Source organism: Klebsiella sp. V115_8, assembly GCF_029967715.1.
In the GTDB taxonomy this organism is placed as follows: domain Bacteria; phylum Pseudomonadota; class Gammaproteobacteria; order Enterobacterales; family Enterobacteriaceae; genus Klebsiella; species Klebsiella quasipneumoniae.
The window spans coordinates 1-57,671 of the sequence record NZ_JASCAR010000041.1 but is presented as its reverse complement, the minus strand read 5'-3'; the positions used below and the strand labels follow the sequence as shown (position 1 = coordinate 57,671).

45 protein-coding genes and 1 riboswitch (1 of these 46 running past the window's edge) are annotated in these 57,671 nt (G+C 60.8%); of the genes, 20 read left to right on the top strand and 25 right to left on the bottom strand.

The features are described 5' to 3' along the window. The 3 genes in view from QLG03_RS18935 to QLG03_RS18925 are tightly spaced (at most 47 nt apart) and all read left to right on the top strand, a layout consistent with a single transcriptional unit that may run on beyond the window. Window positions 1-1,293: the 3' portion of a sensor histidine kinase gene (locus QLG03_RS18935; protein ID WP_004189065.1), read on the top strand. It extends 396 nt beyond the left edge of the window; 1,293 of the gene's 1,689 nt are visible here — the last part of the coding sequence; its start codon lies off the left edge, out of view; it ends in the stop codon at window positions 1,291-1,293. Further along, window positions 1,287-2,006 carry a two-component system response regulator BtsR gene (gene btsR, locus QLG03_RS18930; RefSeq protein ID WP_023290421.1) on the top strand — a complete coding sequence of 240 codons (720 nt, stop codon included), beginning with the start codon at window positions 1,287-1,289 and terminating at the stop codon, window positions 2,004-2,006. The genes QLG03_RS18935 and btsR overlap by 7 nt, the downstream gene beginning before the upstream one ends. Before the next feature lie 47 nt (window positions 2,007-2,053). Continuing rightward, window positions 2,054-2,524 (top strand): DUF1456 family protein, encoded by a 471-nt coding sequence (locus QLG03_RS18925; RefSeq protein ID WP_023290420.1) that lies wholly within the window; start codon window positions 2,054-2,056, stop codon window positions 2,522-2,524. 110 nt (window positions 2,525-2,634) lie between these two features. Here the strand turns inward: QLG03_RS18925 and metG are convergent, their stop codons facing one another. Further along, on the bottom strand, window positions 2,635-4,668 hold the full coding sequence (gene metG, locus QLG03_RS18920; protein WP_032429194.1) for a methionine--tRNA ligase: 2,034 nt from the start codon (window positions 4,666-4,668) through the stop codon (window positions 2,635-2,637). A 153-nt stretch (window positions 4,669-4,821) separates the two neighbouring features. On the opposite strand from metG, the gene apbC reads away from it, so the two are divergent. Continuing rightward, complete coding sequence (gene apbC / locus QLG03_RS18915; protein WP_117136920.1) at window positions 4,822-5,931, top strand: iron-sulfur cluster carrier protein ApbC; 1,110 nt, start codon at window positions 4,822-4,824, stop codon at window positions 5,929-5,931. Here the strand turns inward: apbC and QLG03_RS18910 are convergent. Beyond that, the gene (locus tag QLG03_RS18910; RefSeq protein WP_072420671.1) at window positions 5,928-6,389 is read right to left on the bottom strand and encodes a GNAT family N-acetyltransferase; all 462 of its coding nucleotides are present in this window, start codon (window positions 6,387-6,389) and stop codon (window positions 5,928-5,930) included. The two genes, apbC and QLG03_RS18910, sit on opposite strands and share 4 nt — an antisense overlap. Next, entirely contained in the window at window positions 6,364-6,681 is a 318-nt protein-coding gene (locus QLG03_RS18905) for an RcnB family protein (RefSeq protein WP_004201590.1), read from the bottom strand. Before QLG03_RS18905 ends, QLG03_RS18910 begins: the two co-directional genes overlap by 26 nt. A 183-nt stretch (window positions 6,682-6,864) precedes the next feature. On the opposite strand from QLG03_RS18905, the gene QLG03_RS18900 reads away from it, so the two are divergent. Continuing rightward, window positions 6,865-7,764 carry a LysR family transcriptional regulator gene (locus QLG03_RS18900; RefSeq protein WP_032453496.1) on the top strand — a complete coding sequence of 300 codons (900 nt, stop codon included), beginning with the start codon at window positions 6,865-6,867 and terminating at the stop codon, window positions 7,762-7,764. Here the strand turns inward: QLG03_RS18900 and QLG03_RS18895 are convergent. Then, window positions 7,754-9,097: an NCS2 family permease gene (locus tag QLG03_RS18895; protein ID WP_023290415.1), complete on the bottom strand. Its 1,344-nt coding sequence runs from the start codon at window positions 9,095-9,097 to the stop codon at window positions 7,754-7,756. The two genes, QLG03_RS18900 and QLG03_RS18895, sit on opposite strands and share 11 nt — an antisense overlap. Before the next feature lie 2 nt (window positions 9,098-9,099). After that, on the bottom strand, window positions 9,100-10,911 hold the full coding sequence (locus QLG03_RS18890) for an adenine deaminase C-terminal domain-containing protein (protein ID WP_101862026.1): 1,812 nt from the start codon (window positions 10,909-10,911) through the stop codon (window positions 9,100-9,102). Between the two features lie 120 nt (window positions 10,912-11,031). Here QLG03_RS18890 and QLG03_RS18885 point away from each other — a divergent pair, with 120 nt between their 5' ends. Next, complete coding sequence (locus QLG03_RS18885; RefSeq protein ID WP_255989079.1) at window positions 11,032-11,946, top strand: LysR family transcriptional regulator; 915 nt, start codon at window positions 11,032-11,034, stop codon at window positions 11,944-11,946. Here QLG03_RS18885 and QLG03_RS18880 read toward each other — a convergent pair. Both QLG03_RS18880 and QLG03_RS18875 read right to left on the bottom strand, forming a co-directional pair. After that, complete coding sequence (locus QLG03_RS18880) at window positions 11,943-12,365, bottom strand: universal stress protein (RefSeq protein ID WP_255989080.1); 423 nt, start codon at window positions 12,363-12,365, stop codon at window positions 11,943-11,945. The genes QLG03_RS18885 and QLG03_RS18880 overlap by 4 nt on opposite strands. 140 nt (window positions 12,366-12,505) lie before the next feature. After that, window positions 12,506-14,482 (bottom strand): alkyl sulfatase dimerization domain-containing protein, encoded by a 1,977-nt coding sequence (locus QLG03_RS18875; protein WP_023290411.1) that lies wholly within the window; start codon window positions 14,480-14,482, stop codon window positions 12,506-12,508. A gap of 201 nt (window positions 14,483-14,683) precedes the next feature. Here QLG03_RS18875 and QLG03_RS18870 point away from each other — a divergent pair, with 201 nt between their 5' ends. After that, window positions 14,684-15,319: a helix-turn-helix domain-containing protein gene (locus QLG03_RS18870; RefSeq protein WP_087827396.1), complete on the top strand. Its 636-nt coding sequence runs from the start codon at window positions 14,684-14,686 to the stop codon at window positions 15,317-15,319. A gap of 65 nt (window positions 15,320-15,384) precedes the next feature. On the opposite strand, the gene QLG03_RS18865 is transcribed toward QLG03_RS18870, so the two are convergent. Continuing rightward, a complete protein-coding gene (locus QLG03_RS18865; protein ID WP_023290409.1) occupies window positions 15,385-17,361 on the bottom strand; it encodes an alkyl sulfatase dimerization domain-containing protein in 1,977 nt (658 codons plus the stop codon). A gap of 239 nt (window positions 17,362-17,600) precedes the next feature. After that, window positions 17,601-17,698, top strand: a riboswitch (TPP riboswitch). Window positions 17,699-17,732: 34 nt separating this feature from the next. Here QLG03_RS18865 and thiM point away from each other — a divergent pair. The 3 genes from thiM (at window position 17,733) to fbaB (ending at window position 20,503) form a co-directional block, all read left to right on the top strand. Then, on the top strand, window positions 17,733-18,506 hold the full coding sequence (gene thiM / locus QLG03_RS18860) for a hydroxyethylthiazole kinase (RefSeq protein WP_023290408.1): 774 nt from the start codon (window positions 17,733-17,735) through the stop codon (window positions 18,504-18,506). Then, on the top strand, window positions 18,503-19,303 hold the full coding sequence (gene thiD, locus QLG03_RS18855) for a bifunctional hydroxymethylpyrimidine kinase/phosphomethylpyrimidine kinase (RefSeq protein WP_009307429.1): 801 nt from the start codon (window positions 18,503-18,505) through the stop codon (window positions 19,301-19,303). The genes thiM and thiD overlap by 4 nt, the downstream gene beginning before the upstream one ends. Before the next feature lie 147 nt (window positions 19,304-19,450). Further along, complete coding sequence (gene fbaB / locus QLG03_RS18850) at window positions 19,451-20,503, top strand: class I fructose-bisphosphate aldolase (RefSeq protein ID WP_004201578.1); 1,053 nt, start codon at window positions 19,451-19,453, stop codon at window positions 20,501-20,503. A gap of 60 nt (window positions 20,504-20,563) precedes the next feature. Here the strand turns inward: fbaB and QLG03_RS18845 are convergent, their stop codons facing one another. The 3 genes from QLG03_RS18845 to QLG03_RS18835 form a co-directional block, all read right to left on the bottom strand. After that, window positions 20,564-21,847 (bottom strand): RbtT/DalT/CsbX family MFS transporter, encoded by a 1,284-nt coding sequence (locus tag QLG03_RS18845; RefSeq protein ID WP_032453488.1) that lies wholly within the window; start codon window positions 21,845-21,847, stop codon window positions 20,564-20,566. A gap of 81 nt (window positions 21,848-21,928) precedes the next feature. Continuing rightward, complete coding sequence (locus tag QLG03_RS18840) at window positions 21,929-23,536, bottom strand: FGGY-family carbohydrate kinase (protein ID WP_255989082.1); 1,608 nt, start codon at window positions 23,534-23,536, stop codon at window positions 21,929-21,931. 27 nt (window positions 23,537-23,563) lie between these two features. Continuing rightward, window positions 23,564-24,313 carry an SDR family oxidoreductase gene (locus QLG03_RS18835; protein WP_004180592.1) on the bottom strand — a complete coding sequence of 250 codons (750 nt, stop codon included), beginning with the start codon at window positions 24,311-24,313 and terminating at the stop codon, window positions 23,564-23,566. Between the two features lie 255 nt (window positions 24,314-24,568). On the opposite strand from QLG03_RS18835, the gene QLG03_RS18830 reads away from it, so the two are divergent. Continuing rightward, the gene (locus tag QLG03_RS18830) at window positions 24,569-25,570 is read left to right on the top strand and encodes a LacI family DNA-binding transcriptional regulator (protein WP_255989085.1); all 1,002 of its coding nucleotides are present in this window, start codon (window positions 24,569-24,571) and stop codon (window positions 25,568-25,570) included. A gap of 21 nt (window positions 25,571-25,591) precedes the next feature. Here the strand turns inward: QLG03_RS18830 and QLG03_RS18825 are convergent, their stop codons facing one another. After that, entirely contained in the window at window positions 25,592-26,533 is a 942-nt protein-coding gene (locus QLG03_RS18825) for a sugar-binding domain-containing protein (RefSeq protein WP_255989087.1), read from the bottom strand. Between the two features lie 206 nt (window positions 26,534-26,739). On the opposite strand from QLG03_RS18825, the gene dalD reads away from it, so the two are divergent. From dalD to QLG03_RS18805, 4 genes are all read left to right on the top strand, one after another. Beyond that, window positions 26,740-28,107 (top strand): D-arabinitol 4-dehydrogenase, encoded by a 1,368-nt coding sequence (gene dalD, locus QLG03_RS18820; protein WP_231791767.1) that lies wholly within the window; start codon window positions 26,740-26,742, stop codon window positions 28,105-28,107. 9 nt (window positions 28,108-28,116) lie between these two features. After that, on the top strand, window positions 28,117-29,580 hold the full coding sequence (gene xylB / locus QLG03_RS18815; RefSeq protein WP_101866621.1) for a xylulokinase: 1,464 nt from the start codon (window positions 28,117-28,119) through the stop codon (window positions 29,578-29,580). A 69-nt stretch (window positions 29,581-29,649) separates the two neighbouring features. Beyond that, complete coding sequence (dalT, locus tag QLG03_RS18810) at window positions 29,650-30,927, top strand: D-arabinitol transporter (RefSeq protein ID WP_255989091.1); 1,278 nt, start codon at window positions 29,650-29,652, stop codon at window positions 30,925-30,927. 48 nt (window positions 30,928-30,975) lie between these two features. Beyond that, entirely contained in the window at window positions 30,976-31,638 is a 663-nt protein-coding gene (locus QLG03_RS18805; protein WP_255989194.1) for an HAD-IA family hydrolase, read from the top strand. A gap of 292 nt (window positions 31,639-31,930) precedes the next feature. Here QLG03_RS18805 and yegS read toward each other — a convergent pair whose 3' ends face one another. The 8 genes from yegS to QLG03_RS18765 all read right to left on the bottom strand — a co-directional run bounded on the left by yegS (window position 31,931) and on the right by QLG03_RS18765 (window position 45,819). Next, complete coding sequence (gene yegS / locus QLG03_RS18800; protein WP_023290399.1) at window positions 31,931-32,827, bottom strand: lipid kinase YegS; 897 nt, start codon at window positions 32,825-32,827, stop codon at window positions 31,931-31,933. A 242-nt stretch (window positions 32,828-33,069) separates the two neighbouring features. Continuing rightward, window positions 33,070-34,431, bottom strand: coding sequence for a tRNA 5-hydroxyuridine modification protein YegQ (gene yegQ / locus QLG03_RS18795; protein WP_004201559.1), 1,362 nt, complete (start codon window positions 34,429-34,431; stop codon window positions 33,070-33,072). Window positions 34,432-34,751: 320 nt separating this feature from the next. Further along, window positions 34,752-35,474: a two-component system response regulator BaeR gene (gene baeR / locus QLG03_RS18790; RefSeq protein ID WP_023290397.1), complete on the bottom strand. Its 723-nt coding sequence runs from the start codon at window positions 35,472-35,474 to the stop codon at window positions 34,752-34,754. Continuing rightward, a complete protein-coding gene (gene baeS, locus QLG03_RS18785) occupies window positions 35,471-36,967 on the bottom strand; it encodes a two-component system sensor histidine kinase BaeS (RefSeq protein WP_017899359.1) in 1,497 nt (498 codons plus the stop codon). The genes baeR and baeS overlap by 4 nt, the downstream gene beginning before the upstream one ends. Beyond that, window positions 36,964-38,379 carry an MFS transporter gene (locus tag QLG03_RS18780; RefSeq protein WP_255989094.1) on the bottom strand — a complete coding sequence of 472 codons (1,416 nt, stop codon included), beginning with the start codon at window positions 38,377-38,379 and terminating at the stop codon, window positions 36,964-36,966. Before QLG03_RS18780 ends, baeS begins: the two co-directional genes overlap by 4 nt. Before the next feature lies 1 nt (window position 38,380). Further along, a complete protein-coding gene (mdtC, locus tag QLG03_RS18775) occupies window positions 38,381-41,458 on the bottom strand; it encodes a multidrug efflux RND transporter permease subunit MdtC (RefSeq protein ID WP_194859705.1) in 3,078 nt (1,025 codons plus the stop codon). Next, the gene (locus QLG03_RS18770) at window positions 41,459-44,581 is read right to left on the bottom strand and encodes an MdtB/MuxB family multidrug efflux RND transporter permease subunit (protein WP_255989097.1); all 3,123 of its coding nucleotides are present in this window, start codon (window positions 44,579-44,581) and stop codon (window positions 41,459-41,461) included. Then, window positions 44,581-45,819: an MdtA/MuxA family multidrug efflux RND transporter periplasmic adaptor subunit gene (locus QLG03_RS18765; protein ID WP_023290392.1), complete on the bottom strand. Its 1,239-nt coding sequence runs from the start codon at window positions 45,817-45,819 to the stop codon at window positions 44,581-44,583. Before QLG03_RS18765 ends, QLG03_RS18770 begins: the two co-directional genes overlap by 1 nt. A 300-nt stretch (window positions 45,820-46,119) precedes the next feature. Here QLG03_RS18765 and QLG03_RS18760 point away from each other — a divergent pair, with 300 nt between their 5' ends. Beyond that, a complete protein-coding gene (locus QLG03_RS18760; RefSeq protein ID WP_032453470.1) occupies window positions 46,120-47,394 on the top strand; it encodes a dicarboxylate/amino acid:cation symporter in 1,275 nt (424 codons plus the stop codon). A 274-nt stretch (window positions 47,395-47,668) separates the two neighbouring features. Here the strand turns inward: QLG03_RS18760 and QLG03_RS18755 are convergent, their stop codons facing one another. From QLG03_RS18755 to yegD, 5 genes are all read right to left on the bottom strand, one after another. Then, window positions 47,669-48,280, bottom strand: coding sequence for a transcriptional regulator (locus QLG03_RS18755; RefSeq protein ID WP_023290390.1), 612 nt, complete (start codon window positions 48,278-48,280; stop codon window positions 47,669-47,671). 116 nt (window positions 48,281-48,396) lie between these two features. Next, window positions 48,397-48,537 carry a small membrane protein gene (locus QLG03_RS18750; RefSeq protein ID WP_032453469.1) on the bottom strand — a complete coding sequence of 47 codons (141 nt, stop codon included), beginning with the start codon at window positions 48,535-48,537 and terminating at the stop codon, window positions 48,397-48,399. 237 nt (window positions 48,538-48,774) lie between these two features. Then, window positions 48,775-49,479: a response regulator transcription factor gene (locus QLG03_RS18745; RefSeq protein WP_255989101.1), complete on the bottom strand. Its 705-nt coding sequence runs from the start codon at window positions 49,477-49,479 to the stop codon at window positions 48,775-48,777. Between the two features lie 14 nt (window positions 49,480-49,493). Next, window positions 49,494-51,350: a sensor histidine kinase gene (locus QLG03_RS18740; RefSeq protein WP_255989196.1), complete on the bottom strand. Its 1,857-nt coding sequence runs from the start codon at window positions 51,348-51,350 to the stop codon at window positions 49,494-49,496. 289 nt (window positions 51,351-51,639) lie between these two features. Then, window positions 51,640-52,992 carry a molecular chaperone gene (gene yegD, locus QLG03_RS18735; RefSeq protein ID WP_255989104.1) on the bottom strand — a complete coding sequence of 451 codons (1,353 nt, stop codon included), beginning with the start codon at window positions 52,990-52,992 and terminating at the stop codon, window positions 51,640-51,642. Between the two features lie 137 nt (window positions 52,993-53,129). Here yegD and alkA point away from each other — a divergent pair, with 137 nt between their 5' ends. From alkA to asmA, 4 genes are all read left to right on the top strand, one after another. Beyond that, complete coding sequence (alkA, locus tag QLG03_RS18730) at window positions 53,130-53,978, top strand: DNA-3-methyladenine glycosylase 2 (RefSeq protein ID WP_072420686.1); 849 nt, start codon at window positions 53,130-53,132, stop codon at window positions 53,976-53,978. Window positions 53,979-54,092: 114 nt separating this feature from the next. Further along, complete coding sequence (udk, locus tag QLG03_RS18725) at window positions 54,093-54,734, top strand: uridine kinase (RefSeq protein ID WP_002912442.1); 642 nt, start codon at window positions 54,093-54,095, stop codon at window positions 54,732-54,734. 90 nt (window positions 54,735-54,824) lie between these two features. Beyond that, on the top strand, window positions 54,825-55,406 hold the full coding sequence (gene dcd / locus QLG03_RS18720; RefSeq protein WP_004151145.1) for a dCTP deaminase: 582 nt from the start codon (window positions 54,825-54,827) through the stop codon (window positions 55,404-55,406). A 30-nt stretch (window positions 55,407-55,436) separates the two neighbouring features. Next, window positions 55,437-57,284 carry an outer membrane assembly protein AsmA gene (asmA, locus tag QLG03_RS18715; RefSeq protein ID WP_255989108.1) on the top strand — a complete coding sequence of 616 codons (1,848 nt, stop codon included), beginning with the start codon at window positions 55,437-55,439 and terminating at the stop codon, window positions 57,282-57,284. Window positions 57,285-57,671 lie beyond the last annotated feature (387 nt).

Genomic DNA, 57,671 nt, shown 5'->3' with positions numbered 1-57,671 from the left:
CGGCCGGACAAAGTCTTTAGCCCGCTGACCGCCGGGGCGATCACCTTCGTGGCCGAGCTGGTGCAGATGATGATTATTCTGCTGATCGCCCGCCCGTTCCAGGACGCCCTGCATCTGGTGCAGAGCATTGCCGCGCCGATGATGGTGACCAATACCGTCGGCGCGGCGCTGTTTATGCGCATTCTGCTGGACAAGCGGGCGATGTTCGAGAAGTACACCTCCGCCTTTTCCGCCACGGCGCTGAAGGTGGCGGCGTCCACCGAGGGGATCCTGCGTCAGGGGTTCAACGAAGAGAACAGCATGAAGGTGGCCCAGGTGCTTATCCAGGAGCTGGATATCGGCGCGGTGGCGATCACCGACCGCGACAAGCTGCTGGCGTTTACCGGCATCGGCGACGACCATCACCTGCCGGGCAAACCTATCTCCTCCTCGTATACGCAACGGGCGATTGAGACCGGGGAGGTGGTGTATGCCGACGGCAACGAGGTGCCCTACCGCTGCTCGATTCATCCGCACTGTAAGCTGGGGTCGACGCTGGTGATCCCCTTGCGCGGCGAGAACCAGCGGGTGATCGGCACCATCAAACTGTATGAGGCGAAAAACCGCCTGTTCAGTTCGATCAACCGCACCCTGGGGGAGGGGATTGCCCAGCTGCTGTCGGCGCAGATCCTCGCCGGGCAGTACGAGCGGCAGAAGGCGCTGCTGACGCAATCCGAAATCAAGCTTCTGCATGCCCAGGTCAACCCGCACTTCCTGTTTAACGCGCTTAACACCCTGAAGGCGGTGATCCGTCGCGACAGCGAGCAGGCCGGCCAGCTGGTGCAGTATCTGTCGACCTTCTTTCGCAAGAACCTGAAGCGGCCGACAGAAATCGTCACCCTCGCCGATGAGATCGAGCATGTTAATGCCTACCTGCAGATTGAGAAGGCCCGCTTTCAGGCTAACCTGCAGATCCAGATGGCGGTGCCGGAAGGGCTGGCGCATCACCAGCTGCCGGCCTTTACCCTGCAGCCGATCGTGGAGAACGCCATTAAGCATGGCACATCGCAACATCTTGGCGTCGGCGAAATTACCATTCGCGCCAGCCAGGACGATCGCTGGCTGCAGCTGGATATCGAAGATAACGCCGGGCTGTACCGGGCCAACCCTCAGGCCAGCGGGCTGGGGATGAATCTGGTGGACAGGCGGCTTCGGGCGCGTTTTGGCGCCGACTGCGGCATCAGCGTCACCTGCGAACCGGAGCGCTTTACCCGTGTCACCCTACGTTTGCCCCTGGAGGAGAATGCATGCTGAGAGTATTGATCGTCGATGATGAGCCGCTGGCGCGGGAAAACCTGCGTATTTTGCTGGAGACTCAGCGCGATATCGAGATCGTCGGCGAATGCGGCAACGCGGTGGAGGCGATTGGCGCGGTCCATAAGCTGCGTCCCGACGTGTTGTTTCTCGACATCCAGATGCCGCGCATCAGCGGCCTGGAGATGGTCGGGATGCTCGACCCGGAGCACCGCCCCTATATCGTGTTTCTCACCGCCTTTGATGAATACGCGGTGAAAGCCTTTGAGGAGCACGCCTTTGACTATCTGCTCAAGCCGATTGAAGCTGCCCGGCTGGAGAAAACCCTCGCCCGCCTGCGCCAGGAGCGTAATCTTCAGGATGTGTCGCTGCTGGATGACGCCCGGCAGACGCTGAAATACATACCCTGTACCGGCCACAGCCGTATCTGGCTGCTGCAGATGGAGGATGTGGCCTTTGTCAGCAGCCGGATGAGCGGGATCTACGTGACCGACCGCGAGGGCAAGGAGGGGTTTACCGAGCTGACCCTGCGCACCCTTGAGAGCCGCACGCCGCTGCTGCGCTGTCATCGCCAGTATCTGGTGAATATGGCGCACCTGAAGGAGATTCGCCTGGAGGAGAATGGTCAGGCGGAGCTGCTGATGCGCGCCGGGCAAACGGTGCCGGTGAGCCGGCGCTATTTAAAAAGCCTGAAAGAGGCGATTGGCCTGTAAAGCTGCTACACTGCGCCCCATTGCATCATCGACAGTAAAAGGCACTCATGCTCAGTAATGATATTCTTCGTAGCCTGCGCTACACCCTGAAAGTCAATAATAACGATATGGTGCGCATTCTTGCGCTATCCGATATGGAATCCACCTCCGCCAGCTTTGACACCTGGACGACGAAAGAGGATGAAGAGGGCTTTGTCCGCTGCCCGGACATTATCCTGTCGGGTTTCCTCAACGGCCTTATCTATGACAAGCGCGGTAAAGACGATTCGGCGCCGGAGCTGGCGCTGGAGCGCCGGGTGAATAACAATACGGTGCTGAAAAAGCTGCGGATCGCCTTCTCGCTGAAAACGGATGATATTGTGGCGATCATGAGCGAGCAGAAATACCGCGTCTCGGTGCCGGAAGTGACCGCCATGATGCGGTCGCCTGACCACAAAAACTACCGCGAGTGCGGCGACCAGTTTCTGCGCAATTTCCTGCGCGGCCTGACCCAGCGGGTGCATAACCCGAAGGCGTGATGGTTAGCCGGGGGGCGGCTTCGCCTTACCCGGCCTACAAAACCCGTCGGCCCGTGCAAGGGTAGCGCCGCCGGGCAAAAAAAAGCCGGAGATATTCTCCGGCTTTTTTATTATTTCACCTGCTGACCCGGCTTCGCGCCGTCGTCAGGGCTTAACAGGAAGATATCCTTCCCGCCAGGGCCGGCGGCCATCACCATCCCTTCCGAGATGCCGAAGCGCATTTTGCGCGGCGCCAGGTTGGCGACCATCACCGTCAGGCGGCCAATCAGCGGCTGCGGATCCGGATAAGCGGAGCGGATGCCGGAGAAGACGTTACGCTTCTCGCCGCCAAGATCCAGCGTCAGGCGCAGCAGCTTGTCGGAGCCCTCGACAAATTCCGCGTTTTCAATCAGCGCCACGCGCAGGTCGACTTTGGCGAAATCGTCAAAGGTGATGGTTTCCTGAATCGGATCGTCCGCCAGCGGGCCGCTGACCGGCGCCGCGGTGGCTTTCACCTCTTCTTTAGAGGCTTCCACCAGGGCTTCCACCTGCTTCATCTCGATGCGGTTGTACAGCGCCTTAAACGGATTGACCTTATGCGCCAGCAGCGGCTGCTGGATGGCGTCCCAGCTCAGCTCGCTGTTGAGGAACGCTTCCGCGCGCGCGGCCAGCTGCGGCAGGACCGGCTTCAGCCAGGTCATCAGCACGCGGAACATATTCAGGCCCATGGTGCAGATGGCCTGCAGGTCGGCGTCGCGGCCTTCCTGTTTCGCCACCACCCACGGCGCCTGCTCATCGACATAGCGGTTGGCCACGTCGGCGAGGGCCATGATTTCGCGGATGGCCTTACCGAACTCGCGGCTGTCCCACGCTTCGCCGATGCTTTCCGCCGCGTCGGTGAAGGTTTTGTACAGCGCCGGGTCGGCCAGCTCAGCGGCCAGCACGCCGTCAAAACGCTTGCTGATAAAGCCGGCGTTGCGGGAGGCGAGGTTAACCACCTTGTTGACGATGTCGGCGTTAACGCGCTGGATAAAGTCTTCCAGGTTGAGGTCGATATCATCGATGCGCGAAGAGAGCTTGGCGGTGTAGTAGTAGCGCAGGCTGTCGGCATCAAAGTGCTTCAGCCAGGTGCTGGCCTTAATGAAGGTGCCGCGCGACTTAGACATCTTCGCGCCGTTGACCGTCACGTAGCCATGCACGAACAGGTTGGTCGGTTTACGGAACTGGCTGCCTTCCAGCATCGCCGGCCAGAACAGGCTGTGGAAGTAGACGATGTCCTTGCCGATAAAGTGATACAGCTCGGCCGTGGAGTCTTTCTTCCAGTATTCGTCGAAGCTGGTGGTGTCGCCGCGCTTGTCGCACAGGTTCTTGAAAGAGCCCATGTAGCCGATCGGCGCGTCCAGCCAGACGTAGAAATATTTGCCCGGCGCGTTCGGAATTTCGAAGCCGAAGTACGGCGCATCGCGGGAGATGTCCCACTGCTGCAGGCCGGATTCGAACCACTCCTGCATTTTGTTCGCCACCTGCTCCTGCAGCGCGCCGCTGCGGGTCCACGCCTGCAGCATTTCGCTGAACGACGGCAGGTCGAAGAAGAAGTGTTCGGAGTCACGCATCACCGGCGTGGCGCCGGAGACCACCGATTTCGGGTCGATCAGTTCGGTGGGGCTGTAGGTCGCGCCGCACACTTCGCAGTTATCGCCGTACTGGTCCGGAGATTTACACTTCGGACAGGTGCCTTTCACAAAACGGTCCGGCAGGAACATGCCTTTTTCCGGATCGTAGAGCTGAGAGATGGTGCGGTTTTTGATAAAACCGTTCTCTTTCAGACGGGTGTAGATAAGCTCCGACAGCTCGCGGTTCTCGTCGCTGTGCGTCGAGTGATAGTTATCGTAGCTGATGTCGAAGCCGGCAAAATCGGTCTGATGCTCCTGACTCATCTCGCCAATCATCTGCTCCGGGGTGATACCGAGCTGTTGCGCCTTGAGCATGATCGGCGTGCCGTGGGCGTCGTCGGCGCAGATGAAGTTGACCTCGTGGCCGCGCATTCGCTGGTAACGGACCCAGACATCAGCCTGGATGTGCTCCAGCATGTGGCCGAGGTGGATGGAGCCGTTGGCGTACGGCAGGGCGCACGTTACCAGAATTTTCTTCGCGACTTGAGTCATAGTGAGCATTACATCTTCTGTTGTAAAAAGGGCTTCCGATATTACCAAAAGGGCTGTGGGTGCGCCATAAATGGCTGCCCATATATGGATAATCCTTTCCTGTGATAAACTCTGTGATTACTGAAAGCATCTCAAAACAACAAAGGAGTCGGGATGAATTCGCAATCCCAGGCCAAATCCCCCGAGCGCCTCCGCGCGATGGTCGCCGGGACGCTGGCCAATTTCCAGCACCCAACCCTGAAGCATAATCTCACCACCCTCAAGGCGCTGCACCATGTCGCCTGGCTGGACGATACCGTTCATATCGAGCTACAAATGCCGTTCGTCTGGAGCAGCGCCTTCGAAGCGCTCAAAGAGCAGTGCAGCGCTGAGCTGTTGCGCATCACTGGCGCGAAGGCCATCGACTGGAAGCTGACCCACTGCATCGCGACCCTCAAGCGCGTGAAAAACCAGCCCGGCATCAACGGCGTGAAGAACATTATCGCCATCAGCTCCGGGAAAGGCGGCGTCGGTAAATCCTCCACGGCGGTAAACCTGGCGCTGGCGCTCGCCGCGGAAGGGGCGAAGGTGGGCATTTTGGATGCCGATATCTACGGCCCGTCGATTCCGACCATGCTTGGCGCGGAAGACAGCCGCCCGACCTCGCCGGACGGTACCCATATGGCGCCGATCATGAAGTTCGGTCTGGCCACCAACTCCATCGGCTACCTGGTGACCGACGACAACGCCATGGTGTGGCGCGGGCCGATGGCCAGCAAGGCGCTGATGCAGATGCTGCAGGAGACCCTGTGGCCGGATCTCGACTACCTGGTGCTGGATATGCCGCCGGGCACTGGCGACATCCAGCTGACGCTGGCGCAGAACATTCCGGTCACCGGCGCGGTGGTAGTCACCACGCCGCAGGATATCGCGCTGATCGACGCCAAAAAAGGCATCGTGATGTTCGAAAAAGTGGAAGTGCCAGTGCTGGGGATCGTGGAAAACATGAGCATGCATATCTGCAGCAACTGCGGGCACCATGAGCCGATCTTCGGCACCGGCGGCGCGCAAAAACTGGCCGAGAAATACCATACCCAGCTGCTGGGCCAGCTGCCGCTGCATATTACGCTGCGGGAAGATCTCGATAACGGCACGCCGACGGTGGTGGCACGTCCGGAAAGCGAATTTACCGACATCTACCGCCAGCTGGCGGGTCGGGTGGCGGCCCAGATGTACTGGCAGGGAGAAGTGATCCCGGGTGAGATTGCCTTCCGCGCCGTTTAAGGCCGCGGCGAGCGCATCAGCCAGTATCCGCCCTCGGGCGAGGCGCCCTGTGCTTCGATGGTCCAGCCGTGACGCTGGTAGAAGCGCAGGGCGTTTTTATTTTCCATCAGGCACTTCAGCGTCCCGCTGGCGGTAAAGGTCTGTTCGACCTGCGCCAGCAGCGCGCTGCCGATATGTTTGCCCTGCCAGTCCGGGTCGACGAACAGATGGTGAAGAAAGTTATCGGCGGTCCATACGGCGGCAAAGCCCACCGGCAGGCCGTCGTATTCCGCGACCCATAGCTGTTCATCCGCGGTGGCGGCATCGAAATCTTCCAGCCGCCACGTCGTGGAGGGAAGCCAGGTCCACGACATACTGCGCGCCCGCAGAAAGAGCTGGCGCAGCGCCGGAGAGTCCGCTGGTTCGCCGGGGCGGATGCGGAGTTTGAGCGGATCAGCGATGATAGAAGATCTCGCCATCGTACACCTTGAGGATTTTGCCTTCGGTGTCGGTGATCAGCACGTAGTTACCGCCCATATAGGTCCAGTGGCTGCCGGCGTCCGGCGCGGGCAGATTACGCTGCTGCCACCCTTTGATGTTGTATTCGGGGGTGAGGTACATCGCCGGAACGGTGTCGCCAATGTGAAACTGGGTGAAGTCGGCGGTGAACTCTTTCAGCGCATACTGATCGATCCCCGCGGCAGAAGCCGTCCAGCTGGCGCCGGCGGTGGCAAGGAGTACGCCCAGAAGCATCATTTTTGTTTTACGCATAGTTTCCTCAATATTACCTGGACTCAAAATAGCAGCCTCGTATCATTCCTGATGCGTTGCTGAAATGGCAAGCACTGGATTTTTAAAAAGTGTAAGCAAAACACGGCGCAAGTCCTGCGCCGCTTGCGTTGCAGCGACGGTGATGCCTATTTTGGGAGCAATCTGAAGCAGGGGAGAATCGGCATGTTCAGGCTGGAAGATCTGACCTTATTTGTCCGCGCCGCGGCACTGGGCAGTTTTAGCGACGCCGCGCGCGAGGCGGGGCAGCAACCGGCGCAGGTGAGCGCGGCGATTAAGCGTCTGGAGACAATCCTCAATATTCGCCTGTTCGCCCGCTCGACCCGCAGCCTGCGCCTGACGCCGGAGGGGGAGACCTGGCTGCCGTATGCCACCCAGATGCTTGATACCCTCGAGGCCGGCCTGCAGAAGATCCAGACCCCGGACGATGAAATTCGCGGCATGCTGCAGATCGCCGTGCCGTCGGATCTCGGGCGTAACCTGCTCCTGACCCTGTTCCGCGACTTTCGGCAACGCCACCCGGCGCTGCGCCTGCGGCTGCTCTTTTCCGACCAGCTGACCGACGTGTTTAAAGATCCGGTGGACGTCGCGTTTCGCTATGGCAATAACGATGACGCCTCGTTTATTTCGCTGCCGGTGGCGCCGGAAAATCGTCGGGTGCTGGTGGCCTCTCCTGAGTGGATCGCCCGCCACGGCGAGCCGCAGACCCTTGAGGAGCTCGGCCAGCACAATGCGTTGATCTATATATTGCGCGGCCGCCCGTTCGACCGCTGGTCGCTGAGCCTCGACGGCGAAGTCCTGCAGCAGAAGGTCTCCGGCACGGTGATGAGCGACGACGCGGAGGTGATCCGCCGGCTGGCGGTGGCCGGGGAGGGCATTGCCTATAAATCGATGCTCGACGTCAGCGACGATCTGCGGGCGGGCCGCCTGCGGCGCCTGCTGCCGCGTTACCAGGGGGATGTGGTGCCGTTGAACCTGATTTGTCCGCACCGCAAACAGCTCTCTGCCGCGGTGCGTTTGTTATATGAAGAGGTGAAATCACATTGTGAAGGGCTTAATGTCTAACTAAGGTCGCGAAGTAGTAGACCAGCGGGACGGCCAGCACCCACAGGCCAATCGGGATTTCCCGCCACTTGCCGGCGATGGCCTTGATCACAATGTAAAACAGCAGCCCGCCGGCGATGCCGGTGCCGAAGCTGTTGGCGATGAGGGTGATCATCACCATCATCAGCACCGGCAGGCCGTCGGTGAAGTTGCCGAGATCCACTTTGCGCAGGCCGCTGAACATGTTCAGGCCGATCAGGATCAGCGCCGGGGCGGTGGCCTCCTTCGGGATCATCAGCGCCACCGGCGTGAACAGTAGCATCAGCAGGAACATCACCGCCGCCGACAGCGCGGTGAGGCCGGTTTTGCCGCCGGCTTCCGCCGCCGCCGAGGACTCAATCAGCGCCGTTGCCGCCGGAATACCTACCCACGGGCCGAGCGCCGCGGCAATCGAATCGACCATAAACGGGCGATTAATCTGCGGCATGTTGCCTTCTTCATCCAGCAGACCCGCCTCGCCGCCCACCGCCAGCGTCGTCCCCATGGTGGAGAAAAACTCAGAAGCGAAAAAGACGAACAGGAACGGCAGGAAGGCGATATTTAACGCCCCCAGCAGGTCAACCTCTCCCAGCACCGGGGCCAGCGAGTGGGGGACATCGATAAAATGCGTCGGCAGTTTCGTGACGCCGAACGGGATCCCCACCAGGGTAGCGCACAGAATGGCCCACAAAATGGCGCCCGGCACCTTACGCGCCTGCAGGGCTATCGCCAGGAACAGGCCGCACAGCGCCACCAGCGCGCCGGGGGCGAGGAAGTCGCCGAGCATCAGGGCGTTGGTTTTGGCATTGGCGAGCACCAGCCCGGCGTTGCGAAAGCCGAGGACGGCGACGAACAGGCCGATGGAGGCCGTCAGCCCCAGCTTGATCGACTGCGGCACCGAGCGGGTGACCACTTCACGCAGGCCAAAGCGGGTCAGCAGGAAGAAGAGAACCCCCGACCAGCAGGCGATCCCGAGGCCCGTCTGCCAGCCAATCCCCTCGCTACCGGCCAGCGTGACCCCCACCAGCACTGAGCCGCCAATGCCCGGGCCGACGATAAACGGCAGGTTGGCGTAAAACGCCATCAGCAGCGAGCCGACGACGAAGACCAGAATGGTGCCGGTGGTGGCGGCGCCTTTGTCCATTCCGCCTATCGCCAGCAGTCCCGGGATGACCACCAGTAAATAGGCGGCGGCGAGAAAACCGGTGATCCCGGCCAGGCATTCGCTGCGCAGCGTGCCGCCGCGCGAGCGCAGCGCAAAGCGGCGCTCCAGCCAGTTATCGCGGGCGGAAGAGTGAAGTGTGTTATCGGCCATGCTCAGGCTCCCTGAGGATTATTGTTGTGAGGCGTTGGCGCCGGGGTTTCCCGGCAGGCTATCAACGGGTCGACTATCTGGCGGCTGCCGCCGTCGGTCAGACCCAAATCGGTTAAATGCGGCCCGGCGTTACAGGCAAGACAGGTGCCTTCAATGGCCTTAAAGACCCGGTACGGCGGCTCCCAGTCGGCGATTTTGCTGCTCAGATCGCGCAGCTCGCGGAACTGACGCGCCAGCTCTGCCGCCGGGAGATCCGACAGCATGCCGGCAATCGGCATCGCCACATGGGCGAGGATCTCGCCCCGTTGCGCCAGCGCCATCCCGCCGCCGGAGGCGATAAGCTGGTTGGCCGCCTGCGCCATATCCTCAGCATTGCGCCCGAGCACCACCAGATTGTGTGAATCGTGGGAATAGCTGGTGGCGATGGCGCCGCGCAGCTCGCCCCAGCCTTCAAGCAGGGCGATTTGCGGCGTCGCCTGATGGCGGCCGTGGCGGTGCTTGACCCAGATCAGGCTGAAGCCGGCGGGCAGCTGGACCTGGCCGTCGCGGATCTGCACTTCGACCTCACCCCACTGGGTGAAGCGCGCGCCGCGGATATGGCGCAGGCGGGCAACGCCGTGGCGAATGCCCTTGATGCGCAGGATAAAGTCATCGGCGGCGAGGGGGGCTATCTGCAAGGTATCGCGCGGCGGCGTCACGCCCGGCGCGGGGGCGATCGGCTTCAGCAGGCGGCCGGCATGGGCCAGCCGTTCCCCACCAACGTAGACTTCGCGGGCCGCCAGTTTCTCCAGGGAATCAAACACCACCAGGTCGGCGCGTCGCCCGGCGGCAATCAGCCCGAGATCGTGGCGCTGCAGGCGAATAGCAGCGTTGAGGGTGGCGAAACGCAGCGCATCGACCGCCGGTAATCCATGCTCGATCAGCAGGTTGAGCAGGGCGATGATCCCGCCTTTCTCCAGCAGCATATCCGGCGGCACGTCGTCGGTGCAGACGGTGATCTGCGAAGAGAGGTGCGGCAGCGTTTTCAACGCCGCCACGATATCCGGCAGCAGGTAGGGGTGCGAGCCGCGGATCTCGATCGTCAGCCCGGCGCGCAGTTTTTCCAGCGCGTCGTCCGCCGAGGTCAGTTCATGATCGGAGGTGACGCCGGCGGCGAGGTAGGCCTGCAGGTCGGCGCCGCTCAGCCCGCGGGCGTGGCCTTCAATCAGTTTTCCGCTGTTGAGACCGGCCTGGACAATCTCCTGCATCCGCTCGCTGCCGTGCAGCACGCCGTGCATATCCATCACTTCCGCCACGCCGCGCACTTCCGGCCAGCCGAGCATGGTCTCCATTTCCGCGCCGGCGAAATCGGCGCCGGACATTTCGAGTCCGGGGGTGGAGGGCACGCTCGACGGCGCGGCGACCATCACCTGCAGCGGCAGGTGGCGGCTGGCGTCTACCGCGTAACGCACGCCCTCGACGCCGAGCACGTTGGCCAGCTCATGCGGATCCCAGAACACCGCGGTGGTGCCCTGGGTGAGGACGATTTCGGCGTAGCGCTCGGGCGGCAGGTGGGAGCTTTCGAGGTGCACGTGGGTGTCCATCAGGCCGGGCGACAGGTAGCCGCCGGACAGGGAACGCACTTCATGGGCGTCGACGCGGCTGCCGCGCGGGTGGACGCTGGCGATCATCTCGCCGACGATACCGACGTCAGCCGGGCGGATTTCGCCCGTGGCCATATCGACGATCTGCGCATCGACCAACAGCAGATCAAACGGGGATTCGCCGCGCGCGGCCTGCACGGCGCGACGGCGGACTTGAGCATTGCTGGACATAACCACTCCGGCACAAGGATAATGCGGATACTCTAGGGGCACAGCAAACGTTTGCCCAGATGAATAAATTTATCACCCGATAAGCTCGGGTTATTGTGCAGGACCACCGTAGCGAACCCGATGATGAACGAACCCTGGCAGCGGCTGCCCGCGCTCTCTCTTAAACAGCTTCAGTATTTCGTCACCCTGGCCCAGCTGCGCCATTTTACCGATACCGCCAGTCGTCTGGCGATTAGCCAGCCGGCGCTGAGCAGCGCTCTGCGGCAGATTGAAACGGTGCTCGGCGGCAAGCTGGTCAACCGCACCGCTTCGGCGGTCACCCTGACTGAACTGGGGGCGGCGATTTTACCCCACGCCCAGCGGATCCTCTGCGTGGCGCAGGCGGCCTTTTTCGATATGCAGCAGATCGTCGAGGCGGGCGGCGACGGGACGGTGCGCATCGGCCTGGTGCCGTCGGTCAGTTCGCTGCTGTTTCCGCTGCTGCCGCAGACCCTGGCCCAGGCCTTTCCCCGCCTGCGTATTGAATTTCACGATCAGACTAACGATGCGCTCATCCAGGCGCTGTTGCGCGGCGAGATTGATTTCGGCATCGGGGCGATCGACAGCTCACTGCCCGCAGAACTGCTGGTCTATCCGCTGCGCGACGATCCCTTCGTGGCGGTGCTGCACCGCGACGATCCGCTGGCCGCGCAGGCGCATCTGCCGTGGAAACAGCTGGTGGGGCGGGACATTGCCGTCTTCTCGAAGGGCAATATTCAGCGGCTGGTGGCGGCATTAGTGGAGAGCCATCGCCTGACGCTGACCACCCGCTACCAGGTGGACTATATCGAAACCCTGTATGGCCTGGTGCGCTCGCGCTTAGCGGTGGCGATACTGCCGGAGCTGTACACCACCCATCTGCAGGACCCGGCGCTCAAGGTCGCCCAGCTGCAGCAGCCGGCGTTGACCCGCACGGTGGCCCTGATGCGCGGGCCGCAGGCGCTGCCGCCGCTTATCGAAGACTGTTTTTCCCTGCTGCAGGCCGCCTTGCGCTAGGGCAGGTGCTTGATCAGCACGTCTATGGTCAAGTGGTTGATGTACTCCAGCGAGTGTGAGGAGAGGACGCCCAGCAGCCGGTTATGGTGTCCGGCAATAATTAAATCGATCTGCCGCTGTCGAACGCAGGTTTCGACATCTTCAAAGCGGCGGGTGGTCACCAGCGAGAGGGTATCCACCGGCAGGGAGACGGTGCAGGTCAGCTCGTTGAGCAGGGCTTTGGCCTGGATCACCTCCTGCGAGACCTGATCGTCGCGCAGGCTGTCGGAAACATAGTTCAGCGCCCGGTAGTCGGTGCTGATGTGGGCGATAGTGATGCGCATGCCGTTCTCTTCCGCCATTCTGGCGGCATGCTCGAGCAGCGGGACGCCGTCCTGACTGCTGTTAATCAGTACCAGCGCATGGTGATAAAGCGCCATAAATACCTCCGCGCAAAAAAGTTGTCCTCAGCGTATTTTGAGCCGCGGGCGGGGGGATGGCAAACCCTCGGCGCGTTTGCCTGAAGATAAAGTTCCCCCGCGGCCTGACGGGCGGCGGGGGAGCGTGGGGCGCGTTGCGCTTACGGGGTGACGATGTTGAACCAGAAGGCAAAGGTGTCCATGTAGCTCAGCATTTCGTCGAGCTTAGCGCCATTGCCGCTAATGTTAACCTCGCCGTTAGCCTGAGCCTGCTTCAGCGTCTCCTGTTTCAGGATGATCTTATTCAGGGTGTCGCGGCTGAGCGAGATGCTGGCGTCTGCGTTGTCGGCTACCGCATTGGCGGTATGGTTAAGCACGCCGTTTTCCAGCTCCAGTTTGTACTTGCCGCCGTCTTTACCGAGGTCGATGTTAAAGACCGCTTTAGCCGCCCCGGCTTTTTCGCCGTTGATATGCACCCCGAGATAATCGAAGAACATTTCCGGCGTCATCGCCCGCACGGTATCCGGGCTGGCGGTGTTCGGCGTCGGCAGTTTCTGCACGCCGTTACGCAGCTCCTGAGCGCCGGTGAGGTAGAAGTTGCGCCAGGTCCCGGCTTCCGCCTGATACCCGAGCTGCTCCAGGGCGTCGGCTTCCAGATGACGCGCCTGCTGATTGTTCGGATCGGCGAAGACGATTTTGCTGGTCACCTGCGCCACCCAGCGGTAGTTCCCCTGCTGGTAGTCGGCTTTGGCTTTCTGCATGATGGCATCGGCGCCGCCCATATATTCCACGAACTTCTTCGCCGCCTGCTCTGGTGGCAGCTCGTCGAGGGTGGCCGGGTTGCCGTCGAACCAGCCGAGGTAGAAGACGTAGGTCGCTTTCACATCGTGGCTGACGGAACCGTAGTAGCCGCGGCTGGACCACTGTTTCTCAAGGGACTCCGGCAGCTTGAAGTTGGCGGCGATCTCATCGCGGGTCATGCCCAAATTTGCCATCCGCAGAGTCTGGTCGTTGATATAGCGATACATATCGCGCTGACCTTTCATCAGCTTAACGATATTGTCGTTGCCCCAGGTCGGCCAGTGGTGCTGCGCGATAATCACTTCCGCATCGTTGCCCCAGCGGTCGATGGCGGCGTTGATGTATTTCGACCACGCCAGCGGATCGCGGATTTTGGCGCCGCGCAGCGAGTAGGTGTTGTGCAGGGTATGGGTGACATCCTCTGCCGCCTCGATCATTTTCTTCTCTTTGACATACCACAGCATCTCAGACGGCGCTTCCGAGCCCGGCGCCATCATAAAGTCATAGGTCAGGCCGTCGATCACTTCCTGCTGACCGGTATGGGTAATGTAGTTGGTCGGCGGGATCAGCGTGACGGTACCCGCCGAGGTGGTGGTGCCGAGACCGGCGCCAACCTGACCTTTGGCGTCCGGCTTCAGCAGGTTGCCATACATATAGCTGGCGCGGCGGCTCATCGCGGTACCGGCCATGATATTTTCGGAAACCGCTTCTTTCATAAAGCCGTCCGGGGCGTAAATCTTCACTTTTCCGGCTTTGACATCGGCTTCATCCACCACCCCGCGGATACCGCCGTAGTGGTCCACATGGCTGTGGGTAAACAGCACCGCCACCACCGGTTTTTTCGGCCGGTGGGCAAAATAGAGCGCCAGAGCCTCTTTAGCCGGTTCGGCGCTTAGCAGCGGGTCGATGATGGTGATCCCGGTTTTGCCTTCAATAATGGTCATATTGGAAAGATCGAGATTACGGATCTGGTAAACGCCGTCGGTGACTTTGAACAGACCGCCGATATTAAGCAGCTGCGACTGTCGCCACAGGCTGGGATTGACGGTGTCCGGCGCCTTTTCGCCCTCTTTGACGAAATTATATTTGGCCGGATCCCAGATAATATTTCCCTGGTCACCTTTGAGCATCGCCGGCGGCAGGGGCGCGATAAATCCCTGATGGGCGTTGTTAAAGTCGGTTTTATCCGCAAACGGCAGTTTACGGTATAGCGCCTGGTTCGCCTCCCGCGTGGCCGGTGTGGCATCCTGTTGTTGCGCGGCGGCAAAGGCGGTTACCGACAAAGACGATAACATTCCGGCCAGCGCCAGATTTTTGGCTATCTGATTTAATTTCATCACTACCTCTCAGGTAATTTATTATGCGGAAATAAAAAATATCTCCCGCTTAAAAAGTGAATGGCTTGTCGTTTATTCTAAAGACTAATATTCCGCTGAATAGTCCCATATGGGACTGGCGCGGCGCCGCTAAAGGATCTCCTCGTCTTTAGCAGGCGAGGACTGCTATACTGTCGCTAACGGCGCAGGCGAGGGCAGAGAATGAATTTCCAGGAAATACATAGTTATTATAAGACGTTAGCCATAGCCGACTTTTTTGCCGATATCCTCGTGGAAGGTGAAGAGGTTATTCTCGCCGCCAATAAAAAATGGTGCCCGCAACCGGGGTATATTTATTTTTGTACCGAGGGTTCGCTATCCATATTAATGCCGGATGATGGGTTGAATATCGGAAATACTATTGAGCATATGCCGATTGGCCTGATGGAGCGGTATTGCCCGCTGGCGAAATTTGAATATACCGGAAGCGCAACCGTGACGCTGCGTAAAATTTCCTACGCCACTTTTGATCGCCTTTTTATTGCTACCCACCCGCAGCGCGTTGAGGCGCTGGCGAAGGTGTTGGTGTTCATGAGTATCTTTACCATCGACCTGCACAATGAACGTCGCCAGGTCACCAGCTACCAGACGATTCGTCCGATGCTGTATCGCTATTTGTATCGGCAGCATACGCATGAGGGTGAAAACGAGGGTCTGGCGTTATTTATCATCCGGCGTACCAATCTTTCGCGCACTCATGTGTTTCGCGTGCTGGCGGACTTAAAGGCGGGGGGATATATCACGATGAAACGTGGCAAACTGATCTCTATCGATCGACCGCTGCCTGCGGAGTACTGACCGGGCAGGAGAGGGTAACAAGGCGGGATCACCGCCTTGTTACCAGGATAGCCGTCAGCGAATCATTACGGCGTCACGATGTTAAACCAGAAGTCAAACGGGTCCATATAGCCCAACATTTCATCGAGTTTAGCCCCGTTACCGCTGATTTTAACTTCCCCCTTATCTTCCGCCTGCTTCAGGGTCTCTTCTTTGAGAATGATTTTATTCAGGGTAGCGCGATCCAGCGTCAGGGTGGCATCCGCCTCTTTGGCTTGCGCATTGGCGGTGTGGTTCAGCACACCGTTTTCCAGTTCCAGTTTATATTTACCGCCGTCATTGCCCAGATCGATATTGAAGACCGACTTCGCATTGCCCGCTTTTTCGCCATTGATATGGACCGCCAGATAATCAAAGAACATTTCCGGGGTCATGGCGCGGACGGTGTCCGGGCTGGCGGTGTTCGGGGTCGGACCTTTCACCACGCCGTTGCGCAGTTCCTGGGCGCCGGTAAGGTAGAAATTACGCCACGGGCCGGACTCCGCCTGATAGCCTAATTGCTCCAGGGCATCGGCTTCCAGATGACGCGCCTGCTGGTTGTTAGGGTCGGCGAAGACGACTTTGCTCACCACCTGGGCAACCCAGCGGTAGTTACCCTGGTCGTAATCCTCTTTCGCTTTCTTCAGGATGGCATCCGCGCCGCCCATGTACTCGACGAACTTCTTCGCCGCTTCTTCCGGCGGCAGTTCGTCAAGGGTGGCCGGGTTGCCGTCGAACCAGCCGAGATACAGCACGTAGGTGGCCTTCACATCGTGGCTGACCGAGCCGTAGTAGCCGCGGTTAGCCCAGGTATTGGCGAGGCCGTCCGGCAGCTTAAAGTTAGCGGCGATTTCATCGCGGGTCAGGCCTTCGTTAGCCATCCGCAGGGTCTGGTCGTTGATGTAACGATACAGGTCACGCTGACTCTTCAGCAGGTTAACCACGTTCTCGTTGCCCCAGGTCGGCCAGTGGTGCTGGGCCATTATGATCTCAGCCTTATCGCCCCAGCGAACGATCGCCTGGTTGATATATTTCGACCACGGCAGCGGCTCACGGATCTTCGCCCCGCGCAGCGAGTAGGTGTTATGCAGGGTGTGGGTGACATCCTCTGCGGATTCGATCAATTTCTTCTCTTCGATATACCACAGCATTTCTGACGGCGCTTCGGAGCCTGGCGCCAGCATGAAGTCATAGGTCAGGCCGTCGATCACCTCTTTCTGGCCATCCTTATCAATGATGTTGGTTGGCGCAATCAGGGTGACGGTGCCTGCCGAGGTGGTAGTCCCCAGGCCCGCGCCCACCTGGCCTTTAGCGTCCGGCTTCAGCAGGTTGCCGTACATATAGCTGGCGCGGCGGCTCATGACGTTCCCGGCCATGATATTTTCTGCCACCGCCGCTTCCATAAAGCCAGACGGCGCGTAGATTTTTACTTTACCCGCTTTGACGTCGGCTTCATCCACCACGCCGCGCACGCCGCCGTAGTGGTCAACGTGGCTGTGGGTGTAGATCACCGCGACGACCGGTTTTTTACCCCGGTTTTTATAGTAGAGATCCATGCCGACTTTGGCGGTTTCAGCTGAGACCAGCGGGTCTACGACGGTGATCCCCTCTTTACCCTCAATGATTGTCATATTGGAGAGATCGAGGTTGCGGATCTGGTAGACCCCGTCGGTGACTTCAAACAGGCCGCTGATGTTGATCAGTTGCGACTGTCGCCACAGGCTCGGGTTTACGGTTTCGGGCGCTTTTTCCCCTTCTTTAATGAAGGCGTACTGGCCCGGATCCCAGATGACATTGCCCTGTTCGCCTTTGATGACCTCTGGCGGCAGGGCGGCAATAAAGCCTTTATGCGCATTGGTGAAATCGGTGTTATCGGAGAAGGGGAGTTGGTTGTAGAGGGCATCGTTCGCTTTTTTGGTCGCTTCGGTTGCCTCTTTGGCTGATGTATCTGCCCAGGCTGCGAAAGCGAGACTACTTAACATGCCCGCTAACGCTAACCCTTTCACAATCGGGGTTAATTTCATTGCAATCCTCATTTATTGCATGGTTCGTTCGGTTTTACCGATTTAACGCAGGTGACTGTTTGTTACAGATTTTTTAAATATAACTACACATTTACATTCATCCAGTTTTGCTTGCAAAAAACACATTTTTAATCAGAAATTACGCCTTTTGTATTAGCTGGCGAACGGGGAAAAAAAGCCGGTCAGCTTGTGTTACACCGCCACATTTCGTACCCTGCTTCAGGAAAATGTTGTACCACTTTTATGACTCGGGGTGCCCTTCTTAAATGAAGGCTGAGAAATACCCGTACCACCTGATCTGGATAATGCCAGCGTAGGGAAGTCAGAGACCGCAGGGTCATTGCTTCTACCTCGTCTGGCGGGAGCAAACCATGCCTGAGCTGTTGAATCCCGCGCCTGTCGCGCACCTGCGCCATCTGCTGCGCGCTCATTCCCCCCTTGTGCACTGCATGACCAATGACGTGGTGCAGACCTTTACCGCCAATGTTCTGCTGGCCGTCGGCGCCTCGCCGGCGATGGTGATCGATCCCCGCGAAGCGGCGCAGTTCGCCGCCATCGCTGATGCGCTGTTAATCAACGTCGGCACCCTGACCGAAGATCGCGCAGTGGCTATGCGTGCCGCAGTGGAGCAGGCCCGCCAGGCCGGCAAGCCCTGGACGCTGGATCCGGTGGCGGTCGGCGCCCTGACCGTGCGCACGGCCTTTTGTCACGCGCTGCTGGCCTTCCAGCCGGCGGCCATTCGCGGGAATGCCTCCGAAATTCTGGCGCTGGCCGGGATGAGCGCCGGCGGGCGCGGGGTGGATACCACCGATACGGCCGCCGCGGCGCTGCCGGCGGCCCAGGCGCTGGCTCGTCAGTTGACCACCGTCGTGGCGGTCACCGGTGAGGTGGATTACGTCACCGACGGCGAGCGGGTGCTCAGCGTGGCGGGCGGCAGTGCGCTGATGACCCGGGTGGTGGGCACCGGCTGCGCGCTGTCGGCGGTGGTGGCGGCGAGCGCGGCGCTGCCGGGAGACCGGCTGGAAAACGTGGCCGCCGCCTGCGGGCTCATGAAGCAGGCCGGGGAAATCGCTGCCCGTCACGGGGGGCCCGGGAGCTTTGTTCCGGCGTTTCTCGACGCGCTGTATCAGGAGGTGCGCGCATGAAACGCATCAATGCTCTGACCATCGCCGGCACCGATCCCAGCGGCGGGGCCGGTATCCAGGCCGATCTGAAAACCTTCTCCGCGCTGGGAGCCTACGGCTGCTCGGCGATCACCGCCCTGGTGGCGCAGAATACCCGCGGCGTGCAGTCGGTCTATCGTATTGAACCGGACTTTGTGGCGGCGCAGCTTGATTCGGTGTTCAGCGATGTGCGCATCGATACCACCAAAATCGGCATGCTGGCGGAAACCGATATTGTGGAAGCCGTGGCCGAGCGGCTGGCGCGCTACCGGGTGGCCAACGTGGTGCTGGATACCGTCATGCTGGCGAAAAGCGGCGATCCGCTGCTGTCGGCCTCGGCGGTGGAGACCCTGCGTCAACGATTGTTGCCGCAGGTGTCGCTGATCACCCCGAACCTGCCGGAAGCGGCCGCCCTGCTTGATGCACCCCATGCGCGCAACGAGCGCGAAATGCTGGAGCAGGGGCGGGCGCTGCTGGCGCTGGGCTGCGGCGCGGTATTGATGAAGGGCGGTCATCTCGACGATGCCGAGAGCCCGGACTGGCTCTTCACCCGCGAAGGGGAACAGCGATTTACCGCGCCGCGAGTACAGACCAAAAACACGCACGGCACCGGCTGCACGCTCTCGGCGGCGCTGGCGGCGCTGCGTCCGCGTCACGCCGACTGGGCGGCCACCGTTACCGAGGCCAAGGCCTGGCTGTCGGCGGCCCTGGCGCAGGCCGACTCCCTGGAGGTGGGCCACGGCATCGGGCCGGTGCACCATTTCCATGCCTGGTGGTAAATGGCAGCGTAACGGGACAGCAGAATCTCCTGAAAAAATGCCCTCCCGGCTGGAAAATAGGCTAAGTCGGTACCAGGCTTAACCTGCCCAAAATAATTGGGTTGGGATAATGCATGCCGGCTCCGGCCGGCCTTACGGGAGATTGCTATGACTGATATTACGCAGTTGCTGGGCAAAGATGCCGAGAGCCTTTTGCAGCACCGTTGTATAACCATTCCGGCCGACCAGCTGTATCTGCCTGGCGCAGATTATGTTGATCGGGTGATGGTGGATAACAACCGGCCGCCGGCGGTGCTACGCAATATGCAAACCCTGTACAACACCGGACGACTGGGGGGGACCGGCTACCTGTCCATTCTGCCGGTCGACCAGGGCGTGGAGCACTCGGCGGGGGCCTCCTTCGCCGCCAACCCGCTGTACTTTGATCCGAAGAATATCGTCGAGCTGGCGATCGAAGCCGGCTGTAACTGCGTGGCGTCGACCTACGGCGTGCTGGCCTCGGTGTCGCGCCGTTACGCGCATCGCATTCCTTTCCTGGTGAAGCTCAACCATAACGAAACGCTGAGCTACCCCACCGAGTACGACCAGACCCTCTACGCCAGCGTTGAGCAGGCGTTCAATATGGGGGCGGTGGCCGTGGGCGCGACGATCTATTTCGGCTCGGAACAATCGCGTCGTCAGATAGAAGAGATCTCTGCGGCCTTTGAGCGGGCCCATGAGCTGGGCCTGGTCACCGTGCTATGGGCCTATCTGCGCAATTCGGCATTCAAGAAAGACGGTGTCGACTACCATGTTTCCGCTGACCTGACCGGTCAGGCCAACCACCTGGCGGCCACCATCGGCGCCGATATCGTCAAGCAAAAGATGGCGGAGAATAACGGCGGCTACAAAGCGGTTAACTTCGGTTATACCGACGACCGGGTGTACAGCAAACTGACCAGCGATAACCCCATCGATCTGGTGCGCTACCAGCTGGCCAACTGCTACATGGGCCGCGCCGGGCTGATTAACTCCGGCGGCGCGGCGGGCGGGGAGACCGACCTTGCCGACGCGGTGCGCACGGCGGTGATCAATAAACGCGCCGGCGGCATGGGGCTGATCCTTGGCCGCAAAGCGTTTAAGAAATCGATGGCCGACGGCGTGAAGCTGATCAATGCCGTGCAGGATGTCTATCTGGACGGCAAAGTGACTATCGCCTAAGGCGAAAATCCGGGCGTCACCGCCCGGATTGCTCGTTGTTCATAGCAGATGTCGGGTTTATTAAGACTCCGCCGCGTTGGCGGTAAACGGTTTCGCACTCTGAGCGCGGGTAATGCCAGGCTGTTCAACGCGGATTAACGGGCACAGGAAGAAGGCCAGAATATATAAGGCGGTATAGGCAATCACCACCCCGATGGTGCTGAAATAGGGCAGCAGCACCACGGCGATCGCCGGCGCCAGAAAGTTCGACAGCCCGGCAGACAGGTTATAGACCGAAATCGCCGCGCCTTTATGGTTCGGCTCCAGCGCCGGGAACACCGCCGCCATCGGCACGAACGCGGCGACGAAAATACCCAGGGCAATAGCCGGCACCAGCGCCATCGCAAAGCTGTGGCCAAAGTGCTGAGGGATGTAGTAAAACGCCAGGCTGGAAAGCGCCATCCCGATGCAGCCGAACCAGCGAATCACCTTCATCCAGCCCATTTTCTCCGCCACGATCCCCCAGAAAACGTTCGAAAAGATGGTGGTAAAGAAGAAGGCCGCCCACACCTGGAGCCACTCCGAGGTGGTAAAGCCCAGCTCATCAACGAACATCATCGGCATAATCACCGCAAAACCAAACAGCGACAGGGTGTTAATAATGCGCACGATGCTGGAGAACAGGATGCTGCGGTTGGTATAGATCAGCGTCGCGGCGCGCCCCAGTTCGGCGAGTTTTTCGCGAGTGGTCAGGTTCTGCATATGGCGCGGCGTTTCGGTATGACGCATCGACACCAGCGCAATGATGCCGCCGGCGGCACAGAAGACCAGCGCCAGCCACAGGGTGCCCATTTCGCCAATGTGGGGAATGGTGAAGCTCGGAATATAGCTGCCGAACACGCCGATACCCACGGAGTAGACCGCCCAGAACCAGCCCAGCGCAGAGCTGGAACTGTCGCTGCGAACGTTGTGGATAATGGCGACGATAAATGAGTAGAGGAACAGCGGGTAGGCCAGGCCGCGAATGCCATAAAACAGCAGGATCAGCGCATAGTTGGCGCGACCGAGGCCGAATACGAGGAACAGCACGTGGAATACACACCACAGCACGAAGCCGATCATCATGGCCTTGCGCGGGGTGATGATTTCCGCCACCACGCCGGAAATCCACGCCGAGAGGGCGGCGGCCAGACCGTAAAGCGTAAAGGCAAAGGAAGCCTGCGCCGGGGTGAATCCGAGTGTTTTGATGTAGTGCGACAGAAAAGCCAGCTCAAAGCCGTCGCCGGTCATAAACACGGCGATGGCGACATATCCCCAGATGAGGTTGAGCGGTAGACCATACCACTGTTTGTTATTAACGGACATGTTGACCTCGATTTCAGAGTGCAGATGAGTGTCTCCGCTGCACAGCAGCGGAGCATTATTGTTATTAAAAAAAGAGGGATGTTATTCGCGAATCAGCCTGCCGGCCTGTTGTAGCGCCTTATAGGCCTCATATCTGCGCTGATGTAGCGAGCTAAACGCAGTCTCGCTGTGATAGGTGGCATCCACCTGAGTGAATTGCTTCATGGCCTCCGGCAGCGAAGCCGCGACTCTGCCCGCCACCGCGCCGAGGATGGCGGAGCCTAACAGCACCGGCTCGCTGCTGAAGGTGCTCACGACGCTAACGCCGCAGGCGTCGGCCAGCAGCTGACGCACCAGCGGATGCTGTCCGGCCCCGCCGCTGATGACGATATTTTCACTCTCAATCCCGCAGGAGCGCTGGGCGTCGAGGATCTGTCGCAGGCCATAGCCAATCCCGCATAATCCGGCAACGTATAGCGCGGTCAGGTTATCCAGGTCCCGCTCCATCCCCAGCCCGGCAATCAGCGCTTTCGCGTGTGGGTCGGCAAGCGGCGCGCGGTTACCGAGAAATTCGGGCACCACGTGCAGACCGGCGGCCAGCGTTACCGCCTCAGAAGGCGAAGCCGTCTGCGCCAGTACGCGATCCGCCAGCCAGACCGGCAGAGGGACGCCCGCCGCTTTCGCCTCCTCGCGAGCCGCCGCCGCCGCCGGATGGAAGCTCAGCAGCTGGTCGATAGCCGCGCCAGCGGCGCTTTGTCCGCCTTCAATCAGCCAGTAGCCAGGCACCATCGCCGAATAGTATGGGCCCCAGACGCCGGGGACGAACACCGCTTCCTCAGTGGTGGTCATGGTGCAGGAGGAGGTGCCGAAGACGTAGGCCATATTGTTGACCGCGCCGTTAAGTACCCCGACGGTGCCGATGCCGCCCGCGTGGGCGTCAATCATCCCCACCGCCACCGGCGTACCGATCGGCAGTCCCATCTCCTCTGCCGCCGTGGCGCAAAGACCGTCGCCGCAGGGGGTTCCAGGTTCGACAATCCGTTGGCCGATGCGGACAAAATCTTCATCCGCCAGCTCTTCGAGGCCAATCTGGCGGAAGTAGCCGGCATCCCAGCGTTGTTCATGCGCCAGGTAGGTCCATTTACAGGTCACAGTGCAGACCGAGCGGGCTTCATCGCCGGTTGAGCGCCAGGTAAGGTAATCAGCGAGGTCGAAGAAGTGGCGCGCCTGCTGATAGATGTGCGGGCGATTCTCCTTCAACCACAGAATTTTCGGCGTTTCCATCTCCGGCGAAATTTTGCCGCCAACGTACTGCAGCACCGGGTGGCCCGTCGCGTTGATCTTTTCCGCCTGCCCGGTGGCGCGATGATCCATCCAGACGATAATGTTGCGGTCCGGATCGTCGGAAGGCCCGACCGCCAGCGGCGCGTCGTTATCGCCAATCACCACCAGCGAACAGGTGGCATCGAAGCCGATCCCGGCGATCGATGACGGCGGGACGCCGGCGCTGGCCACGGCGGTTTTAATGCAGTAGCACACCGCCTGCCAGATCTCACGGCTCGACTGCTCCACCCTGTTTCCGGCGCTGCGAAAGAGGGTAATTTCCCGGGTCGCGTGGGCGAGAAGCTCGCCACGCAGATTGAATACCCCGGCGCGCACACTGCCCGAACCGACATCCACACCAATAATGTTTTGCGTATCGTTTTGCATCACATCCTCTCACAGGCTGGTTACGGATCAGAGATCCACGCTGTTCGGCAGGATCACAATGTCGCGTACGGTGACGTTTTTCGAACGCGTCACCATAAACAGCACTGACTCCGCCACTTCAATCGGCTGCATCAAACTGCCGTTGGCCAGCGCTTCATCCATTTTGGCTTTTGGCCAGTCGTCCAGCAGAGCGGTCACCACCGGGCCCGGTAGTACGGCGCCGACGCGCACGCCATACTGCGCCACCTGGCGACGAGTCGTATGTACAAACGCCTGCACGGCGAATTTCGACGCGGTATAGACAGGCTCCCAGATCACCGGCACCACGCCCGCGATGGAGCTGGTGAAAATAATATCCCCGGATTTTTGCGCGATCAGATGCGGCAGGACGCTGCGCACGCAGCGGAAGGCGGCGTTGATGTTGAGGTGCAGCACGCGGTCCCAGACATCCGGGTCGCCCTCGGCCACCGGCCCGCCGATATAGGCCCCGGCGTTGGCGTGGAAGATATCGAGACGCCCGGTGAGCTGCAAAATGCCCTGCAGAAGGTTATCGACCTGGTCCGCCTGCATCAGATCCACCTGCAGAGCGAAGGCGTTTTCGCCAAGTTCGGCGACCAGTTTGTTGAGCTTTTCGCCTTCGCGGTCGATAAGCACCACTTTTGCGCCAGCTCCCAGCAGGGTCCTCGCGCACTCGAGGCCGATACCGGACGCCGCGCCGGTGATCGCGGCGACTTTACCGCTGAGGGAAGTATTCATAGAGGAGACAGAGTGGTTCATTTTATAATCCTTTGCCGTGTCTGGTTGCAACTATCGAACCCGAGGGCATCGCGTTCGAGGTGATGGACAAAAACATGGTAACCTATTGAATATCAGCATCATTATTCAGGCTTGCTGGCATGTTAAGGCGGTATGCGCGCGTACTTCCTGGCGTGAAATGGATGCTCAATCGATGAAGCTATGTTGCTCTCGCTTCATCGATTGAGCAAGTGGGGAAATTAACAGCGACATGATTTTGTGACGCAAGTTGGAAAAATGAAGAAGATAACGATTTACGACCTGGCGGAGCTTTCCGGCGTTTCGGCGAGCGCGGTGAGCGCAATCCTCAACGGCAACTGGAAAAAACGCCGCATCAGCGCAAAGCTTGCCGAAAAGGTGACACGGATTGCTGAGGAGCAGGGCTATGCGATTAACCGCCAGGCCAGCATGCTGCGCAGTAAAAAATCACACGTCATTGGCATGATTATCCCCAAATACGATAACCGCTACTTCGGCTCCGTCGCCGAACGCTTTGAGGAGATGGCCCGCGAGCGTGGCCTGCTGCCGATTATCACCTGTACGCGCCGAAGCCCGGATCTGGAGCTCGAAGCGGTAAAAGCGATGCTCTCCTGGCAGGTTGACTGGGTGATCGCGACCGGGGCGACCAATCCGGATAAAATTTCCGCGCTGTGCCAGCAGGCGGGCGTGCCCACGATCAATCTCGACCTGCCGGGGTCTCTCTCTCCGTCGGTGATTTCAGATAACTACGGCGGCGCGAAAGCGCTGACCCACAAGATCCTCGCTAACAGCGCCCGCCGTCGGGGAGAGCTGGCGCCGCTGACCTTCATCGGCGGGCGCAGCAGCGACCATAACACCAGCGAGCGTTTACGCGGCTTCCGCGATGCGCATCACGAGCAGGGGCTGCGCGTGCCGCAGGCGAATATTCTGGCTCCCGGCTATTCGAAAGGCCACGTTGAGGCCTGCCTGCAGGAGCGGTTTGGCAGCGCGAAGACGCTATTGCAGGGGATATTTGTTAACTCGACGATATCCCTCGAAGGGGTTGTGCGCTGGCTGTCGCAGGTAGGGCTGACCGGCAGCGAGCAGCCGCCGATGGGCTGCTTCGACTGGGATCCGTTTGTCTATCTGCTGGGGCACGATATCGACATGGTGCAGCAGGACGTACCGGCGATGCTGGACGCTGTTTTTTCGATTATTGACGCCGGCGAAGCCAGCCAGCAGCGGATTGAAATTCCGCCGCGATTGATGAGCAGTAGCTGAGTCGCCGTCTGCTGATTGCCGTTAGCGCGTCAGCAGCCAGCGCGCGGTATGTTCATCGGTCACCAGACCGTTGATCCAGCCGCCTTTAAGGGCGGCCAGGATCGCCGGTCGTTTGTATTCTCCACAGGCCGCGGCAATCCGCGGGCAGTGGTTCTGGCGGATATCATAGCTGGTGATCATGCGGTTGATCTCGCTGTCTACCACCACGCCTTCTGCATCGATAAACCGCCCGAGGATCTCCCCGATGCCGCCGCGGGCGGTCAGCTCATCCATCTGCGCCTGATTGATAAAGCCGTCTTTAAAGATGGGACTTTGCGTGCCCAGCGGACCAATGCCGACAAAAATCACATCCGCCTCCCGGGCGACGCCAGAGACGCTGCGGAATAAGCGATTGGTGCACCACATCTCATACTCATCCGCGGTCTGGGCGTAGCGCGGCGCAGGCCACTGATAGTACTTGGCCTTAATTTTGCGGGTGAGCAGCAGGGGCACGTCATCGTAATAGTTGCACTGCCCGTCGGCGTCCATGGCGCTGATCAGCGCCACGCAGCGGGTATTCAGGCTGTCGAAATCGATGCGCTGCAGCGCTTTTTTCAGGGTCAGGCCCGAGCCCAGGCCGATGATTTTCTCTTTATCATCCTGCAGATAGCGAGCCATCAGCTGATAGCAGCCAAACGATACGCTGTCGAGGGTACTCTCTTCGCTAAAGGCGGGGACCACATTGCACTCGATAAGCCGGTACTTTTCCTGCAACAACTGCGCATAATCGAGGCAGTTCGCCACCGGATGGTGCAGATTAATCGACACAATCCCTTCTTCTTTCGCGGCGGCGATCAGCCGTTGCACCACCGGTCTGGAGGTGCCCAACTGGCTGGCAATCTCGCTCTGATTCTGGCCGGCGATGTAGTACATCCATGCGGCACGCACCTTCTGATCCAACCGGATATCGTCTTCTTTACTCATGGTTTCCCGCCCTAAGTTGCTGGCCAGGGCACGCAATTGGCCCGGCGAATATCCGCATTCTCGCCGTGGTTGCCATAACTGGCAAGCTTTTGCTCTTTATTGGTCATTTGTAATTTAAGTGGGTAATTGCTCTTTTGTGATCCGTGGCTCTTATTTTGGTCAAATGATCAATTACAGTGGCGCCATCCACTCAAGGAGAGCAGAACATGAACAATCAATTCACATGGCTTCATATCGGTCTGGGTTCTTTTCATCGCGCGCATCAGGCGTGGTATCTGCATCGTCTGATCGCTTCCGGCGATAAGCGCTGGCGCATCGCGGCGGGCAATATTCGCAATGACGCCGAGCAGGTGGTGCAGGCGCTGGCGGCGCAGGGCGGACGTTACGTCCTGGAGACCGTCAGCCCGGAAGGGGCGCGTGAATATGAAGAGATCACCTCAATTCAGAAACTGCTGCCGTGGCAGGCCGGGCTGCAGCCGCTGATTAATGAAGGGGCCAACCCGCAAACCAAAGTTATCGCCTTTACCGTGACGGAAGGGGGGTACTACCTGAATACCCGCCATCAGCTGGAAACCAGCAACCCCGATCTGCAGGCTGACCTGAAAGGCGAATGCAAAACTATTTACGGCACCCTCGCGCGAATTCTGGAAAAGCGCATGGCGGACAACGCCGGGCCGCTGACCCTGCTCAACTGCGACAACGTGCGTCATAACGGCGAGCGCTTCCACGACGGGATGGTGGAGTTCCTGCAACTCACCGGCAAACAGGCGGTGATTGACTGGATGGCGGCCAATACCACCTGTCCGAACACCATGGTGGACCGCATCACCCCGCGTCCGGCGGCCGATCTGCCGGCCCGTATCAAAGCGCAAACCGGCATTGACGATAAGGCGCCGGTCATGGGCGAGACCTTTATCCAGTGGGTGGTGGAGAACAACTTCCGCGATGCCCGCCCGAACCTGGAAGCGGTCGGCGTGGAGATGGTCGAGTCGGTTATCCCGTATGAAGAGGCGAAAATCCGCATCCTGAACGCGTCGCACAGCTGCATTGCGTGGGCGGGGACCTTAATCGGCCAGCAGTATATTCACGAAAGCACGCTCACCGATGTTATCTACGCCATTGCCGACCGCTACGTCACGGAAGATGTGATCCCATGCCTGGGCGATAACGGTATTGATTTGCCGACCTACCGCGATGTGGTGCTCAAGCGCTTTACCAACCCGCATATCCAGGACACCAACCAGCGCGTCGCCGCCGACGGCTTCTCGAAAATTCCGGCGATGATCGCCCCAACCCTGCAGGAGTGCTATCAGCGCGGCGTCCGCCCGGAAGCGACCGCCATGCTGCCGGCGCTGTTCTTCGTCTTTATGGAGCTGTGGCATAAGGGAACCCTGCCGTATCAGTACCAGGACGGCATCCTGGATGAGCAGGCGGTGCATGAGATGTATGAGGCTCAGGATCCGCTGGCTGTCTTCGCCCGCGATAAAGCCCTGTTTGGTGACCTGGCCGACAACGCGGATTTCCTGGCGCTGATGCGCGAGAAAGTCGCCGCCGTTTATACGCTGATTAAATAAGAGGTGGCTATGTATCTGGGTATCGATCTTGGCACATCGGAAGTCAAAGCGCTGGTCATTGATGAGAACAATCAGGTTATCGCCAGCCATAGCGCGCCGCTGAGCATTCAGCGGCCTCATCCGCACTGGTCAGAACAATCACCGGAGTTATGGTGGGAGGCGACGGAGTATCTGATGGCCACGCTGCGGGAAAAATGCGCCCAGCACTGGCAGGCCGTCAAGGCGATTGGCCTCTCCGGACAGATGCACGGCGCGGTGTTGCTGGATGAAAAGGGGGAGACGATCCGTCCGGCCATTCTGTGGAACGACACCCGCTGCGCCGCAGAGTGCGCGGAGCTGGAGGAGATGGCGCCGGAGCTGCATCAGGTGGCGGGCAACCTGGCGATGCCCGGCTTTACCGCGCCGAAGCTGCTGTGGGTGCGTCGTCACGAGCCGCAAAACTTTCAGCGCACCGCCACGGTGCTGCTGCCGAAGGATTATCTGCGCTACCGGATGACCGGGAAGAAAGTCTCCGATATGTCGGACGCCGCCGGGACGCTGTGGCTGGACGTGGCTAAGCGCGACTGGTCCGATGCGCTGCTGGACAAGTGCGGTCTGTCGCGCAGCCAGATGCCGACGCTGGTGGAAGGCTGCGAGGTTTCCGCCACCCTTGATCCGAAAGTGGCCGAACGCTGGGGGCTGAACGCCTCGGTGGTGGTGGCCGGGGGCGGCGGCGATAACGCGGTCAGCGCCATTGGCGTCGGCGCGGTCTCGCCGGGGGACGCGTTTATTTCGCTCGGCACCTCAGGGGTGCTGTTTGTGGTGACCGACGCCTATCGTCCGGCGCCGCAGTCGGCGGTCCATGCGTTTTGTCACGTTCTGCCGAACCTGTGGCATCAGATGAGCGTGATGCTCAGCGCCGCCAGCTGTTTGCAGTGGTTCTGCCGCCTGACCGGCACCACGGAGGTGGCGCTGCTGGCGGAGATTGCCGAGCTAAGCGAAGAGGAGAAGGCCAACGCGCCGTTCTTCCTGCCCTATCTCTCCGGGGAACGTACCCCGCATAACGATCCTGACGCTCGCGGCATGTTTTGGGGTATGACCCACTCCAGCCTGCGCGCCCAGCTCGGCTACGCGGTGCTGGAGGGGGTGAGCTTTGGCATCAACGACGGCCTGCAGGTATTGAAAGAGAGCGGGACGCCGATCGCGCAGTGCTCGCTGGTGGGCGGGGGCGCCCGCAGTCCGTTCTGGGCCCAGCTGCTGGCCGATATTCTCGCTATGCCGGTGGTGACCCACAAAGGCGGAGAGACCGGCGGCGCGCTGGGCGCGGCGCGGCTGGCCTGCCTGGCGGCGGGCAAACCGGTTGCCGCGGTATGTGAAAAACCGGAAGTGTGGCAGACCTGGCGTGCGGATCCCGTTCGCCACCACACCCTGATGCAACGCTACGCGCAGTTTAAGGCCCTGTATTTAAACGATCTGCACTATCGGCAGCATTAATTTTTATCACCATAACCGCTCCGGTGAACTAACCGGAGCGGCCTCCTGTACCCTGAAAACGAGGTCATTATGTCTATCAATAATAAACAGTGGCTCGGTTTACCCCTGAACCTGCTCTGGGGATACATCGCCATTGCCGTATTTATGACCGGCGACGGTTTTGAATTAGCCTTTCTCTCGCACTATATCAAAGCGCTCGGATTCTCCCCGGCGGAGGCCTCCTTTGCCTTTACCCTCTATGGCCTGGCCGCCGCGCTGTCGGCATGGATCTCCGGCGTGGTGGCGGAAATTATTACGCCGCTGAAAACCATGATGATTGGCTTCGTGCTGTGGTGCGTATTCCACGTGCTGTTCCTCGTTTTCGGTCTCGGTCACGCCAACTATGCGCTGATCCTGGTTTTCTACGGCATTCGCGGCTTCGCGTATCCGCTATTCCTCTACTCGTTTATCGTGGCGATTGTCCATAACGTCAAAAGCGACAACGCCAGCTCGGCCATCGGCTGGTTCTGGGCGGTCTATTCCATCGGCATCGGCGTCTTCGGCAGCTATATTCCGAGTTTCACCATTCCGCACATTGGCGAAATGGGCACCCTGTGGCTGGCGCTGGCCTTCTGCGTTACCGGGGGCGTGATTGCTCTGGCTTCCCTGCGCCATATTAAAACGCCGCAGCATATGCAGAACCTGACCACCCGCGAGAAGTTTGCCGAGCTGGGCCGCGCCGCGACGCTACTCTATACCAACCGCAATATTCTGCTGTCGAGCATGGTCAGGATCATCAATACCCTCTCGCTGTTCGGCTTTGCGGTGATTATGCCAATGATGTTCGTCGATGAGCTGGGCTTTAGCACCTCGGAATGGCTGCAGGTGTGGGCGGTCTTCTTCTTCACCACCATTTTCTCTAACGTGCTGTGGGGCATTCTGGGCGAAAAACTGGGCTGGATGAAGGTGGTGCGCTGGTTTGGCTGCATCGGGATGGCGCTCTCCAGCCTGTCGTTTTACTACATCCCTCAGCACTTCGGCCACAGCTTTGCGATGGCGCTGATCCCGGCCATCGCTCTGGGGATCTTTGTCGCCGCCTTCGTGCCGCTGGCCGCCGTGTTCCCGGCGCTGGAGCCGAAGCACAAAGGCGCAGCGATTTCGGTGTATAACCTGTCGGCGGGGATGTCGAACTTTCTCGCCCCAGCGATCGCCGTGGTGCTGCTGCCGTTCTTCAGCACCATTGGGGTCGTCATCGCCTATACCGCATTGTACGTGGTGGCCTTTTTCCTCTGTGCGTTTATCCGCGTCGAGCAGCCAGGATTTTCCCACAAGGAAGCGTCGGCCAGCGAGCAGGTTGAATTCTCTTAAGGTGATGCGGCTGGCGTGCCAGGCATGCCAGCCTTAATGAGGTGAATGATGAGTATTCAGGCAGTGATTTTTGACATGGATGGCGTGATTATTGATTCCGAAAGCCTGTGGCGGCAGGCGCAAATCGCCGCCCTCGCGCAGTGGGGGGCAACGGCGAGCGTCGAGGAGTGCGAAACCCTGACCAAAGGCAAGCGCCTCGATGAGATCGCCGGCACCTGGTGCCGCTATTTTCAGCTTAACGTTGCCCCGTCGCTGCTGGAAGACGCCATATTGCAGCGCATTACCGGCCTGATCGCCGCCGAAGGTGAGCCGATGCGCGGGGTGCATGAGGCGTTACGCTATTTTCGCCATGCCGGTTATAACATTGCGCTCGCCACCTCCTCGTCCCGGCAGGTTATCGCCGCCGTGCTGAACAAGCTCTCGCTTTGGCACTATTTTGATGTGATTTCCAGCGCGGATGAAGAAGCGCAGGGCAAGCCGCATCCGGCGGTGTATCTGACGACGTTGGATAAGCTTAATCTCGACGCCAGCCGGTGCCTGGTGATCGAAGACAGCTTCAACGGCTTTTGCGCGGCTCAGGCCGCGGGTATTCCTACGGTGGTGATTGCCGAAGATAGCCAGCACGCGCGTTTTCAGGCCGCCGTGGGACGCTACCGGGCGCTGCCTGAACTGCTGGAAGTCCTCACCGCCGAGCCAGAGGCGGCGGTTTAAGTAACCATTTGTGGGCGCAGACATTCCCGGGATGTAGCTGGTCGGTTAATCTCTTCTCTGCGCTCACGCCCCATTTATAGCTTTTATCCGCGGGAGAGGGGCAGGGGGCTGCGCCGAACCGGTGTTTTGCCGGGTGGCGGCTGACGCCTGACCCGGCCTACATTGACCCACCCGGCTGACCCGGCCTACATTGTTCCACCCGGCTGGCGCGGCGCTTGTCCGTGCTGCATGAGAGCCGCGGACCACAGGCCCGGCAAGCGCAGCGCCGCCGGGCGATGGGCGCCTGTCCGCCTCAGCGCAACAGCGGGCAGTCGGGCGGCAGCCGGCAGCGCAGGGCCGCCGGTAACAGCTCCATGCGGAAAGTTTTGCCGGTCAGCGGTTCGCCGTCGAGGTTAAACGTCATCTCATGGGGGGCGGTGATCTCAAACCACGAGGAGACGCCGTCGACAATATTGGGCGAGTTTTCCGGATTTGCCAGGGTGCTGAAGAGGGCAGGGATCAGCTCTTCGCCGGTGAAAATGCGCAGATGCAGCAGGCCGTCGTTAATCAACGCCTCCGGACACAGCTGCTGGCCGCCGCCCGCCTGGCGGCCGTTGCCGATGCCGATGACCAGCGCATCGCCCTGCCAGTGAAAGTTCTCCCCGCGGATCTCGCAGCGGTCCGGCTTCAGGGTATCCATGCGCATCAGGCCGTGGATTAAATAAGAGACACCGCCGAGCGCGGCTTTGAGTTTTTCCGGCGTTTCGGTGGTGATCCGGGTGCCGAACCCGCCGGTCGCCATATTAATAAAGCCGGTCTTATCATTAACCCGGGCGATATCAATCGGCACATCGCGGCCGACGATCGCCAGCTTCAGGGCGCTGGCCAGATCCTGCGGAATACCGACGCTGGTGGCGAAGTCGTTGGCCGTGCCCAGCGGTAAAATCCCCAGCGCCATCCTGCTGCCGCGCTCCACCAGCGCCGTCGCCACTTCATTAATGGTGCCGTCGCCGCCGCCGGCGATCACCGTTTCAACGTTCAGCTGCAGGGCTTCATCGATAAACCGTACGGCATCGCCCTTTTCCCAGGTGACGCGGACGTGAATATCGATCCCTTCGTCACGCAACAGGTTAACCGCCTCGCGTAGCTGCGGTTCATTGGCACCTTTGCCGTTAAGGATCAGTAAGCTGGCAGTAAACGTAGACATCATCAAGGGAACCTTTATTGCTCAATGTTGCATAAAGTGTACCGCATGACGCCAGCGAAGGCCGGAGGAGAGACAAAAAAATAAGCCCGCGTAAGGGAGATTACGCAGGCTAAGGAGGTGGTTCCTGGTACAACTAGCATTTATGGGTTATGTTTTTCAGCGAAATGGATGATACCTGTTTCGATCGAAACGGTATGTGATCCGATTCTAATATCCTTACATCGTGAAAAAATAACGCAAATTAACTAGTTACCGTGCGGATTTCTGGTTGTCTGACCAGTAAAGTTGCGCATCAGCAGCGCATACTGCAGGGGCAGGTCATCCGGCACAGGCAACCATACGGTATAGCCGTCGCCCGGGGCCACCGGCATGGCTTCGCCTTTGCCATTTTCCATATGCTCGAGGGTGAAGTTGACGTTACCCTGCGGGGTCATCAGTTCGAGACTGTCGCCAACGCTGAACTTATTTTTGACCGCCACAGCCGCCAGCGGGCCGTTACGCTCCCCGGTGAATTCGCCGACAAACTGCTGGCGCTCGGAGAGGGAGTAGCCGTACTCGTAGTTCTGATAATCGTCATGGGTATGGCGGCGCAGGAAGCCTTCGGTGTACCCGCGATGGGCCAGTCCTTCCAGCGTTTCCAGCAGGCTGGTATCAAACGGTTTGCCGGCGGCAGCGTCGTCGATCGCCTTGCGGTAAACCTGAGCGGTGCGCGCGCAGTAATAGAAGGATTTGGTGCGGCCTTCGATCTTGAGCGAGTGAACGCCCATCTGGGTCAGACGCTCAACGTGGGCGATAGCCCGCAGATCTTTCGAGTTCATGATGTAGGTGCCGTGCTCGTCCTCGAAGGCGGTCATGTACTCGCCCGGGCGTTTGGCTTCCTCGATCATAAAGACTTTATCGGTCGGCGCGCCGATGCCGAGGGTTGGCTCCACCGTCTGCACCGGGATCGGCTCATATTTGTGGACGATGTTGCCGACGTCGTCCTCTTTGCCTTCCGCCACGTTATATTCCCAGCGGCAGGCGTTGGTGCAGGTGCCCTGGTTCGGGTCGCGCTTGTTGATATACCCGGAGAGCAGGCAGCGGCCGGAGTAGGCCATGCACAGCGCGCCGTGGACGAAAATCTCAATTTCCATCTCCGGCACCTGGCGGCGAATTTCTTCGATTTCATCCAGCGACAGTTCACGCGACAGGATCACGCGGGTCAGCCCCATCTGCTGCCAGAATTTGACCGTCGCCCAGTTGACGGCGTTGGCCTGCACCGAAAGATGGATCGGCATATCCGGAAAGTTTTCCCGCACCAGCATGATTAAACCCGGATCGGACATGATCAGCGCGTCCGGACCCATCTCCACCACCGGCTTCAGATCGCGAATAAACGTTTTCAGCTTGGCGTTATGCGGGGCGATGTTGACCACCACATAGAATTTTTTACCCAGCGCGTGGGCTTCATTGATGCCGAGCTGCAGATTTTCGTGATTGAATTCGTTGTTACGCACGCGCAGCGAGTAGCGCGGCTGGCCGGCATAAACGGCATCGGCGCCATAGGCGAAAGCGTAACGCATATTCTTCAGCGTTCCCGCCGGGGAAAGGAGTTCTGGTTTAAACATGGTGTTCTCGTTCTGATGACAGGTCAGATTCGCCGCACCCGGTGCGGCGAGTTGGGGGAGTGTCCCCACATTAAGGGCGGGCATTGTAGCGCCGCGGCGAAGGGGAGTAAATATCAGATGGGTATCTTTCAGCATGGCTAATTTGTTTGCCATTTTGAACCTGGGCAGTGCTCATACTGACAGCACTAATAACGCCTGGTGGGATAGGCTCTATGGAATTCCCCCGGGTTGCGGCGTAAACGCCTTACCCGGGCTACGGATTGCAGACGGCGGTGAACGTGTAGCCCGGCTAAGCGCAGCGCGAGCCGGGAAAAGGCTAACTACGCCAGCCGGCAGGCGTCCGCTTCCCAGCGGTAGCCAACCCCGTATACGGCGCGGATAAACGACTGTTCGGCGTCCAGCGCCTCCAGCTTGCGCCGCAGGTTCTTGATGTGGCTGTCGATGGTGCGGTCGGTCACTACCCGATAGTCGTCATACAGATGGTTGAGCAACTGTTCGCGGGAGAAGACCTTCCCTGGCTCCTGGGAGAGGGTTTTCAGCAGCCGGAACTCGGCGGGGGTGAGGTCCAGCAGCTTGTCGCGCCACGAGGCCTGAAAACGCCCCTCGTCGACAATCAGCGGGCTCTGGGCGTCCAGCGCCTGCAGGTCGCGCTGCGGCTTGCAGCGGCGGAGAATGGTTTTCACCCGGGCGACCACTTCCCGCGGGCTGTAGGGCTTGCAGATATAGTCGTCGGCGCCGATCTCCAGCCCCAGCAGGCGGTCGATCTCTTCGATTTTCGCCGTCACCATCACCACCGGAACGTCGGAGAAGCGGCGGATTTCCCGGCACAGCGTCAGGCCGTCGGTGCCGGGCAGCATCAGATCCAGCAGGATCAGATCCGGCGGGGTCTGCCGAACGTAGGGCAGGACCTTATCGCCATGGTTAATCAGCGTAGGCGCATAGCCGGCGGCCTGCAGATAATCAATCAGCAGCTGGCCGAGCTTGGGTTCATCTTCCACGATCAGAATGCGCGGGGTGTTTTCATCTACAGGCAATTCAGTCATACGTCTCTCGGTAAATCATGTTCCAGAGGTAACTCAACTTTAATGCTAACCCCGCCAAAAGGCGAATGGTCGGCGCGCAGGGTGCCGCCGTGGGCCGCTACGATATTGAGGCAAATCGCCAGCCCGAGGCCAGAGCCGCCGCTGGCGCGGTTGCGCGATCCTTCCGCCCGATAAAAGCGTTCGCACAGGCGGGCCAGCTGCTCATCGCTGACCCCGGGGGCGCTGTCGGCGAAGTCGATCACCAGCATCCGTCCGCTGCGGCGGGCGGTAATGTGCAGGCTGCCGCCGCTGTCGGTATAGCGCAGGCTGTTCTCCAGCAGATTGTTGAAGAGCTGCATCAGGCGGTCGCGGTCGCCGAAGATCATCGCCTGCTCCGGGAGCGACACCTGAATGCTCAGCTGCCGGCCGGCGAAGCGCTCGCGAAACGCGCCTGCGGCCACCTCCAGCAGGGTGATGATATCCAGCGAGGTTTTCTGGTAGGCCAGCGCGCCCTCATCGGACATCGACAGCTGGTGAAGGTCGTCCACCAGCTTGGTGAGGGTGGCGACCTCGGCCTGCAGGGAGGGAATGGACTCTGGAGTAAACCGTCGGACCCCGTCCTGAATTGCCTCCAGTTCGCCGCGCAGCACCGCCAGCGGGGTACGCAGTTCATGGGAGATGTCGGCCATCAGATCGCGACGCATCTGCTGGTTGCGCTCCAGGGTGCTGGCGAGCTGGTTAAAATCCTGCGCCAGGCGGCCGAGCTCATCGCCGCCGGTCACCGTCACGCGGGTTGAAAAGTCGCCCGCCGCCAGCTTATGGGTGCCTTCCACCAGCCGCTTCACCGGCGCCAGCAGGCCGCGGGCCAGCGGGAAGGTGGCCAGCGCGGCAAGCAGGGTGGCAAGGGCAACGATCAGCCAGCTGGTGCGCTTCTGCTGCCGGTCGAAGTTAATGTCGGTATTGCGGGTTAGCCTTTCCACCGGCGAGGCGATCACTCTCCCTACCTCCACGCCGTTGACCATAATGCTGCGCTGGCTGCCGTCCTCCGGCACGCGCTCGCGGGGGCCCACCAGCACGCGGCCAGACTGATCGACCACCCAGAACATGGTGCGCCAGCCGTGGGGCGGCATTTCCGGCCTCGGGCGCGGGCCGTCAGGGGGGCCATCCGGCGGCGGCCCGTCCGGACCGGCGTCCGGCGCGTCCATCGCCCCCGGCTTCATGGCGTGCCCCGGCGGCGAGCGGTCGTCATTATCCCGTTCGAAGGTGCGCAGCAGCTGGAAGATAAAGCGGTCGTTGTTGCGCAGAAACGCCCAGCTGCCGTGCTGGGCATACTGCTCGCTCAGCGCGTCGCTGAGCATGGTTAACCGCTGCTCATTGCCGCGCTTGATGTAATCGATAAACCCGCGTTCGAAACTGATGCGCACCGCCCAGTGCATGCTGATCAGCAACACGATGCAGGTGGCGAAAATAGCGAGGAACAGCTTGCCGGTAATGCCCGGGCGCCAAAATTTCACGATCCACTCCTGTTGCGTCGACGAATGACGGTATTACTGCCGAGGTCATCCGGTACCCGGGAAAAGATGAGCGCTGGCAGGGCGATGATCGCCGCCATGCTCAGATAGGTATAGAGAAAGATCTGATGGGTGCCGGCGGCGTCGAGGCTCAGATGCTGCTGGCCGTACAGCCCCAGCAGCAGCCCGGCGATGGTCACGCCAATGCTCATCGACAACTGCATCACCATCGACAGCAAACTGTTGCCGCTGCTGGCCAGATCGTCGGGGAGATCTTTCAGGGTCAGGGTATTCATCGAGGAGAAGCGGCTGGCGTTGATCATCCCCTGCAGAAACAGGATCAGCGGCAGCACATAATACCAGCCCGCCAGGGCGCTAAACATAAACAGCAGGCTGACCGCCGCCAGGCCCAGAGTGCTGGCGACCAGCACCCGACGATAGCCGAAGCGGTTGACCACCTGGACCACGATCCGCTTCATCCCCATGCTGCCGAGCACCATCGGGATCATCATTAGTCCGGCGTGGAAGGGGCTAAAGCCGAGGCCGATCTGTAGAAACACCGGGGTCATAAACGGCAGCATGCCGCTGCCGATGCGCCCGGCGAAGCTGCCGCCGAGGCCAAGGGAGAAGGTGCGGTTGCGAAAGAGGTTGAGGCTGAACAGCGCCCGGGCGTTACCGCGGGCATGCCAAAGGTACAGCAGCAGGGCGGCGAGACCGATGGCCACCAGTCCCGCCAGCCAGCGTGTCGATATGCCGAGCCCTTTCTGGCCGTCCAGGGCCAGGGTCAGGGTCGCCATCCCGGCCGCCAGCAGCACAAAGCCGGCGAGATCGAAGCGCCGGGTCTGCATGGTGTAGTTGGGCATCAGGCAGAGGGTGGCGATGGCCCCGACGATCCCCACCGGGATGTTAATAAGGAAGATCCAGTGCCAGGAGGCGTACTCCACCAGCACCCCGCCCAGCGCCGGGCCGAGCAGGGGGCCGACCTGCCCCGGCAGAGTAACGAAGGTCATCGCCGCCATGTACTGATCGCGCGGGACGATCTTCATCACCGTCAGGCGGCCGACCGGCACCATCATTGCGCCGCCGACCCCCTGCAGCACCCGGGCCATTACCAGCTGGTCGAGGGTGCTGGCCTGGGCGCAAAACAGCGATCCGGCGGTAAACAGCACGATGGCGGTAAAGAAAATATTGCGCACCCCGACCCGGTCGGCCAGCCAGCCGCTGGCCGGGAGCATCACCGCCACCGTCAGGACATAGGAGACGATGATCATATGCATATGCAGCGGACTCTCTCCGAGGCTTTTGGCCATCGAGGGGAGGGCGGTGTTGACGATGGTGGTGTCCAGCGACTGCATAAAGAAGCCGAACGCCACTATCCATAGCTGCCAGCGCACGCTGGCCGGGAGGTCTGTCATCTTATTCGCTTACCGGTTGAGTGGAATGACGCGAAAAACGCAGCCGCAAACGGTCAAAGAAAAGATAGACCACCGGCGTGGTGTAGAGCGTTAACAGCTGGCTCATCACCAGACCGCCGACGATGGTGATCCCCAGCGGCTGGCGCAGCTCGGAGCCGTCGCCGCCGGAGAGCACCAGCGGCAGGGCGCCGAACAGCGCGGCGAGGGTGGTCATCATAATCGGCCGGAAACGCAGCAGGCAGGCCTGGAAAATCGCCTCTTCCGGCGTCAGGTTGCCGGTGCGCTGCGCCTCAAGGGCAAAATCAACCATCATGATGGCGTTTTTCTTCACGATGCCAATTAATAACATGATCCCGATAAGGGCGATGAGGCTGAACGGGGCATCGAATATCTCCAGCGCCAGCAGCGCGCCCACCCCGGCGGAGGGCAGCGTCGAAAGGATGGTCAGCGGATGCACATAGCTCTCGTAGAGCATCCCCAGCACGATATAGACCGTGGCGATGGCCGCGAGGATCAGGATCACCTGCGCGTTCATGGTCTGCTGGAACACCTGAGCGGTACCGGCAAAGGAGCCGCGTACGGTGGACGGCACCCCGAGCTGGGTCATCGCGCGGTTAATCGCCTCGCTGGCTTCCGACAGCGAGCGGCCGGTGGGCAGGTTAAAGGAGATAGTGGACGCCGCCGACAGCCCCTGGTGGTTCACCGACAGCGGGGCGTTGGCCGGCTGCCATTTGGCGAAGTAGGCCAGCGGGATCGGCTTGCCCTCGCTGTTGATGACAAACATCTTATCCAGGGCGCTGACGTCCTGGGTATAGGCCGGGTCGACCTGCATCACCACTTTATACTGGTTCAGCGGCTGGTAGATGGTGGAGATTTGCCGCTGGCCGAAGGCGTTGTTCAGCAGGTTGTTGGCGTCCTGAACGCTGATGCCAAGGCGCGACATGGTATCCCGGTCATAGACCAGGTCCATTTCGGCGCCATTGTCCTGCTGATCCGAGTTGACGTCCGCCAGCTCAGGCAGCGCCGCCAGCGCTTTGCGGATCTTCGGCTCCCATTCGCGCAGCGCCGACAGGTCATCGGACAGCAGGGTGTACTGATAGCTGGCGTTCGACTGCCGGCCGCCGACGCGGATATCCTGCACCGCCATCAGGAACAGATTGGCCCCGGGCTCGTTGGCCAGCTTTTTGCGCAGCCGGTCGATCACCTGCTGCGCCGTCTCGTGGCGCTGGTCGCGCGGTTTGAGGGTGATAAACATCATCCCGCTGTTGACCCGCGAGCCGCCGGTAAACCCGGTGACGTTATCCACCGCCGGATCTTCGCGAATGATCTTCATAAAGTCCTGCAGCTTGCCGCGCATCGCCTGGAAGGAGATGCTCTGGTCGGCCTGAATGCCGCCCATCAGCACCCCGGTGTCCTGCTCCGGGAAGAAGGTTTTCGGGATCGAGATATAGAGCCAGACGCTGAGGGCGATGGTGCCCAGCACCACCAGGCCGGTCAGGCGGCTGTGCTTCAGCACCCATTTTAACGACTTACCATAGCCACCCTGCATGGCCACCAGCAGGCGGCCAAAGCCGCGGTTGCGCGTCGGCTGGTGGGGTTTGCCGCTTTTCAGCAGCCAGCCGCACATCATCGGCGTCAGGGTGAGGGAGACCGCCAGCGAGATGCCGATCGCCACCGACAGGGTGACGGCGAACTCGCGCAGCAGGCGGCCGGGCAGGCCGCCCATCAGCAGCAGCGGCAAAAACACCGCCACCAGCGACAGGCTCATCGACAGGACGGTAAAGCCGACCTCGCGGCTCCCCTGCAGCGCCGCCTGCAGCGGTTTCATCCCCGCCTCCAGATGGCGGGAGATATTCTCCAGCACCACGATGGCGTCATCCACCACGAAGCCGGTGGCGATGGTCAGCGCCATCAGCGACAGGTTGTTAAGGCTGAAGCCGCACAGGTACATGGCGGCGAAGGTACCGATTAAGGAAACCGGGACGGCGACGGCCGGGATCAGCGTCGCGCGCCCGGATCGCAGGAAGAGGAAGACCACCAGGATCACCAGCGCCACCGAGATCACCAGCGTCTGCTCCACCTCCTCCAGCGAGGCGCGAATAGTCGGCGAGCGGTCCTGGGCGATCTGCAGATCGATGGCCGCCGGAATGGTCTGCTGCAGCTCCGGCAGGCGGGCGCGGATGCTGTCCACCGTCTGGATGATATTGGCTTCCGGCAGTTTGCGGATCATCAGCAGGATCGCTGGTTTGGCGTTGGTCATCCCGGCGTTGCGCACATCCTGCACCGAATCCGAGACGGTGGCGACATCCCCCAGCCGCACCGCGGCGCCGTTCTGGTAGTGGACGATCAGCGGCTGATAGTCGGCGGCGGTCTTCAGCTCATCGTTGGTCTGCACCTGCCAGCGGTGGGCGCTGTCCTCCAGCGCCCCCTGCGGTTTGCGCACGTTAGCGTCGCTGATGGCGGTGCGCACCGCGTCCAGCGACACGCCCTGGTTGAACAGCGCCTGCGGATTGAGATCGACGCGCACCGCCGGCAGGGAGCTGCCGCCGACGTCGACATCGCCGACGCCGTCGATCTGCGCGATGGTCTGCGCCAGCTGGGTGGAGGCGAAATCATACAGCTCACCCTGGGAGTAGGTGTCGGAGGTAAGCGTCAGGATCATGATCGGCGCATCCGACGGGTTGGCTTTGCGGTAGGTCGGCCGGCTCGGCATCCCGCTCGGCAGCAGGCTTTGCGCGGCGTTGATCGCCGCCTGCACGTCGCGCGCCGCGCCGTTGATATCGCGGTCGAAGTTAAACTCGAGAATGATGCGGGTGCTGCCGAGCGAGCTGGAGGAGGTCATCTCATTGACCCCGGCAATCCGCCCCAGGGAGCGCTCCAGCGGGGTGGCCACCGACGAAGCCATGGTCTCCGGCGAGGCCCCCGGCAGCGAGGCGCTGACCATGATCACCGGGAAATCCACCTGCGGCAGCGGGGCCACCGGCAGCAGCCGGAAGCCGAGAATGCCGCACAGGGTGATGGCCAGCGAGATGAGGATCGTCGCCACCGGGCGGTAAATGAAGAGGGCGAAAAACTTCACTTACGCCTCCTCTTCCTGACGCGGGAAGCGACGCTTCAGATGCAGCGACAGGCGGTCGAACAGCAGGTAGATCACCGGGGTGGTGAACAGGGTCAGCACCTGGCTGAGCATCAGACCGCCGACCATGCCGATCCCCAGCGGACGCCGCAGCTCGGCGCCGACGCCGGTGCTCAGCATCAGCGGCAGGGCGCCGAGCAGGGCGGCGAGGGTGGTCATCAGGATCGGGCGAAAACGCAGCAGACAGGCCTGATAGATCGCCTCCCGCGGTGGCATGCCCTGCTCGCGCTCGGCGGCCAGCGCGAAGTCGATCATCATGATGGCGTTCTTCTTCACGATGCCGATCAGCAGAATAATGCCGATGATGGCGATCACGTCCAGCTCGCTGCCCGCCAGCCACAGCGCCAGCAGCGCCCCGACCCCGGCGGTGGGCAGGGTGGAGAGAATGGTGATCGGATGGATAAAGCTCTCATACAGCACCCCCAGCACGATATACATCGCCACCACCGCGGCCACGACCAGCCAGACGGTGCTGCCCAGCGCCGACTGGAAGGCCAGCGAGCTGCCCTGGAACTGGGTGCGGATATCGGTCGGGAAATCCAGCGACTGTTCGGCGGCGAGGATCGCCTCCACCGCTTCGCCGAGCGAATAGTTGTCCGGCACGTTAAACGAGATAGTGGTCACCGGGAACTGATCGAGGTGGTTCACCGACAGCGGGGTAAAGCGCTGCTCCACCGTGGCGATGGCGGTCAGCGGCACAATGCCGCCGTCTCTGCTGGTCAGGCGGATATTATCCAGCGCCGCCAGGCCCGGGGTCGCTTCGGTATCCTGCTCAAGCACCACGCGATACTGATTCGCCTGGGTGTAAATGGTGGAGATCAGCCGCTGGCCGAAGGCGTTGTACAGCGCGTTATCGACGTCCGCCATCGAGATGCCGAGGCGGCTGGCGCTGTCCCGGTCCACCTTGATGTAGGCGGCCAGGCCTTTGTCCTGCCAGTCGCTACTGACGTCGGCCAGCTGCGGCTGAGCCTGCAGGCGGCTGAGCAGCGGCGGCACCCAGGTGCTCAGCGCCTCGAGGGAGTTCGCCTGCAGTGTGAACTGGTACTGGGTGCGGCTCACCGTGGTGTCGATGGTCAGATCCTGGGTCGGCTGCAGATAGAGCGCCACGCCGGGGACGCCGGCCACCGCCTGCTGCAGACGGCTAATCACCGTCTGAACGCGGTCGTCGCGTTCATCCAGCGGCTTGAGGTTGATCTGCAGGCGGGCGCTGTTCAGCGCCGGGTTGGTGCCGTCGACGCCGACAAACGAGGTCAGGCTCTCCACCGCCGGATCCTTGAGGATAATGTCGGAAACCTGCTGCTGGCGCTGGGCCATGCTGGCGAAGGAGACCGACTGCGGCGCCTGGAGGGTGCCCTGGATAATGCCGTTATCCTGAATCGGGAAGAAGCCTTTGGGAATAAAGATCCACAGCAGGATCGACAGCGCCAGGGTGCTCAGGGCGACGCCGAGCGTCAGCCACGGATGGTTCAGCACCCGGCTCAGCCAGCGGCCATAGACGGCGATCACCCGGTCGAAGAAGCGCTCGCTGGCCCGCGAGAAGCGGTTCTGCTTGCGCAGCGATTCGTGGCTTAACATGCGGGCGCACATCATCGGCGTCAGGGTCAGGGAGACCACCGCCGAGATAAGAATAGCGACGGCAAGGGTGACAGCGAATTCGCGGAACAGGCGGCCGACGATATCGCCCATAAACAGCAGCGGGATCAGCACCGCGATCAGCGAGAAGGTGAGGGAGATAATGGTGAAACCAATTTCCCCTGCGCCTTTCAGCGCGGCGGCCAGCGGTTTCTCGCCTTTTTCGATATAGCGCGAGATGTTCTCGATCACCACGATGGCGTCATCCACCACAAAGCCGGTGGCGATGGTGAGGGCCATCAGCGTCAGGTTGTTGATGGAGAAGTCGAGGAACACCATCACCGCGAAGGTGCCCACCAGCGACAGCGGCACCGCGACGCCGGGAATAATGGTCGCCGGGACGTTGCGCAGGAACAGATAGATGATCATCACCACCAGGGCGATGGCCAGCATCAGCTCAAACTGCGTGTCGCGCACCGAGGCGCGAATATTGGTGGTCCGGTCGGAAAGAACCTGCACCTTCACCGATTTTGGCAGGCTCTCGGTGAGCTGCGGCAGCATCTGGCGAATGCTGTCGGCGGTGTCGATAATGTTGGCCCCCGGCTGACGCTGGACGTTCATCACGATGGCCCGCTGCTGGTTGGCCCACGCCCCCAGCCAGCTGTTCTCTGCGCCTTGTTCGACGCTGGCGACGTCGCCAAGGCGGATCGGCGCCCCGTTCTGATAAGCGATAATCAGCCGGCGGTAATCCTCAGCGGACTGCATCTGATCGTTAGCGGAAAGCGTCACCGCGCGGGCCGGGCCGTCGAGGCTGCCTTTCGCCGAGTTGACGTTGGCGCTGGTGATGGCGGTGCGCACGGTTTCGCTGGTCAGGCCGAGGGCGGCGATGGCCTGGGCGTTCAGCTTGACCCGCACCGCCGGGCGTTGGCCGCCGGCGAGGGTCACCAGACCGACGCCGGAAACCTGAGAAATCTTCTGCGCCACCCGGGTCTCCACCATATCCTCCACCTGGGTCATCGGAATGGCCGAGGAGGTGACGGCGAGGGTCATGATCGGCGGATCCGCCGGGTTGACCTTGCTGTAGACCGGCGGGTTGGGCAGATCGCTCGGCAGCAGGTTGGTGGCGGCGTTAATGGCCGCCTGCACTTCCTGCTCGGCGACGTCCAGCGGCAGGGTCAGCTGGAACTGGAGCGTGACGACCGAGGCGCCGCCGGAGCTTTGGGAGGACATCTGCTTAAGGCCGGACATCTGGCCGAACTGGCGCTCCAGCGGGGCGGTGATGGCGGAGGTCACCACGTCCGGGCTGGCGCCCGGATAGAGGGTGACCACCTGGATGGTCGGGTAATCGACCTCCGGCAGGGCGGAGACCGGCAGAAAACGGTAGCCGATGATCCCGGCCAGCAGGATCGCCACCATCAGCAGCGTGGTGGCCACCGGACGCATAATAAATAGCCGGGACGGGCCGCCGGTGCGGCCTGGGGGTAACACCTGCATCAGGAACGCGCTCCGTGTTTACCGCTCTGGCGCGGGGCGGGCTGCGCCTGCTCGCCGCTGCTGGCGGTGACAACTTCCACTTTCGCCCCTTCGGTCAGGCGGTCAATCCCGTCGGTGACCACGCGATCCCCGGCGGAAAGCCCGGCGCTGATCACCACTTTCTGGCTGTCCTGAATCCCCGGGGTGACGCTGTGTTTGCTGACCTTATTCTCATCGTTCAGCACCCATACAAAATGCCCTTCGTTGCCCATCTGCAGGGCGGCGGCAGGGATCACCACCGCGTTCTGCTGGGTATCCACCAGCAGGCGGGCATTAACGAACTGGTTGGGGAACAGGGCGTCGTCCAGATTGCTAAAGCGCGCCTTCAGCTTGATGGTCCCGGTGGTCGCATCGATCTGGTTGTCGAGGCTCAGCAGCTCCCCGACGCTGATTTTCTGCTTATTGGTGCGGTCCCAGGCTTCGACGCTGAGCGCTTTGCCCGCTTTCTGCGCCTGCACCACCGTGGCGATGGTGCTTTCCGGCAGGGTAAAGACCACGTCGATCGGGTGCGTCTGGGTGAGAACCACAATCCCGGTGGTATCCCCGCTGGAAATCTGGTTGCCGATATCCACCTGCTTTAAGCCGACGCGGCCGTCAATCGGCGCGGTGATGCGCGTCCAGTCGAGCTGCAGCTGGGCGCTGGCGACGGCGGCTTCATCGGCCTTCACGGTGCCGGCGGATTCCACCACCAGCGACTGCTGGGTGTCGAGCTCCTGGCGGGAGACGAGGTTGGTTTTCACCAGCTGCTGGTAACGGGCCAGATCGCGGCGGGCGTTGGCCAGGGTGGCGTTATCTTTCGCCAGCTGACCCTGCGCCTGGGCAAGGGCCACCTTAAACTGGCTGGGGTCGATCTGCGCCAGCAGATCGCCGGCTTTGACCTGCTGCCCCTCCTGGAAGTGAAGGCTCAGCAGCTGGCCGTCGACCCGGCTGCGGACGGTGACGGTATTGGCCGCCGTCACGGTACCCAGCCCGGTAAGATAGCGCGGCACCGCTTGTTCGGTCGCGGTGGCGGCTTGCACCGGCGCCAGCGCGCCGCCAAAGCGACCATGGCGCGCGCCGCCCGGCCCCTGCGGACCCTGCCCGGCGGCGGGCGTCCCGCTGCCGCTCGTTCCACGATCGTGCCAGAACCAGTAGGCGGTCCCGGCGATAATCACTACCGCCAGCGCGGCGCCCCAACGACGTATGTTACTGCCTTTCATTAGTTTACGGTCTCATCCTGAAGCGTTTCGCTGAATGATACTAGTTTAGTGAGGGAAGGGGCCGTAAAAATGGAGGAATTATGAAAAGAAGGTTGAGAAATGTCTGGATAACGGCGGCGATGGCGGGCGGTCTCGCCGCCGATTTCCGGGGTGATATCAACTTTTAGTTTAAAAAAGTAAAAAATAGTTGTATCCGCAAGGGCTTTAATTAGATTTATGCGGTGAATAAATCAGTGCATTTCCATAATAATAAAATATGCACTTATAAATCAACGTGTTGAATAATCAGGGGTCATTGCTGTGGCAAACGCAAACAAACTCACGCTCTTCATCGTCATTTTTATGCTGATGGGGATCCTCTCCGGCGCGGCTATCCATGCCTACGCGACGCCGACCACCATCTCCGCATGGGCAGACAACATCACGCTGCTGACCGATCTGTTTCTGCGCTTAATCAAAATGGTCATCGCGCCGTTGGTGTTCAGCACCCTGACGGTCGGTATTATGCGCCTCGGCGAGACGGCGACCATTGGCCGGGTGGGCGGTAAGGCGATGGTGTGGTTTATCACCTCGTCGGTATTGTCCATTCTCGTCGGGCTGGTGATCGTCACCTTCCAGCACCCGGGCGCCGGGCTAAACCTGACGGTGCCGAAAGAGGCGGTGGATACCGGCCTGGCGGTCAGCGGCATGACTCTGAAAGGGTTCCTGTCGCATACCATTCCCACCAGCATCACCGAGGCGATGGCCAACAACGAGATCCTGCAGATCGTGGTGTTCTCGATGTTCTTTGGCATCGCCGGCGCGTCGCTGGGGGAGAAGTTTAATGCGCCGCTGGTGGCGGCCCTTAACGTGGTGTCGCACATTATGCTGAAGGTGACGGGCTATGTGATGTACGTTGCGCCGCTGGCCATCTTCGCCGCCATCTCGTCGGTGATTGCCTCGCAGGGGCTGGGAATTTTGCTCAACTACGCGTCGTTCATTGGCGGTTATTACCTGGCGGTGCTGCTGACCAGCGCGGTGCTGATTGCCGTCGGCTATATGGTGCTCAAGAAAGAGGTCTTCCGCCTGCTGAACATGCTGAAAGATCCGGTGCTGGTGGCCTTTACTACCAGCAGCTCGGAAGCGGCCTATCCGAAGACCCTCGAGCGGCTGGTGAAGTTTGGCTGTTCGCGCAATATCGTCTCGTTCGTCCTGCCGATTGGTTACTCATTTAACCTCGTCGGCTCGATGGTTTACTGCTCCTTCGCCGCGATGTTTATCGCTCAGGCCTATAACGTATCGCTGAGCTTCAGCGAGATGACGGTCATGATGCTGACCCTGATGCTGGCCTCAAAAGGCATCGCCGGGGTGCCGCGCTCGGCGCTGGTGGTGCTGGCGGCCACCATTCCCAGCTTCCATATTCCGGTTGCCGGGATCCTGCTGCTGATGGGCATCGACCACTTCCTCGATATGGGGCGCTCCGCCATCAACGTGCTGGGCAATGGCATCGCCACCGCCATGCTGTCGAAAAATGAAGGTCTGCTCACCGACGAGGAAGCGCAGCCGGACTGGGAAGCGGAGAAAGTGGAAGCCTGATCCTGCCGCGCCCTCGCGCAGAGGGCGCCATTCCACATGGAAAAAAAGACCCCTGACAGGCACGTCAGGGGCAATGTGACGAAGTATCAGTTTTCCTCGTAAATAGTCTTTTTTCTTATATAAAGGCGCGCGGTAACGTCTTTATACCGAGGAAGCGTCAGAGTTTAACGTTATGTCTGGCAGCGCTGGCGCTTTTTTAGCATTCAGCGGCTATTTTCAGATTTCCGACAATATAGCCAGGTGAAAATCTTATTTTCTTCTGCACGCTATTTGCCTACCAGCGCTCACGTAACAGATTCATAAACTGGAAAAAGTCGTGGTTATTATTCAGGCTGTATTTTTCCATAATCTTATTCTTATGATAAGCGGCGGTGCGGGGGCTGACGCGCTGCAGGGCGGCGATTTTACTCATATCGAGACCTTCGAGAATACCGTGCACCACGGCGGTCTGGGAGCGCGACAGCACGCGATGCGGGCAGCTGGCGCAGCTGAGCTCCCGGCCTGCGTCGTCGGTGGCCGAAGGCGCCATACAATGCTGGAGCTCGCTTTTAATAATCGTCAGCAGTTGCGGAATACTGGCCGTCTTGAGCGAGACAAAAATGACCCCTTTCAGGCAGTTAATCATGAAATCCTCTTCCGGCAGCTGGTCGTAGCTGTGGAGGATAATCAGCGAACTGCCTTTTTTCCTGTTTTTAATCAGCGTATTGCACAGGTAGATTTCGCCGGGGATCACTTCGCAAATGATGATGTCTTCCCCTGACAGGTCATTATTCCGCCAGGAAAAGCGTGCCCGCTGATCGCCCCGGGTGAGGTCATTGACCATGGCGACCAGCGATTCACGGACAAAGGTGTTACGGGTATTGATGGTGACATTAATGTTTCTCATGGCGTTATTTCCTTACGCAAAAACATAACGCCATGCTGTGACACATCCTCCGGGCGTATGCGGTGTGTTGACTGTATTAAAGTACCTGCAATATGTTTTTATTATTCTAAAGTGAATTATTTACGACGCGTCGAACGCTTATCGTTAAAGGTAAATTTTACCCGTTTCCTGTCTTTCAGATAGGAAATAAAACTGTATACAGAGATGCTGAAGAAAAAAATGCATAGCAATAAAACTAACCACGTTTGCATGGCCATCGTTTTTACCTTGGTTGTGTTGCATGGTGTCATAATTTGCCGCGAACGGCTAATACGTTTTGTTATATGTTTTTCTGTCCGCTGAAAATCATACGTCATCATCCTTATGTAGTAGCACTATAAGAAAGTTCTTAAGGTCATCGTCAGTCTCATTCCTCTCATTTCTCTCAGAAAATGAGAAAAATTAACACTTGCGAGTCATTCATATCCAGCACGGCCGCCGACATACCCCGTCTATCAGGAGATAAAGGCCAGCCCCTTACCAAAGATGGCGCGTACGGGCAGGTGGATCCCCTGCTGGCGAGCCTTGTGGCGCAGGCGGCTAACCACCACGTCGATGCGGTGCAGGTCAGGCTCGCTTTCATGGGAGAACAGGCAGGCATGGAGATCCAGCTTGCTGCATACTTCGTTGCGATTGCGCATTAAGAGCTCCACCAGGCGATATTCCTGCTGGGTTAACTCCAGCGTCCGGGCGTCGGGTGAGATCAGTTTATCTTCGTGCAGACGCCACAGCCCGGTGGCGGGGGGAGAGACGGCGCTGGCCGTCTCCGGCGGCGGGGAGGCCGCCGGGCGATCCTGCTGCAGGCGGGCGCCGAGGGCGGTCAGGGTCTCCGCGAGGTGGGCGAAGTTAACCGGCTTGATCAGGTAAGCATCCGCCCCGAGGCTCAGCGCCTGCAGTTTATCCTGCTGCTGGCCGCGGGCGCTGACCACCACCAGACCGTAGTGGCCCAGCTCATGCAGGTAGCTCAGGACGCTGAAGCCATCCTCGCCGGGCAGACCGATATCTATCAGCACGATGTCCACCGGATGGCTGTGCAGCTGCCGCCAGAAGGCTTCGGCGCTGCACGTCCCCCAGACCTCGAAGCCGCGATAGCCCAGCCAGGCCAGCAGTTCATCCAGCAGATCGGGGTTATCTTCAATTATCGCCAGCCGTAAAGCCATGCGTCGTTCTCCTCTTAAGCAACCGTGGGGAGGGTAAGGATAAAGGTGCAGCCGTCCGGGCCATGCTCGGCCAGCCACAGTTTGCCATCATGAGCCTGCACGATCTGGCGCGCAACATACAGTCCGAGACCGGTGCCGCCCGGCACTGGCGACGTATGTTCTCCGCGCCGATAGCGCTCAAAGATCAGTTCCGCCTGCCCGGCGGGGAGTCCAGGACCGTAGTCGCGAATGCGCAGCTCTGTGTGCCCGGCATCGGCGTGAATATCGATAGTGATTTCGCCCGGCGGCGAATACTTGACCGCGTTATCCAGCAGGTTGGCGATGGCGATGCACAGCAGGCCGGCGTCGGCTTGTAGCTGCGGGCTTTCCACCGCGCCGTGATGGCGAATGTTCAGGTAATGGTCGTGAGAGATAGCCACTACCGAGGCCGCCATAGTGATCACCGTCAGCAGGGCGGTCTGCTGGCGGTCGACGTGCAGATCGTGGGAAGCGAGCCGGGCGTCGGCGAGGCAGTTATCGGTGAGCTGCACCAGACGGGTGGCGGCGCGGCCGATGCGATCGAAGCGCGCCTCCTGGCTGGCCGACGCCGCCGAGAGGCGGAGATTCTCCAGCGCGGCCTGGATCACCGCCAGCGGGGTGCGGAATTCATGCGCCACCATGCCCATAAACTGCCGCTGGTGGAAGCTGGCCTCACGCTCGATCTGCAGCTCGCGCGCCAGGCGCTGCTTCTGCTCCAGCTGGCGGTTTTCAGCGCGCACCCGCAGGATGGCAATGATCAGCACCGTAATGATGTGGACGATCAGCGCATACTGCCAGAGGGAATAGATCGCCATATGAAACGGGATAATACCGTGGATCGACAGCTGCACCAGCACCGCGGCGGCGACATAGAACGGCGGCAGGAGCCCCAGCAGGAGGGTGTTGCGGTCGATAGCTTTTTTGCGCCACAGCCACCAGGAGGTGAAAAGCAGCACCGGAGTGATAATGATAAAGATCACCCCTTCAATCTGCATGGCGAGGCCGTAAAACCCCAGCGGAATGCTGACCTGCAGCAGCAGGTTGAGCGCCACGGCGGCGATCAGCAGCCGGTAAAGCCGCGGCATATTTTTCTTCAAATCAAATATCTCGCTGTGCAGCCACAGGGCGGTGGCATAGCTGAACAGGGAGAGGCTGCTGATCATAAAGTCCTGGAAGGGCAGCGCGGCGTGGCCGAAAAACCACTCCGGGAAACCGTGCAGGGCGGCTACCAGCGGATAATTGAGCGAGAAGAAGCAGATGCCCCACAGCAGACGCCGGCGCAGGGCCAGGGCCAGCCACAGCGCCACGCCGCTGGCGACCGCCGCGAGGCCAAAATAGAAACTCCAGAAGGCGGTGTCGGCGGTGGCCCGCTGCAGATAGGCCTGCGGAGAAGAGAGGGAGGCCAGCAGGATCAGGGTGCTGGTGCTCTGCAGGCGAAAGACCATCTCATAGCCGGCGGCGGTGGGCGGCGGAGGGAGGATCAGCACGCTTTCTCGATAGTGAAGATCGCTCTCCCGGGCCAAGTCACGGTCGCCAAAGGTCCGCGCGGTCCACGGCGCGTCGCTGCCCAGTGGCCGGTAATAGAGAGTCAGGTGGTCGACGAAAGAGGGACCAATCTGCAGCCAGCGCGACTCGCCGGCAAACCATGCACCCGGCAGCTCGCTGCGCAGCCACAGGGTTTTGCGTGAATAGCCGAAGGAGGGGATTTGCCGGGTGGTGGCGAGCTGGTCCACGGGCAGGTCGGCAAAGCGATCGATGGTCATCTGGCCGCTGTCGTCCGCGTACCATTCGACGGGGATATCCGTTCCCAGTTGTCGGGGCGCCGACTGCGCCTGCGGGGCGATCAGCAGCAAGAGCAATCCGCAGCTGACCAGCCAGCCTGCCAGGAACCGCGGCCGGCAACGCCGGACCGCTGCGAAGATCGCAGACACCCTTTTCAATCACGCCCCCTTGCGGCATGCAAAGATTACTGACCGCAGACGACTGGCTACGGTATGGATAATACGCCCCCGGAAGCGGAGGAAAGTGGACAGGCCTGTCCGGACGAACAGGCCATTTTGCGTGGGAGACCAGGAATATTCCAGCGTAATCTGCAACGCCGCGATCAGGACAGACCTGCTGCGCGGCAGCGCCGGGCAAGGGCTAGCGGAAAACCACCTGCGCCCAGCGGGCCAGCCCGGCGGTTACTGAGCCAAAATCATCCCCACCGGCCAGCGGAATACCCGGGAGCTTGGCCGCCAGCGCCTTTTTGATCAGCGGTGAGCGGGCGCTACCGCCGGTCAGATAGATCACGTCCGGGGTGGTCTGGCTGCTGTCGAGGGCAAGCTGCACCTGTTCCATAATGCGGCTCAGCGGCTGATCCAGCGCCGCTTCCAGCCCCTGCCGGGAGATGGCGGTGGCCAGCTCGTCCTGAATAAACGGCAGCGCGGTCTCGACGCTGTCCGCGCTGGAGAGGGCGATTTTGCTCTCTTCGGCGCTGCGCACCAGACGATAGCTCAGGCGCTGACGCCAGACCTTCAGCAGCAGGGCCACTTTATCGGCATCCCGGGCGCTGCGCAGCAGGTCGTTAAGCAGACGGCCATTGGCGGTGCTGTAGAAGTCGCTCTGCGCCGGGACGTCGTTGATCGCCACCGCGTTCCACCACGGAAGGATCGGCAGCGCGGTGCCTTTCTCCGTTTCGCCGCCCATGCCGAGCAGGGGCATCAGGCATTTGAAGGCCAGGGCAATATCGAGGTCGTTACCGCCGATGCGGCAGCCGCTGTGGCCGAGCAGGCTCTGCTGGCGGTCGGCGCGCTCCCGCCACTGCGGGCCCATCAGCAGCAGGGAGCAGTCGGTGGTCCCGCCGCCGATATCGACGACCAGCACCCGCTTCTCTTCACTGAGGGTGGCTTCGAAATCCAGCCCGGCGGCCACCGGCTCAAACTGGAAGACCACATCGCGGAAACCGGCGCGAAGGGCGGCCCGCTTAAGGATCCCCTGCGCCTGGGCGTTGGCTTCGTCGCCGCCGAGGCCCTGGAAGTTGATCGGCCGGCCTATCACCGCCTGGTCGATCTGCTCGGGCAGCTGGCTTTCCGCCTGCAGCTTGATGTGCAACATCATGGCGCAGACCAGGTCTTCAAACAGGGCCACCTGCTGCGGCTTGAGGCCGCTGGCGCCGAGGAAGGACTTTGGCGATTTGACGAAGTAGACCTCTTCCGGATCTTCAACATACTGATGCAGGGAGGCGAGGCCGAACTGCACGCTGTTGCGCAGCACCTCGATGTCTTCGTCGCGGTTGGCGGCGATGGCCCGGCGCAGCAGCGCCTGGTTTTCGTCGCTGTGGGTCGGCACCTCGTGATGGCGATAGAGCCACTCGCTGACCGCTTCGCGCGTCGGCGCGCAGAGCATGGAGGGCAGCAGCGCGCTGCCGTTTTCCAGCGTCAACAGCTGGGGCTTGTTTTCCCGCATTACGGCCACCGAACAGTTGGCGGTGCCGTAGTCAAAACCAATAAACATCGTCTGCAAAATCCCCATGCCGGTGAAGAAGGGGGGCGACTTTAGCGGATCGCCGTCATGCCGACAACCGGAATTTAAAAGCAAGGCGCTGACGGTGAAGGGCGACTATCATTGAAACGCTATATAAAGGAGAGCTTATGGTGTTGTTACCCTGGACCCCGCCCTACGACTGGGGGTGGATGGTTGGTTTTCTGCAGGCGCGCGCAGTCGCCGGCGTCGAGCGTTTTCATGACGGAGGCTACAGCCGCAGCTTTCGCGTAGCAGGCCACGGCGGGCTGATTCATCTGGCGCCGGACGAGGAGGCGCAGGGCCTGCGGGTGACGCTCTCCCCGGGGCTGCAGCCGGTGGCGGAGATCTGCTATGCGCGAATTGGCCAGCTGTTTGATCTGGCCTGCGACCCGCAGCAGGTCGCTCGCACGCTGGGCGACCTGGCGCAGGCGCGGCCGGGGCTGCGCCTGCCCGGGGCGCTGGACGCTTTCGAACAGGCGGTGCGCGCGGTGCTCGGCCAGCTGGTGAGCGTGGCGATGGCCGCCCGGCTCACCGCCAAAGTGGCGGCCGGCTGGGGCGAACCGCTGGCGGATGCCCCCGGCTATGTTTTATTCCCAACGCCGGAGGCGCTTTCCCGGGCCGATCCGCAGGCGCTGAAGGCGCTGGGGATGCCGCTTCGCCGCGCGGAGGCGCTGATCCACCTCGCCCGGGCGGCGCTCAGCGGCGAGCTGCCCCTGACCGCGCCGGCGGATATCGACGCCGGGCTGCGTCAATTGCAGACTTTGCCCGGGATTGGCCGCTGGACGGCCAGTTATTTTGCCCTGCGCGGCTGGCAGGCGAAGGATATCTTTTTGCCGGACGACTACCTGATTAAACAGCGCTTTCCGGGAATGACCCCGGCCGCCATCGCCCGCTATGCTCGCCGCTGGCAGCCGATGCGATCTTATGCGCTGTTGCATATCTGGTATACCGATGACTGGGCGCCGGCGGCGGAATAGCCGTCCGGGGCGCATACCACTGGTATCGGGACGCTGAAATCCCTATAATTGCCGCGTTTGGCGGTCCGCCGCCACCCTCCATCTCTATCCAGGTTAATCAGGTCGCAAAAATTTATGACTGATATGTCCCATCAGTGCGTCATTGTAGGCATCGCCGGCGCATCGGCTTCTGGCAAAAGTCTTATTGCCAGTACTCTCTATCGCGAATTGCGTGAACAAGTTGGCGACGAACATATTGGCGTCATTCCGGAAGACAGCTATTACAAAGATCAAAGTCATCTGTCGATGGAAGAGCGCGTCAAAACTAACTATGACCACCCGAGCTCAATGGACCACAGTCTGTTGTTCCAGCACCTGCAGATGCTGAAAAGCGGCCAGCCGATTGAACTGCCGGTCTACAGCTACGTCGAGCATACCCGCACGCCGAACACCATTCACGTCGAGCCGAAGAAGGTGATTATTCTTGAAGGGATCCTGCTGCTGACCGATGCGCGCCTGCGTAACGAGCTCAACTTCTCTATTTTCGTCGACACCCCGCTCGATATTTGCCTGATGCGCCGCATTAAGCGCGACGTTAACGAGCGCGGCCGCTCCATGGACTCGGTGATGGCCCAGTATCAGAAGACCGTGCGCCCGATGTTCCTGCAGTTTATTGAGCCGTCGAAGCAGTATGCCGACATCATCGTGCCGCGCGGCGGCAAAAACCGCATCGCGATTGATATTCTGAAGGCCAAAATCAGTCAGTTCTTTGAATAACCTGGCCGAATTGTGTAACGTGCAAAGAGTAGCCCTGTTGCCCTCTCCGCCGCGAAGCGTGCGGGAAGCAGCCTTATAAGGAGAAAGCCCATGCGTCTGTGTGACCGAGATATCGAAGCCTGGTTGGATGAAGGGCGACTGGCCATCAATCCGCGCCCGCCCGTTGAGCGTATTAATGGCGCGACGGTTGATGTACGGCTGGGTAATAAATTCCGCACCTTCCGCGGCCACACGGCGCCGTTTATCGATTTAAGCGGCCCGAAGGCCGAGGTGAGCGCCGCGCTGGACCGCGTGATGAGCGAAGAGATCGTTCTGCCGGAAGGGGAGGCCTTTTTCCTGCATCCGGGCGAACTGGCGCTGGCGGTGACCTATGAGTCGGTCACCCTGCCTGCCGACCTGGTGGGCTGGCTTGACGGGCGCTCCTCGCTGGCGCGCCTGGGGCTGATGGTGCACGTGACCGCGCACCGCATCGACCCGGGCTGGTCCGGCTGCATCGTGCTGGAATTCTACAACTCCGGCAAGCTGCCGCTGGCGCTGCGCCCGGGGATGCCCATCGGCGCGCTGAGCTTTGAACCATTATCGGGCCCGGCGGCCCGGCCATATAACCGCCGTGAAGACGCCAAATATCGCGACCAGCAGGGCGCGGTGGCGAGCCGAATCGACAAGGATTGATAACGTCAACGGGGTGTTGCTGAGGGTGCCATGAGACGAATACTGACAACGCTGATGATCCTGCTGGCGGTCATTGTCGCCGGGCTTACCTCGTTGGTATTGCTGGTCAATCCCAACGATTTTCGCGCCTATATGGTGCATGAGGTGGCAGAGCGCAGCGGTTATCAGCTTGAACTCGATGGCCCGCTGCGCTGGCACGTCTGGCCGCAGCTCAGCATTCTCAGCGGGCGCATGACGCTGACCGCCAGAGGCGCTGAAGAGCCGGTGATCCGCGCCGACAACATGCGCCTCGACGTGGCGCTGCTGCCGCTGCTTTCGCACCAGCTGCAGGTGAAGCAGGTGATGCTCAAGGGGGCGGTGATCCAGCTGACCCCGAAAACCGAGGCGGTTCGCGACAGCGCGGCGCCGGTGGTGCCGCATGACAACACCCTGCCGCTGGCCCCGGAGGACCGCGGATGGTCCTACGACGTGCGACAGCTGCAGGTGGCCGACAGCGTGCTCTTCTTCCAGCATGAAAACGGCGAGCAGGTGACCGTGCGCGATATCCGCCTGCAGATGGAGCAGGATGAGAACCACCGGGCCACCGTCGATTTCTCCGGCCGCGTCAACCGCGACCAGCGCGACCTGGCGCTGAACTTCACCGCCATCGTGCAGGGCGGCGACTATCCGCATTCGTTAAAAGCCGACTTTAGCCAGCTCAGCTGGCAGCTGCGCGGCGCTGAGCTGCCCCCCGACGGCATCAATGGTCAGGGGAGCCTGCAGGCCAGCTGGCAGGAAGATAGCAAGACCCTGCGCTTTGATAATCTGAACCTGATGGCCAGCGGCAGCACCCTCACCGGCAACGGCAGCGTGGTGCTGGGAGAGCGCCCGGACTGGTCATTGGATCTGCACGCCACCACCCTGAATCTCGACAGTCTGCTGGCGTCCTCTTCGCCGGCGACCGACAGCAGCGCCAGCCAGCAGGGCCAGAGCCAGACGCGCCCGCTGCGTCCGGTGATCGCCGACAGCGATGAGCGCGAAGATTACCAGAGCCTGCGCGGCTTTACCGGCCGGATGGCCCTGAGCGCCGACCAGCTGCAGTGGCGCGGCCTGAACTTCACCCAGGTGCAGAGCGAGATCAGCAATAAGCAGGGGCTGCTGACGGTCAGCAAAATGCAGGGCAGCCTCGACGGCGGCCAGCTTTCCCTCCCCGGCACCCTTGATGCCCGCGGCGACACGCCGCAGGCGACGTTCCAGCCGGCGCTGCAGAACGTGGAGATCGGTTCGCTGATCAAAGCCTTCAACTATTCCTTAAGCCTGACCGGCAAGCTGTCGCTGACCGGCGAGTTTTCCGGAGCGCGCATTGACGCGGATGATTTCCGCCGTCGCTGGCAGGGCCAGGCGCAGATCCAGATGACGGATACCCGTACCGAAGGACTTAACTTCCAGCAGCTGGTGCAGCAGGCCGTGGAGCGCAGCACCAACGTCCGGGCGCAGGAAAATTACGACAACGCCACCCGGCTGGATGCCGTGAGCAGCCAGCTGACGCTGGATAACGGGCTGGTGACGCTGAACCGCGTGCAGGGGCAGTCCGACGTGATGGCGATGACCGGCGAAGGACAGCTCGATCTGCAGAAAGAAAACTGCGATATGCGCTTTAACGTGCGCGTGCTCGGCGGCTGGAAAGGTGAGGGCAAGCTTATCGACCGCCTGAAGCAGACCGCCATCCCGCTGCGCATCTACGGCGACTGGCAGTCGCTGAGCTACAGCCTGCAGGTGGACCAGATCCTGCGTAAACAGCTGCAGGATGAAGCGAAGCAGCGCCTCAACGACTGGGTCGAACGTAATAAAGGCAGCAAAGAGAGCAAAGACGCTAAAAAGCTGCTCGATAAGCTGTAATCGTCCAGACCAGCAGCCCGGGACTACCGGGCTGTGAGCATGTCGTCAAAGTATGATGTCACGTTGATGCCGGGCGGCGGCTACGCCTGACCCGGCCTGTGATGTGAGCATGTCGTCCAGGTGTGATGTCACGTGGGTGCCGGGCGGCGGCTACGTCTGACCCCGCCTGGGTTGTGCGGCGGGGGGGCATCCCCCGGTTTGTGTCGCCATCCCGTAGGCCTGATAAGCGAAGCGCCATCAGGCAGTGTGGCGGCGGTAGAGCATCAATTCCCTGTGATGTGAGCATGTCGTCCAGGTGTGATGTCACATTGATGCCGGGCGGCGGCTACGCCTGACCCCGCCTGGGTTGTGCGGCAGGGGTAATCCCCCGGTTTGCGTCGCCATCCC

Bases quoted from the DNA above. Each gene is read 5' to 3' on its own strand.
- btsR (WP_023290421.1), top strand. From the start codon at position 1,287: ATGCTGAGAGTATTGATCGTCGATGATGAGCCGCTGGCGCGGGAAAAC.
- QLG03_RS18925 (WP_023290420.1), top strand. From the start codon at position 2,054: ATGCTCAGTAATGATATTCTTCGTAGCCTGCGCTACACCCTGAAAGTC.
- metG (WP_032429194.1), bottom strand. From the start codon at position 4,668: ATGACTCAAGTCGCGAAGAAAATTCTGGTAACGTGCGCCCTGCCGTAC.
- apbC (WP_117136920.1), top strand. From the start codon at position 4,822: ATGAATTCGCAATCCCAGGCCAAATCCCCCGAGCGCCTCCGCGCGATG.
- QLG03_RS18910 (WP_072420671.1), bottom strand. From the start codon at position 6,389: ATGGCGAGATCTTCTATCATCGCTGATCCGCTCAAACTCCGCATCCGC.
- QLG03_RS18905 (WP_004201590.1), bottom strand. From the start codon at position 6,681: ATGCGTAAAACAAAAATGATGCTTCTGGGCGTACTCCTTGCCACCGCC.
- QLG03_RS18900 (WP_032453496.1), top strand. From the start codon at position 6,865: ATGTTCAGGCTGGAAGATCTGACCTTATTTGTCCGCGCCGCGGCACTG.
- QLG03_RS18895 (WP_023290415.1), bottom strand. From the start codon at position 9,097: ATGGCCGATAACACACTTCACTCTTCCGCCCGCGATAACTGGCTGGAG.
- QLG03_RS18890 (WP_101862026.1), bottom strand. From the start codon at position 10,911: ATGTCCAGCAATGCTCAAGTCCGCCGTCGCGCCGTGCAGGCCGCGCGC.
- QLG03_RS18885 (WP_255989079.1), top strand. From the start codon at position 11,032: ATGATGAACGAACCCTGGCAGCGGCTGCCCGCGCTCTCTCTTAAACAG.
- QLG03_RS18880 (WP_255989080.1), bottom strand. From the start codon at position 12,365: ATGGCGCTTTATCACCATGCGCTGGTACTGATTAACAGCAGTCAGGAC.
- QLG03_RS18875 (WP_023290411.1), bottom strand. From the start codon at position 14,482: ATGAAATTAAATCAGATAGCCAAAAATCTGGCGCTGGCCGGAATGTTA.
- QLG03_RS18870 (WP_087827396.1), top strand. From the start codon at position 14,684: ATGAATTTCCAGGAAATACATAGTTATTATAAGACGTTAGCCATAGCC.
- QLG03_RS18865 (WP_023290409.1), bottom strand. From the start codon at position 17,361: ATGAAATTAACCCCGATTGTGAAAGGGTTAGCGTTAGCGGGCATGTTA.
- thiM (WP_023290408.1), top strand. From the start codon at position 17,733: ATGCCTGAGCTGTTGAATCCCGCGCCTGTCGCGCACCTGCGCCATCTG.
- thiD (WP_009307429.1), top strand. From the start codon at position 18,503: ATGAAACGCATCAATGCTCTGACCATCGCCGGCACCGATCCCAGCGGC.
- fbaB (WP_004201578.1), top strand. From the start codon at position 19,451: ATGACTGATATTACGCAGTTGCTGGGCAAAGATGCCGAGAGCCTTTTG.
- QLG03_RS18845 (WP_032453488.1), bottom strand. From the start codon at position 21,847: ATGTCCGTTAATAACAAACAGTGGTATGGTCTACCGCTCAACCTCATC.
- QLG03_RS18840 (WP_255989082.1), bottom strand. From the start codon at position 23,536: ATGCAAAACGATACGCAAAACATTATTGGTGTGGATGTCGGTTCGGGC.
- QLG03_RS18835 (WP_004180592.1), bottom strand. From the start codon at position 24,313: ATGAACCACTCTGTCTCCTCTATGAATACTTCCCTCAGCGGTAAAGTC.
- QLG03_RS18830 (WP_255989085.1), top strand. From the start codon at position 24,569: ATGAAGAAGATAACGATTTACGACCTGGCGGAGCTTTCCGGCGTTTCG.
- QLG03_RS18825 (WP_255989087.1), bottom strand. From the start codon at position 26,533: ATGAGTAAAGAAGACGATATCCGGTTGGATCAGAAGGTGCGTGCCGCA.
- dalD (WP_231791767.1), top strand. From the start codon at position 26,740: ATGAACAATCAATTCACATGGCTTCATATCGGTCTGGGTTCTTTTCAT.
- xylB (WP_101866621.1), top strand. From the start codon at position 28,117: ATGTATCTGGGTATCGATCTTGGCACATCGGAAGTCAAAGCGCTGGTC.
- dalT (WP_255989091.1), top strand. From the start codon at position 29,650: ATGTCTATCAATAATAAACAGTGGCTCGGTTTACCCCTGAACCTGCTC.
- QLG03_RS18805 (WP_255989194.1), top strand. From the start codon at position 30,976: ATGAGTATTCAGGCAGTGATTTTTGACATGGATGGCGTGATTATTGAT.
- yegS (WP_023290399.1), bottom strand. From the start codon at position 32,827: ATGATGTCTACGTTTACTGCCAGCTTACTGATCCTTAACGGCAAAGGT.
- yegQ (WP_004201559.1), bottom strand. From the start codon at position 34,431: ATGTTTAAACCAGAACTCCTTTCCCCGGCGGGAACGCTGAAGAATATG.
- baeR (WP_023290397.1), bottom strand. From the start codon at position 35,474: ATGACTGAATTGCCTGTAGATGAAAACACCCCGCGCATTCTGATCGTG.
- QLG03_RS18780 (WP_255989094.1), bottom strand. From the start codon at position 38,379: ATGACAGACCTCCCGGCCAGCGTGCGCTGGCAGCTATGGATAGTGGCG.
- QLG03_RS18770 (WP_255989097.1), bottom strand. From the start codon at position 44,581: ATGCAGGTGTTACCCCCAGGCCGCACCGGCGGCCCGTCCCGGCTATTT.
- QLG03_RS18765 (WP_023290392.1), bottom strand. From the start codon at position 45,819: ATGAAAGGCAGTAACATACGTCGTTGGGGCGCCGCGCTGGCGGTAGTG.
- QLG03_RS18755 (WP_023290390.1), bottom strand. From the start codon at position 48,280: ATGAGAAACATTAATGTCACCATCAATACCCGTAACACCTTTGTCCGT.
- QLG03_RS18750 (WP_032453469.1), bottom strand. From the start codon at position 48,537: ATGGCCATGCAAACGTGGTTAGTTTTATTGCTATGCATTTTTTTCTTC.
- QLG03_RS18745 (WP_255989101.1), bottom strand. From the start codon at position 49,479: ATGGCTTTACGGCTGGCGATAATTGAAGATAACCCCGATCTGCTGGAT.
- yegD (WP_255989104.1), bottom strand. From the start codon at position 52,992: ATGTTTATTGGTTTTGACTACGGCACCGCCAACTGTTCGGTGGCCGTA.
- alkA (WP_072420686.1), top strand. From the start codon at position 53,130: ATGGTGTTGTTACCCTGGACCCCGCCCTACGACTGGGGGTGGATGGTT.
- udk (WP_002912442.1), top strand. From the start codon at position 54,093: ATGACTGATATGTCCCATCAGTGCGTCATTGTAGGCATCGCCGGCGCA.
- dcd (WP_004151145.1), top strand. From the start codon at position 54,825: ATGCGTCTGTGTGACCGAGATATCGAAGCCTGGTTGGATGAAGGGCGA.
- asmA (WP_255989108.1), top strand. From the start codon at position 55,437: ATGAGACGAATACTGACAACGCTGATGATCCTGCTGGCGGTCATTGTC.